Origin of the sequence: Enterocloster sp. OA13, from assembly GCF_022440595.1 — a bacterium.
Classification (GTDB): domain Bacteria; phylum Bacillota; class Clostridia; order Lachnospirales; family Lachnospiraceae; genus Enterocloster; species Enterocloster hominis.
Genome location: NZ_JAKNTF010000001.1, coordinates 6,286,197 through 6,340,398 on the forward strand (window position 1 = coordinate 6,286,197; position 54,202 = coordinate 6,340,398).

A 54,202-nucleotide genomic window follows, 5' to 3' on the forward strand; every position below is an offset into this window, starting at 1 on the left:
TATATCTTCATAAGCATTGTAGGGGTAGTGGGTACAAGGCAGGCCTTTATATTCTGGAAAACTGGTCTGAGGACAGTATCCACTTCCCTGAGGATTAACATGGGAATTTTCTATCTGGTCCCGGTGGGGATATTTGCCCTGACCTCCATCTACTGTATGGCTGGAATCATAAGCGAAGTCCTGGCAATGGGAAAGGGGGCGGAATAAGGTATGGTTGCAATGATGTTTATTATATTCCTGATACTTCTGCTGATAGGGGTCCCGATTGCATTTTCCCTGGGTCTGTCATCCCTGTTTTATCTGTTTACAAATAACATACCGCTGACCGTCATCGCCCAGAAGTTTTATTCTGGAATGGATTCCTTTACCCTGCTCTGTATACCCGGATTCATGCTGGCCGGAGCGCTGATGAACGGCGGAGGTATCACCAGGCGTATTCTGGATTTCTGCAACTCATTTCTGGGACATTTCCGCGGAAGCCTTGCACTGGTAAATATTGTGGCAAGTATGGTGTTTGCCGGAATATCCGGAACAGCCATTGCCGATGTGTGCAGCCTGGGCAGTATGCTGATTCCGGCCATGGTGGATGACGGCTATGACGATGATTTCTCGGTGGCAGTGACAGCGGCTTCATCCGTTGTAGGCCCAATCATCCCGCCCAGCGTGCCCATGGTCATTGCAGGTTCCTGTGTAAGCATTTCCGTTGGGAAAATGTTCCAGGCCGGCATTATCCCCGGTATCCTGCTGGGGCTGGCCCTCTGTATCCCAACCTATATCATCTCCGTAAAGCGCAATTATCCAAGGCACGAAAAGGCTTCCTGGCGGGTGCGCCTGGAAACGACAAAGGATGCAATCTGGGCCATGCTGATGCCTGTCATTCTTTTAGGCGGGATCCTCTCTGGCGTGTTCACGCCGACGGAGGCCTCAATCGTCACATGCGCATATGCGCTGGTTGTAGGTGTGTTTGTGTATAAGGAAATCAGAATCACGGATGTTCCAAGGATTGTCTGGGAGAATATAAGGGCCTGCGCCAGCATCATCGTACTCATTGGGCTGGCCAATGTATTTGCCTATATCCTGACAGCGGAGCGTATCCCGCAGATGGTGGCAAACAGCATACTCAGCATTACGGATAACCGGGTTGTGGTAATCCTTCTGATCAATGTGGTATTGCTTTTTGTAGGGATGTTCATGGAAAGCCTTGCGGCAATCCTGATTACGTTCCCGGTGCTGCTTCCCGTGGCAACCGCGGTGGGAATGGAGCCGGTCCACTTTGCGCTGATGGCAATCCTGAACCTGATGCTGGGACTGACCACGCCTCCGGTAGGCATGTGTGTCTGCACAGGCGCCCAGATTGGAAAGATTTCCGCATTCAAGGCATTTAAGGCCACGGTTCCCTTCCTGGCCACAAGCCTTATTGTATTAGCGCTTGTATCGTTTGTCCCGCAGCTCACACTGTGGATTCCAAGTATTTTAAATTAAAAATTATTCGTCGGAGGATAAGGGATATGGAACAGGTTGTTGTTATAACCGGTGCAGGCGGAGGACTTGGCAGCGTGTTTGCCAGGGAACTTGCCGGGGATGGTAAATCAATTGCAGTGTTGGATTATGATATCCATGCTGCAGGGCAGGTAGCTGCGCAGATCAGGGAAAATGGAGGAAGGGCCGCTGCAATCCGCTGCAACGTGGTGGACAAGGCTTCCATGGAACAGGCCCGTCAGGAGGTCAGGGAAAAGCTGGGCAAGTGCAATGTGCTGATTAACTGTGCAGGAATCCAAGATCCACTGGCCAAGACCACGTCCGGGTCATATCAGCCGGGCGATGAAATGGATACAGAGGTTGCAAAGGCTGATCCGGAGCGCAAGGAGACTGTCCGGGAACTGCTGGGAAAGAGCCGCACCCTGTTTAATATTGATGCGGAAAAGATGATGCGGGTCATGAACGTGAATTGGCTGGGAACCGTGATTGCCAGCCAGGTATTTGCAGCGGACCTTGTAGGCGGGGAGGGGAATTCCATTATCAACATAACTTCCATGGCAGCCTATGACGCCCTCAGCATGGTTCCAGCCTATGCGTCCAGCAAAGCGGCGGTGGATATGTTCACCAGATGGCTTTCCAATTACCTTTCCAATGAATATGGCAGGGTCAGGGTCAATGCGGTGGCCCCGGGATATTTCCTGACACCATTAAACCATGACATGTATGTAAATCCGGACGGCACCTATACCCAGCGCTACTACAATGTGATTCACCGCACGCCCATGGGCAGGCTGGGGGATTCCAGGGAACTGGTGGGCGCGCTGCGTTTTTTTGCAGACCCGGATATGTCGGGCTATGTAACGGGCCAGGTGATTGCGGTGGACGGAGGGTTCCTGTCCTGCCCTGGGATTTAGCCGGATCAGAATGAAAGGAGAGGAAGATGAAAGCAATCACGGTAATAGAACCGGACCATATGGAAATGCTGGATGTAAAGATGCCGTCCATCACTGAGCCGGACCAGGTGCTGGTGCGGATCCATGCCACGGGAATCTGCGGTTCCGATGTGCATGTGGCCCATGGGAGCAATCCCTATGCTGTATATCCAAGGGTAATCGGGCATGAGGCGGCAGGTGAAGTCAAAGCGGTGGGAGAGGCGGTGTCCGACCTGGCGGCCGGGGACGGTGTGGTCTTTGAACCCATTACCTACTGCGGGAAATGTTACGCCTGCCGCAGCGGCCATCATAATGTATGCCGGGAACTGAAAGTCCTGGGCTGTATTGTGGATGGAACCTTCAGGGAATACGCGGTGGTTAAACGCTCCCAGTTGTATCGATACGATAAAAGTAAAATGAGTTATGTCCAGGCAGCCCTGTGTGAGCCATACACCATCGGATTCCAGGCCAACTGGCGGGGCGATGTCCGGCCGGGGGATGTGGTCCTGGTCCATGGGGCCGGACCAATCGGCCTGATTGTGGCGGATGTGGCCAAGAGCCGCGGGGCAGTGGTGATTGTATCCGAGCCAAATGAAAACAGGCTTGCCATGTCGGCCCGGTTTGGCGCGGACTACATGGTCAACCCTGTAAAGGAGGATCTGGATGCACTTGTTATGGATGTGACTGGCGGGGAGGGGGTCAATGTGGTATTTGAAGCGGCAGGAATCCCGGCCCTTCTGGAACACGCTGTTAAACTTCTCTCACCAGCCGGACGCCTGGTGGCGATGACATTCGCAAAGACGCCCACTGCAATTGATTTTAAGGCGGTTAACGCCAAGGAGCTTACCATTCTTGGAACCAGGCACCAGATGCAGAAATTCCCGGAGACACTGGAACGTCTTGCGGACCGTCTGGACCGGGTGGACCAGCTGGTCACACATGTGTTTCCGGCTGAAAAGTATGAGGAGGCATTTGCCGTTCTGGCTGATAAGGACAGCGGGGCAGGAAAAGTAATCCTGACATTTGACTGAATTTACACAAAATAATCAGGATACAGCTTAATAAGCTCTGATTTTTCTACCCGGTGCCTGGTCAGGTGCCGGGTCATCAGCATCTCGGCCAGCTCGCTGTCCCGGCGGCCAATGGCATAGAGGATATTCTCGTGGTCCTCCACAATCTTGTCCGGCTTAAGGGACTTGAGGGATAAGGCCCTCAGCCTGTCAAAATGCACCATCTGGGAGTGGATGATACTGTAGGTCCGGGCCTTGCCCACGGACAGGAATAAAAGACGGTGGAAATCCGTGTCCAGCTCAAACAGCCGGGGGTAGTCCCCTGCTTCAAGATGCCTGGTTTCCTCCTCCATGTTTGCCCGGAGCATTTCCTCGTGTTCCGGGGAAATGCCTTCGCATACCAGGGCCAGGACTGCATTTTCCAGAACCAGTCGCATGAACCTGGACTCTTCCACCAGCTCGTAGTCAATCTTGGCAATATAACTGCCGCGCTGGGGCTGGATATCCACCAGCCCCATTTTGCTCAGCTCAATCAAGGCCTCCCGCACCGGGGTGCGGGAAAGCTTGAGTACCAGGGAGAGTTCATTTTCACTGACCGCGCTGCCAGGCGCAAGTTCAAGGGTTATGATGTTGTGCAGGAGAACGCGCAGCGCATAAGAGCGCGCGTTTTCGGAAGGCTGCCTGTCTAATAATTCCATATCCAAACCTCGCTGCGTTTATTTTGTATCGTATTAGGTCGTGTTTGAAAATTCATTCCCGCCATCTGCACGCCCCACTTCGCGGCATATTTGGTCCCAATTCGGTCAACGTAGCCCGCTACGCCTCCCTCATCGGGACCAAATCTCCCACAAAGTGGAACGCACAGCTGACGGAAAGCAATTTTCAAACACGCCCTAGAAATCAAAGGTCAGTACAATCTTACGGATGGATGGGTCATGGCTGTCCACAAAGTCAAATGCTTCCTGGGCCTTTGTAAGGGGGAAGGTGTGGGAAACAGCGCCGGACAGATCCAGTTTGCCCTCATTGACCAGTTCGATGGCCTTGCCGAACATCTTGTTCTGAAGCCTGGAGCCTCTGACATCCAGTTCCTTGGAGGTGATTACGAACTGGTTGATTTCAGTGGGGCTGGTGGAGAAGCCCATGGTCATGACGCGGCCCGCGTTGCCGGTTGCCTCAAGAAGGTTAATCAGGGAATCCTTGTTGCACACAGCGTCGATGGATACGGTTGCCCCGTGTCCGTATGTATATTCCTTTACCTTTTCAAGCAGGTTTTCTTTTAATACGTTGATGGTGTAGGTTGCCCCGTTGGCCTTTGCGGCCTCCAGCTTGTCATCCAGTACATCGGCTACAATGATGTGGTCGCAGAGCAGGCGTGCAATCTTTAATATGGAACTTCCAAGGGCGCCTGAGCCGTAGATTAAGAGCATGTCATCCTTCTGGAGCTCGGCCCTGGTGCAGGACTGGATACCGATGGTGGTGGGCTCAATCATGACAGCGTCTTCATCAGAAAGGGACTCGGGAAGGATGTAGCAGTCAGATTCAGGTACGGCAATATATTCCCTGTAACCGCCGTCAATGTGCACGCCGCGCACAGCCAGGCTGTCGCATACATTGCCGCGTCCAATCTTACAGGGATAGCAATGGCCGCAGCTTGTAACCTGGTTGATGATCACACGGTCGCCCGGCTTTAAGTCCTTCACATTAGGGCCGACCTCGTCCACACGTCCCACCATCTCATGTCCGATAACCCTTGGGTAAGTTGCGGCTGCGTTGGTTCCGTGGTAGATTCCCACATCAGAACCGCAGATGCCGGCAGCGGTCATCTTCACAAGTACATTGTCCTTTTCGGTGATGACAGGCTTCTCCATGTCAATCAGCTTTAATTCGTTTGGTTTTACAATCTGTACGGCTTTCATAATCGTTCTCCTTTGATATAATCATTTATTTGTTGTAAATACTCCGTCCAACTACCATACAAGTATACTAATACCCCTTGGATGAAATGTCAATCCATGAAAATGAATTGGCATAATATAAGCGATTTTTACAAAAATATACCTGAAAAATTGTGGAAAATTACATATTGAATAAAAGGCCGCTATATACTACCATACTAGATAAGAGACTTTCATTATTTTAATCATATTTTAAAAGGAAAGGGTAATCAATATGAAACTGACATTAGAAGGATTGAAAGACAGGAGCGCATGGGAGTCAGCCGGTATCGGACTTCCGGACTATGACATCGAAGCAGTGGCAGCAGAGACAAGGAAGGCTCCTGTGTGGGTGCATTTTGGAGCAGGCAATATCTTCCGTATCTTTATCGGAGGCCTGGCCGATACCCTGATTGAAAAAGGTGAGTGCAGCAAGGGTATTACCTGTGTGGAGACCTTTGACTTTGATGTGATTGACAAGATATACAAACCATATGATAACCTGGTGCTGGCAGTGACGCTGAAAGCAGACGGCTCCACGGATAAGAAGGTTATCGGTTCCCTGACAGAGGCCCTTAAGGCCCAGTCCGGCGTAAAGGAGGAGTGGGACCGCCTGAAGGAGATATTCGTGAATCCTGGCCTTCAGATGATTTCCTTTACCATCACGGAAAAGGGATATGCCTTAAAGGGTTCTGACGGGAATTACTTCCCATTCATCCAGGCAGACATTGACAATGGCCCGGAAAAGGCAGTATCTGCCATGGCAGTTGTGTGCGCGCTTCTGAATGAGAGATACAAAGCAGGCAAGGCGCCTCTGGCAGTTGTTTCCATGGATAACTGTTCCCACAACGGGGAAAAGCTTCAAAGCTCCATCCTCACCATGGCTAAGGAGTGGAACCGGAAGGGCTATGTAGAGGACGGCTTTATGGATTACCTTTCCGACGAAAACCAGGTATCCTTCCCCTGGTCCATGATTGACAAGATCACACCACGTCCAGCTGACTCCGTATGCGCCGAGCTGGAGAAGGCAGGAGTAGAGGATATGGCCCCTGTCATCACCTCCAAGAAGACATACATTGCCCCATTTGTCAATGCAGAGGGACCCCAGTACCTGGTCATCGAGGACAAGTTCCCGGCTGGAAGGCCGGCGCTGGAAAAGGCCGGCGTCTACATGACGGACAGGGACACGGTTAACAAGGTAGAGCGCATGAAGGTCACCACCTGCCTGAATCCTCTCCATACGGCCCTGGCTGTATACGGCTGTGTGCTGGGCTACACCCTGATTGCAGATGAGATGAAGGATGCCGAGCTTAACAAGCTGGTTCATGAGATTGGCCCGGTAGAGGGAATGCCGGTAGTGACCAATCCTGGAATCCTGTCCCCTGAGGACTTTGTAAATGAAGTAATCAACGTAAGGATTCCCAACCCATTCATGCCTGACACGCCCCAGAGAATCGCCACCGACACCTCACAGAAGGTGGGCATCCGTTACGGCGAGACCATCAAGGCATACGTTGCAAAGTACGGTGACGCCAAGAAGCTGAAGGCTGTTCCGTTGGCGCTTGCAGGCTGGTGCAGGTACCTTCTGGCAGTGGATGACCAGGGAAATGCATTCGAACTTTCAGCAGACCCAATGGTGCCGGAGCTGACCAAAGCCCTGGAGGGAATTGAAGTTGGCAAGCCTGAGACTTACAAAGGACAGTTAAAGCCAATCCTGTCCAATGCCAATATATTCGGTGTAGACCTCTATGAGGCCGGAATCGGTGAGACTGTGGAGTCAATGTTCCTGGAGGAGATTGCGGGAGTGGGGGCTGTCAGGGCGACGCTTAAGAAGTATTTGGATTGATGAATATGGATTGATGGTTTGAAGGCAGAGGGGGTGTGACGGGGGTTACGCAACCTCTGCTTTTGGTTTTCTTACGGAGCCAGGGGCGGGAGGCGGACGGGGGGACGGTTCCTGGTTCCGGGCATAAGAGAGACGGACTCAAAAAGACGGCAAAAACCGGGCACCGTCTCAACTACCGAAAAATCTTGATGATTTTTCGTCCGTGGAGACTCTGCGCTCGGGCTTTGAGGCCCTCGCTCGGCCCGGCTTTTGCCGCCTTTTTGAGTCCGTCTCTCTAATACCCTCCACAAGGAACCGTCCCCCCGTCCGCCTCCCGCCCCTGGCTCCTGCCAAGTTACTTGAAGAGGTTGCTGGGGCCTTCAGCCACTGCCTTAAAACATGAATCGGAGAGAAGAAAATCATACCGCAAGCTTATGTATTTCCTGACTTAACAATAATATGGTGCATTACTAAACTTAGCATCAGCATATAAATGCATTACTGATTTTAGTATAAGTATATAGAAAACAGGCCTGGACTATCCGTCTTGACGAAGTACATCTTTGGCAGAACGGAATGAACTAAGCCTGTTTTTTATTTCTTTCTCCGGTTCATGTGATGCAGGAACGATAATACGTAGTGGGTGAGCGGAATGGGGATGGGGGCTGTGGATGCATCTACAGGGGCGTGTGATTCTTATGCTGTGGGAACCGGTGTTAAGAGGCTGGCGCCTTTGTCTGAGCTCAGTGTTGTATGGTTTAGACAAACTAAGCGCGAATTAGGCGGCCAGCCTCTTGTCCAACGCCGGTTTCCAGAGCATTAGAAGCACTAGCCCCGCAGCCGTATCCACAGCCCCCATCCCCATTCCGCTCACGTACGGATGCACCTCCCCCACGCACCCCATCAACCATTCCACTTCTTAATCTCCAAAAGCCCCGGCACCAATGCCTCCGCACTCGTCTTAAGGATGATCCTTCCTTTTTCAGCCGTAGCCCCGGAGGGGTCGCCGCCAATGCCGATGGGTTTGCCGTCCTCTGTTTTCCAGTCCTCGGATACCCAGCCGATGGATACGGGGCCGTAGGGCTGAAGGGCCTGGTTGTCCTTGAAGGCAGCAGGGATGCCGGCTTCGGAGGTTTCCAGCTTGACTAAGGATGGGTCCACGGCCATGACCATGGAGGTTTCCATCTCGCCGCCGTGGAAATCCCAGATGTTGCCCTCTGAGACAGTGGCTTTTACATCGGGATGGCTGAATGCGCCGGAGGACAGGAGGAATGGGGAAATCCCCAGCTCGCTTCGCAGTTCCCGGCTCAGTACCTGGGCAATGGGGGCGTTGCCGCCGTGGCATATGAGCAGGGCCAGCTTCTTAAAGCCATGGTGCGCCAGGCTGGCACATATGTCGTATAGCAGATGGTAGTAGGTGTCCGGTTTTAAGGTGATGGAACCGCAGAAGTTTTTGTGCTCCGTGCTAAGCCCCACAGGGATGACCGGGAATATCAGCATGGGGAAGTCCGGGTCTTCTGCCTCCAGTGCCTGGGTCAGGTATTCGGTCATGGCCTGGGCAATGATGTCGTCCGTGCCAAGGGGCGCCTGGTTCCCATGCTGTTCCAGGGCGCCAAGGGGGATGAGGACAATGGTTTCTTCCTTGTCAATCTGTTCCATCTCAAGTCTGGTAAGTTCGCTGTATCTGAGTATCATTTTTTTAAAAATTCTCCTTTCAAACACGCTCTAGGACAGGTTAGCCGTTGGCTTCTCCGGCTGGTTTCCTTTCATGTTGCCCTTACTGGCTTTCATGCTGTTTTTACTGACTTTCATGCTGCCCTCACTGGCTTTCACGTTGCCCTTACTGGCTTTTAATGCTGCCTTACTGGCTTTTAATGCTGCCTTGCCGGCTTTAATGATGGATAAGCGGCTGTCAGGCGGTTGAACAGAAGGTAGCCTACAAAGTAGTTTAAGCCCAGCTTCAGGATGTTGAAGGGGATGGTGGCCATGACGATGAAGGTGGTCAGGCTGGTGATGGCAGGGTTCACGGAGGCTACCATGGTAACCACGCTGTCCAGGGAAACGCCCATGGCCTTTGCGTATAAGGGCAGGGTGATGAAGGCATTGCAGAAACATGCAAATGCAGTCCTTACGGCAATGCTTACAGACAGGCCGGTGATGGCTGCCCGGCGGTTCTTGCCCATTTTATTGTATACAATCCATAAGGGGATGACGAACAGGGCCACACCGATTAGGTTGGACAATTCGCCCACGTACATGGAGTTGGTCCCCACTGTTATCAGCTTGATGAGAATCTTGATGATTTCCACCCAGGCAGCGGATGCGGGTCCGAACAGGAACAGGGCCATGATGGATGGGACATCGCTGAAATCCACTTTGTAAAATGGCGGCATCATGGGAACTGAAAATTCCAGTGACATAAGGGCGCCTGCCATGGCGGCCAGCATGCCGGTGTAAATAAGCTTCTGAATACTCCACTTTGATTTCATAACATAAACCTCCTTAGATATCAGGGCCTTGATGTGCCCTAAAGTTTGTTTTTGCAATGAAACAAGTCCTTTGGAAAAACTTTTGTAAAACCTTTTGGGAAAAAACATCACAGGCACGTTTTCCATATTAAAAAAATCCCAGAGCCATAGGGGCTTGGGATTCATAAACAATTCAATATAAATAACGGCATGTGGTTCATTATCCATATGAATTAAATCGCCTTCTCTCATCCAGACTATACTGTCGGTTTTGGAATCTCACCAAATCAGCCGCCTAAGCGGGTCGCGGACTATACCGCCGGTAGGGAATCACACCCTGCCCCGAAGAACTTATTCATTTGCTGTTTTTAGCGTAGCACAAATAATATAAGAAGTCAATGGGATGCCTTGTACTTTAGTTGGAAAACTGCACAAAATTATTTTCCAATGATGTGCAAGTTTACGGTTTACTGCAGATGTACTGAACATATACCTTGGACAGGAACATATCAGTATTGTTTTCGGCAGCGTTCCATTGTCATAAAGAAGAAATTATGTATAATTATAAATATGATGCACATTTTAAGAAGCCAGCCCTGGATAAATGGGCAATACCGGACGGAAAATGCGGTGGGGTTAAGCTAAAAAAACAGGGAATCGGTAAGGGAATTGAAGAAAGATGATGGGGAGGATGGAAAAATGGATGCTGAAACAAAGAAAGCCGCAAATTGGGGGAAGGAAGCTGAAAAAGCCTGCCATGACTTTGATGTATTCTGTGATTATCTTTTGGAAAGGAAAGCAAGTCTTTCCAAGGCCACAGGTCATATTGGCAAAAAGGATTGTTTCGAACTGAACCGCCAGCTTTCTGTAAAAGAAGGGTTTGAGCGGCCCACACGCCTTCAAAAAGACTATCCCGTTATCAATTTTTTCTATTATGTTGCAATGAAACACAGGATACTGGAACCGGACTCTTCAGGATGTCATATACAGCCAGGGAAAAATTATGGATATTACAAAGAGGCTGAGGCTTTAGAAAAATTCCTGCTGATGCTGGCTAATGTCCTTTTTGACGGACGGTTTACTGGAAATGCATTATGGTATGGGATTAACATAGAGAGCTTTATGGAGTGGGCGGCGAAAGTCATGCCTTGTGCCAATCAGGCATATTGTCTGCCAAAAGAGATATTGATGGGATATGACCTGGGGCACAGGGACTGCCTTATGACATATCTGGAAGAACTGGGAGTACTGAAGATACATAAGGAAGCCGGAATGGAGGACGGCCGTGTAATACATCCATGGGAAGCAGAGGTAGGCCCGCTGTTTGAAGTGGCCTATGATTTATACCGGACGGTTTATGACAGCCATGACTGCGGACAGGAGGAACCGCCTGTATTCAGCCTGAACACATATTGGGAGACACATATATCAGGAGGAAAAGCGTCAGGACTTATAAAAATATTGGAGGAACCAGATATGGATTATAAGAACCAGGTGGTTGACCTTGAAATCAAGGTACGGCATGGAAAATGCATCCGCATTGTACGTATGAACCTGTCTGATCCCCTCTATGAGCTGCATCTTGCGATTCAGAATGCATTTGAATTTGATAATGACCATCTGTTTGCGTTTTACGCCGGGCATGGGATGCTGAAGGAAACGTTTACCATGCCCGAGACATCTATCTCAGGGGATGGGTATTCCGTATATGAAACCCTGCTTGGGGACCTGCAGCTGCGTGCCGGGGATAAATTTTCCTATCTCTTTGACTTTGGGGACGAGTGGTGGTTTGACATCAAGGCTGTGGCAATCAAAGAGGGCAGTGTACATGGGCCGGAGCTTATTAAAGCGGTCCATGACGCGCCGGAACAGTATCCTGTCTATGAGGATGGATATGAAGACGATATGTAAGAATGGCAGATGACACTATTTGATAAAGGAGGGCAGTCAATGATGGAGGATTGGAAAAGTTTATTCCGTCCACATATCCTGGCCCGTGGCCTGGATTATTACGAGTCAGGCGCCGTGGAAGCGTTGGAGCGGACAGGGCACGGATTCCATGCCCGGGTAGAGGGGACGGAAGATTATGAGGTGGACATATGGATAAAGGACAATAGGATTCATGATATGGAGTGCAGCTGTCCTTACGCCGCGGGCGGGGAGTACTGCAAGCATATGGCGGCTGTTTTATATGAGGCGGAAGAGGGGGAAGAGGGAGCGGGCCGGGAAGGTTCCGGTAAGACATGGGAAGAACAGTACCAGGAATCCAGGAAGGAGCTTAGGGATGTAATCGATGGGATTCCGGAAGAAGAACTGAGGCGTATCCTGGAAACAATGGCCCTGGAGGATCAAAGCCTGAGAAACCGGATCCTTACCAAGTATTCCACAACCATAAGCCTGGGACAGATGGTCAGGCTGAAAAGAGAGATAGAAGATATCGCGTACCGTTATTCGGACAGAAGCAGTTACGTGGACTGGGAAAGCGCTGGCGGTTATATATCGGAGATGGAAACATTTCTGTATGACAAGGTACAGGCCGTGATTGATAAAGGCTGTTATATGCAGGCATTTGAACTTACAAACCAGGTATTTGTCACCATTGGGAACCAGGATATGGACGATTCGGACGGCGGTACGGACATGGTGGCGGACACATGTTATAAAATCTGGCAGCAGCTTCTGGAAAAATGCGGTGAGCAGGATAAAAACAAGATGCAAAGCTGGTTTGAAATGCATCAGGCGGATGGCGCTGTAATGGATTATATGGAAGGATATATCGGTGATTTCCTGATGAACGAGTTTCATGACAGGGAACTTTTGCTAAAGAAAATGGAGGAATTGGACCAGCAGATTGAAAAGAGAAGGGAAAGTACGGATTGTGGAAAATGTTACAGTTCATATCGCGGATTTGAGAATAATATCCTGAAACGTCTGCAGATCATGAAGGCTCTGGGGGCTTCAGAAGAAGAGCTTCGGCAGTACAGGAGGAAGAACCGCAGATTTGCAGCAGTGAGGATGCTGGAGATTGAGGAATTCATCCAGGCAGGAAAAAACAGGGACGCGGTCCGTGTCCTGATGGAGAGCAAGGAGCTGGACCGGAAGTTTCCTGTCTGGGTCAAGGAGTACAGCCAGAAACTGATTGAGCTTTATAAACAGATGCATATGGATAAGGAGTATAAGGAAGAACTGCTGTTCCAGGTGTTTTTTTGCGGGCAGGACAACCTGGAACCCATCGCCAGATTAAAGGAGGTCTGTGAGCCGGGGGAGTGGGAACAGAACAGGGAGAGACTGTTGAAATGCCCGTCCTGCCAAAATATAAAGCTGTCCCTGTTAGAATCGGAGAAGATGTTTGACCGGCTTTTGGACGAGGTAATAAGCAGCGGTTCCATATACATGATGGACCGGTATGAAAAGGTTCTTAAGAAGGCATATCCGGACAGGATGAGGACTGCCTATGCTGCTTATGTAAAAACACAGGCTGAGAATGTGAGTGACAGAAGACGCTATAAAGAATTGATGGTATATTTAAAGAAAATCGCCTCCTATACCCGGGGAAGGGAGACTGCCTGTGAAATTGCGCGGGAGTGGAGAACGCTTTATAAAAGGCGCACAGCCATGATGGATGAGTTGAGGAAAGCTGGATTGTGATGGGGAAAACGATGGGGAAATAAAAAGCATGCTCGAAAAGCATGAAAAACAGATAAAAGTTAAGCATTAGACATATAGGAATTCCATCATTGACAGCGTTTGCGGCAGGGTGGACAACCGGTCAGGGAGAAAACAGCGGACAATGGTGGTATGATCTGGGAGATGGTAGCTTCTATGCAGGAAGTCAGGCAGGCCCTTCCTGGCAGTGGCTGGACGGCAATCTGTTTGAAATTCAGCCGGCAGACCCTTATCCAAGCAGCTATTCGGCGACAACGGAACGAACAGAGAAGGAAATCAGCGCAGGAACACTGCCGGACCTGCGGGCATATGTGGAGAATTTTAGTGATTATGACATTGTCTTCATAGGATATCCTAAAATGGAGTATGATTTTAACTGTGTATAGTGTATATCCAGTTAAAATACAATTGAATATGGCCACACACTACACAAAACATTGGAAAGATGTGTATGCAGTAAGCGGAAAATATATAATGTCTGGCAATGAGAAAAGACACTCATTATTTCAGCTTTTTTTGTTGGATGGAATATCGTATTGTTTGGGATTAGTAAACAATAATAGAGTTGTTTCTATAATAAAATGTTTTTATTATGCAGGAGATTTTTGTAGGTTACCAAGATATTTGACAAAACCGAGACAGAGGAGGAGTGAGTGGGATATGGCGGGAAGTGACGGTATATCAAGGGTTTCGGCGGTTTTTAGAGGAAAATCGCTATTGACAAATAAAATGAGAATAATATAGAAAAAGGACCTTTTCCAAGAAAATTGCCGGAAAGGTCCTTTTTTTGAGCCGTTAAAAATTAACGTTAATCAATGTTATAAAATTATGTGAAAAGTACGTAAAATCAGGATTTGACGCGTTAATAATAATCTGAAAATACTTAATAAAATGTAAGTTTTTGAAGATAGAGCAAGTCGCAAATTTGGATAATGCTAAAAAACGTGCGACTTGCCCATTTTAAAAGGGATTTAGCCATTTTGCTTTTATAATTGCAAGTCGCAAATTATGGTTTATTTATAGGCCAAAATATAATAAAAAAATTAAGCTATTTCGCTATTTCCGTCCATGACGTTTTTTCCATGATTCGAGGTTGATGACAACTCCGATTTTTCATACTTAGCAACCTTTGCACGAAGATAGTTTTTTACATCGAGTTGTTCTTCTAGGGGAAGGCTCCTCAACATAAAAATTATGAGTTCTTCTGATTCATTTAATTTCAGGCCATATTCAATATTAGATATTTCTGGGGAGTTATTATCTATAATTGATGCTTCCCCAGTTAAAATCCAATCTATAGAAGTTTGAAGCAATTTAGATAACGAAACTAGCGCTTTAGAAGATGGTAAAACATTACCACGCTCTATTTCGCTAAGGTTACCATTAGATATTCCAGTAGCAGCATAAACATCTTTTTGCGTTAGATTAAGTTCTTTTCTACGAGTTTTAATTCTTATCCCAACCATTTTATCAATATTATCCATTTGACCTCCCATTTTGATACAGATTATCTAATTTAAGATAAAATCTAAAAAAGAATATTGACAATATCTAAAATTAGATATATTATATCTGTATGGATGATTTATAAGCCACTACAAAAGTAACATACTTTGAAGATTACTTCAAGCAAAAGAACTTTAATTCATCACATATCTGCAATTAAGTCTGATTGAATAAGCAACATTCTTTGAAAGCCAGGTTCCTGGCCTATGATTATAAAAGGAAAGAACCACCAACCAAAGCTGATGGTTCCTTGTGCCAGATGTTAAATGGCACTGAAATCGAATTATCAGGACATAAAGAAACAAAATTATCATATCGGAGCAACCAAATCTGGTTGAATAATGTTCTTACGGATTCAGGTTCCTGAATTCACAGTTGACAAATTAAGTAAGATGTAACAGGAGGTGAATATGACAGTCCGTGAAATAATATCTATTTTATTATGGCCCATGGCTCTTTTCATTGTGGTCTGGATTGATTCCTGGTTGAGGGATTGGGGTCTGTTTGGAGGGTGTAATACAATGCTTGAACGTATCCTACTTGTATTATCAATTTTAGCTTACATTCTGCTTATTTACGTTGGGAGCTTTGTCGTGTGATTATTTAAAAATTAAGACCTTAAGAAAGAGGAGGAGTTGAAAATGAAAAAAGAGACTTTGGAACACATTGACCAGACTATTATAAAAATATGTGAAGAGATGAGGATGGTTAACTCAGACAAAATGGTGGCTCTGGCAGAAGCACTTGGAGTGATTCTTACAGCCAGAGCTCGTTTGAATGAAGATTAGGAAAGTTTTACATAATTTTGTTCAGCCGCGTTCTGAAGCTCTGAAAGAGCATCGTTATATGCGCGAATTGCACTTATCATATTCTGAGCCTCGTAGGACAGTTCATTTGCACATCTAGGACACTTAAAATCATGAACAGCGCTGTATAGTGCATGAGTATTGTCCATGTCAATGCTAAATGTTACAGAGGTTTTGCATTCTGGACAAGTGATAGTAAAATTCCTAACAAAATCAGAAAACATAAGACCCCTCCTTGGGTTTGTACTCGGCCATGATATAGCCTGTATATATAGTATAAAGTAACAGGAAAATAAAAGCAATAAGAAGCATGGGTGAACCGGATTGAAAAGGGGATGGGAAAAAAACATATGGGCTTTTACACAAAAAGATTATCACTTGTTGATATGATGATGATTCAGGTGATGGTGAGCCTGCTAAGAATGTTCTTTTAGAAAAGAGGAGGTGATAATTCTCATGAAAAATGGCAAGAAGCCAACCTTAAGCCAGAAAAAGGAGATGAAACTTCATGGTCTGCAGCCAGAGAACTGGCTGGTGGTAAAGGACACCAGGGAGTTTTTGGAAGTGGTAAGCAGAATGGAACTTAAGCGGATTGGAACAGACAGGAAACGGACCAGAAGATTATACAGGAGTGAGTAAGATGGCAGATGTAAAGACAAGGGAGCTTGGAAAGATTGTCAAGAAGCGTCTGATTGAATTGGAGATGACCCAGGTCCAGCTGGCAAATATATTGGGTACAAGCCCTCAAGAACTGTGCCGGATGCTGAAAGGAAAGAGACCTGGGTATAAGTATCGGAAGCAAATGCTGAAAATTCTCAAAATAAATGAGAATGATGTGGCATAGGGGGCTGGATATGGACTTGCATAAAAGAAGAACGCCCTACTTCTGGGGGAAGGTCGGGCGTTCCGATAAATACTCATCTGCATTGTACTATACCAACAGCCAAATTGCAACAGAAAGGGGGAAATCTGATGGAAGAAATTTATATATCCATGAAAGATGCATCTAAATTGGAAGAAGCAGTGTATAAAACATTCTTAAAACAGGTTTCTCAAAGAGTAAAAAAAGAGGGGTTGGTTATCAGAACAGAGAAATCTGAAAAGGGAGGCCAAGAGCGAAAATACATCAAACTTACTGACCTAAGCCCCAAAGCCCAGAAGGCCTACCGGGCCATGAAGAAGATAGATACAGAAGAAGGAAGTGATATCGTGATGGAGAACCTGCCCCCAGAGGAGCCCTGGTACCTGGATACCGATGTGAACTGGTACATAGAGAACCACAGCCAGGCATATTACAAGGCGGTGGAGCTGTCCAGGCTCCTGCAGGACATCATCAACTATTCGGATGCAGACAAGACGGAGTACATCATCCGTAAGGCGGCGGAGCTGGGAATGAGCCAAAGGACTTTGTACCGCCACATGGACAAATACCTGGAGGCAGCAGGGTGGGCCTTAAAGATGCTGCGGGAGACCGGGGCCAACTACGATTATTACAAGGTCCTGTGCCTGTGCCGCAAGCCCAAGGATTCCAACACCTTCCCTACCTTTACACCGGAAGTGAAGCAGAAGATACACAACATCTGGTTTGACAAGGACTTTGCCCGGAATGAAGGAAAGCGCCAGATGCTGTATGACAAGCTGCTGGAAATCGGTACAGCCAATGGCTGGCCCATCCCATCTTACCAGAGTGTATGCCGTTACATCTCCCACCTGATGGCAGACGGGCAGCTGGAAAGCGCCCATTTCCTTGCAGCCAAAGGTGACAGGGCGTGGAAGAACAAGCGGATGGTGAAGGCCCTGCGCGATACCCGGTCCCTCCAGGTCATGGAGGTCCTTCTGGGGGATGAACATACCTTTGACTGCTGGGTCTCCTATCAGCTGCCTAATGGGAAGGTGACGGCCATCAAGCCTAAGCTGGTGGCCTGGATTGACGCCAGGAGCCGCATGGTGCTGGGGGATATCATCTGCCGGGATGCCAATGCCCAGATACTGAAGCAATCCCTGATTAAGGTATTGTACGGAACCCCGGGAGGGATGCCGAAATACCTGAACATTGACAACGGAAAGGACTATACCTCCAGGGAGCTGACCGGCGTCAAACGCTATCCCACCCGGGAAGAAACAGAACGGTATGCCGGATTTGAGGAGGTAAAAGCGGGATTCTATCACACCATTGGGATAGAGGATTTCCACCGGAGCCGTCCTTATGAGCCATGGAGCAAATCCGAAATAGAGCGTCTGTTTAAGACGGTATGCGATGGATTCTCCCGGTGGTTTAAGAGTTACACGGGTACACTGACAGGAAGCAGGACCAGTGCCAAGATTGACAAGGACATCAAGCGTATGCTTGAACAGGGGAAGCTGCTGACCATGGAGGAGTTTTATGAGAAGTGGAGCCACTACCTGCACAACGTGTATGCGGTGAAGGTCCACAGGGGCTTAAAAAACCAGGGAGAAACATACTGTACCCCGCAGGAACTGTTTGACAAAGGGGAACGGTATGAGAAGGCCCTGCCGCCAAAATCCTTTGCCCTGCTGCAGCTGATGAAGTCAGAACGGGCACGGGTATATAACGTGGGAATCCGGAAATTCGGCCAGGTCTATAACCATCCGGAGCTGATTTATTACATGGACAAGCCTGTGGACATCAAGTATGACCCGGAGGACGTGACCCGGCTGCTTGTGTTTGACGCCCAGGACGGCCATATGATTTGTGAGGCCGAGAGCCAGGAACTGTTAAAGATTGCCCACAAGGTCCCACAGGAGGCGCTGGAACGCCACATCCGGCTCCAGAAGCAGCAGATGAAGGATGTGCGTGAGAAGCTGAAGGAAATGAGATGCCCGCTGGATGAACGGATTGCCGGCGCGGCCCAAGCCAATACCATCGTGGGAAGCATGATGATAGAAGGGGCAGGGAACAGCCAGAAGGTCATCACGCTGCCGAAGGAGGAGAGCTACCGGGAACACAGGAAGGCGGCGCGGCAGTCGGAATATATCGCCAGACAGGGCCGTGAGGCGCTGGAGAAGCTGCGCAACATGGGTTAAGTCCCAACACATAAACCAATCAAACGGAAAGGAAGGGTATCGTAAATGAAAAGTCTGGCAGAACGTGTGTGCCTCAGATTAAGAATCATAAACATGAACAAGACGGAGCTGGCCTGGCAGTTTGATAAGGAGGGGATGAGGTGTTCCCGCTCCATGCTGAGCCAGTACTTAAACGGGAAGTATCCCAGCAACCCGGCAAAGTTGGAGGAACGTCTGGAGAGGTGGCTGGAAGAGACAGAAGAGCAGGAAGCGGCTTTCCGGAAGGAGAAACCACAGGTGGCAGATAAGTATGCCCAGCAGATTGCGCGTGAGTTTGCCTCCCAGAAAGAACCGGAGGAAGCGGGAGAGCAGGAGCCGCTGCTGGAAGAGGAAGTGCCGCCCCGGATGGGAAGCAAGCCGGATGTGTTTGAATCCGATGATTACATCAACATAGTAGGCATCTGCAACCTGTGCCAGCAACAGCAGGGAAGCGCCATCGTGGTGGGGCGGTCCGGCTACGGTAAGACCTACAGCCTGAAGCAGTACGCCAGGCTGCCCCGTGTCATCTACATCGAGTGCAACGAGTCCATGAGCTGCCGGGACCTGGTAAGGCGGATAGAGAAGCAGCTGTGCCTGCCAAAGCGCTACGGTACGAATGACGAACGTCTGGAGGAAATCTGTGAGTTCTTCAACGTGAACCGGGGGTATCTGATGATAGTGGACGAGGCGGACAAGCTCATCAACAAGTACACCATCAAGAAGATTGAGCTCCTGCGCACCATCATGGATTCGGCCGCGGTAGGGATGGTACTGGCGGGGGAGCTGTCCCTGGAGGCCCACCTGGCTGCGTATGATGAACGGTTTGCCAACCGTATGGATTTTGCGTACCGGCTCCATGGCCTGGGAAAAACCGAGGTAGAGCGCTACCTGGAGGACTGGAGCGTGGAGGAGAGGGCCATGGAGGTGCTGACCAGCCGGGCCAGGAACAGCAAGAACGGCTGTTTCCGGCTGTTTGACCGGACCATGAACAACGTCATCCGTCTGATGCGGGAACGGGAACAGACGACCATCACGGAAACAATCATCAACGAGGCATCCGCCATGATGCTGCTGTAGGGAGGGAATGGACGATGAAACGTAAGATACTGACCATCACATACACATGCCCGGAGGACAAGGTGAACCTGGGGGAGGCGGACATCATGGGATATATCCTCCAGCAACTTGGGGAGCTGGGGGCCTATGATATCAACCTGAAGGCCAGTTCCGCGGAGGTGCGGGAACCGGCTGCGCCAAAGGTCAGGGAGACGGGACCCCAAATCCCTGTGTTCCTACAGGAACGCAGGAGCCGGCTCAGGAGGGAAGTGCCCTGCCTGCCAGGAGGAGGGAAAGCCTATGGGAACGGGATATAGGTATACCATCAAGACCCTTTGGGGGTTAGCCAAGTCAAAGGAGCTGGGGCTGACCGAGGAGGAGCTGCACCTACTGGTGGCCCGGGAGACCGGGAAGGACAGCATCCGTGAACTGAACCGGTCGGAGCTGTCCCATGTCTGCCATATCCTGCAGAAACAGAAGGACGATATCAAGCGGCAGGAAGGGAGGCTGCCGGAACGCAGGGGGAACCCGCAGACCGGCCGGCAGCGCCGTAAGATAGGCCAGCTGAAGGAGAAGCTGGGCTGGGAGGAGCGGCAGGTCCGTGCCCTGTGCCACCGGATGTACCGAGTGGATGCAGTGGAATGGCTGACCTATTACCAGTGCCAGGGACTGATTGAGGCCATGAAGGCCATCCTGGAGCGGAAGCCTGAAAAGGAGGATGGCCGGGGATGAAGGATAAGGAAGGTAAGGGGACGTTTGGGTCTGCTATGGCTGGGCTCCTATGTGCGCAGTTGGAAGCCACGGCCATCTACCTGGGGCATCCAGCTACACAGCAACAGAAATCTGATTGGATGGAGCTGGATACAGGAGCCCTTCTGCGCGAGAGCCAGCTTGCCAGGGAGGCGGTCCAGCTGAAGCAGACCCTGGAGCTGGGGGAGCATGTGCGCCGGGAAATAGAGAAGGAGCAGATGAAGAAGGATATGCCGGAAGGGATGCTGAGCTGATGGAAGGACTGATGCAGCTGTTTGACCGGAAATACCGGGAATACCAGGATTATCTGGATGAAAAGTCCTGGGCGGATGCGGCCCTTGCCCAGTCCTACCTCCTGGGGGTCCTGCATTGCATGTGGGCCTTATGGGACCGGAAGGCGGAGGACGCAAAGAAATACCATGATGAGATAGTGCGCCGGAGCCATAGGATAGAACCGTAAAAGAGAGGAGAGCGGAGATGAAACGGACAATTAAGTTACACACAGGAGCGGACATGACCGTTGAGGATGCCACGCATAAGATAATGACAATCCAGGAATGGAGGGAGGAAGGGACAAGACGTTTCGGCGGGGATTACATGGATTGGAAGTTTGAGTGCCCCATGTGCGGACATATTGCATCAATCAGGGATTTTAAAGAGGCCGGAGCCAAAGGACCAGACTGTGCCTGCCAGGAGTGCCTTGGAAGATATACGGGAAAGGGGGCCCCGAAGGCGGGAGATGCGTCTGGCTGCAACTGGGCGGCTTATGGACTCTTTGGTATCCCGGATGGGAAGGGGATTATTGTCCTGGATGAGGAAGGAATCGGGACGGAGTGTTTTGCATTTGCAGGACAGGAGGTGTAGTCATGCCAGGGAAACATACGAAGCTCTTTAAACGCATATTCCATGGTGACTTCCGTCCGGCTGACGGAATGGACTATTCCCGCGCATATAAACGCTGGATGAAGGAGAACTATGAAGCCCACCAGAGATTCCGGAAAACATTAAAAAAAGGCCAGCTGGAGGCGTTTGACGAATTAGAGGAAATGGATATTGAGCTATCAGGAAGGGCCCAGGAAGAGAACTACATAGCCGGGATGAAGGCAGGCATCCAGCTCATGGTGGAAGCGCTCCGGTAGATGAGGCCTGGTTTTGAGGGGAAGGGGGGACCGGTATGGCAGGGCGACCAACCTATTTCAGGCTGTATGACCATGGCAGGTACATAGGGCAGTACAGAAACTTTGAGCTTATGGAGCTGCTGGATATCCGTCACCATCAGCTGATTACCTATTATAGTGATACCGGCAGGGAGTATAAGGCGCGTTATCTGATTGAACGGATAGAGGAACCCATGCGTGGAAGTTGGGCAGCGGAGTGGGACCATGCCAGACTGAAGGTCCTGTGGGATGGTATCAGGCTGAAGGTCCTGAGGCCGGTACGGAAGAGGAAAGGCCAGGAGCCGGGGTGGTTATGGAGGTGAAATCATGGCAATGTTTGAGTATACGACCAAGGTCGAAATCCTGAAGGTGTTAATTGAAATCCTGAAGGAGTTAAGGGCCATTAGGAAGGCTATGGAAACTGAGAAAAAGTAACATTTCCGGGATACCGGAAGGAAGGAGAAACAGATGGGAACACTACTGGATGCAATCTCAAAAGAGGACCGGGTGGAGGTCACCTTTTCCGATTTCTACCGGCTCATACGGGAAAGCACATCCGCGGAACTGATGAAAAATGCCGTGGACTGCAACGTGCCGCACCGCTACATAAGGGAGATGGTAACGGGAGTGCCGGAGGAGACCGGCATGGAACCGGATGGTGAAGGGGGGAAGGAACATGTGGATACTGACACAGAATAAGGAGCGGCTGCTGACCACGGAATCCATGGATGAGATACGCATTGCAGCCCCGGGTACCGGCCGGCCGGATTACGTGCTCCTGCTTAACCGGAAGACGGACCGGAAGGAGCTTGCGTTAGGGTTTTACCGCCGGAAGGAGCAGGCAAAGGAGGTGCTCCAGGCCATCCTGAAGGAACAGTCAAATTACATCTCCTGCACGGGAGGGACGGACCTGGTTACCGGACGTCATCAGCCGGCCTTTGTGGCCATCCCACCCAAGACCTATGTCATGCCGGAGGATGAATAAGGAGGGACGAAGGGATGGAGACAGGAAAGGAAACATCCATGTATACCGTGAGCAACCACGCAAAGGAACGTTATGCCGAGCGGTGCAAGGACCGGGACAGCCGGCTGGAGATAACCGCCTATGTGGCAGAGCACAGCCAACGGATAGAGGAAGAAATCAACCGGATGCTGCGTTACGGGAAACGGGTCTATACGGGCCGGACGGAGGGCGGGAAGGACCGGGTACCCAAGGAGGTATATGTGAACGGCCTGTGGATACTGCTGGCCAATGCCGAGAACCACAACGTCATCACCCTGTACCGGGTGGACCTTGGCTGCGGGCCGGACCTGGACAAGCTGTATGTGGAACGGATGGTCCAGCGCCTGGAGGAAGCCCAGGGACGCCTGGAGGAGACAAGGCGTAAAACGGAGGAGCAGAACCGTGCCTACCAGGCCATCCTGCAGGAGGGGGAAGGACAGATACAGGAATACCAGGAGCGCATCCGTCTGCTGAAGGAGATGTGTGAAGGGTACCAGGCAGTCATGCGCAGCAGCCGGGCCGGCTTGGCCCGGGCCGCGGACGAGGTGGAGGCCATCGTCAACACGCTGATAGGAAAAAAGAAGTTTTAAGGGAGGGCCTATGGAACCAACACAAGCCCGGATAGAGCTGGTCCGGGAGGACGGGACCATCCGGATGGGCGGGACGGATGTGAGCATGGAGGACATGGCCCGGATGCTGGGGGTGTTCGCCGCCATCGTGGCAGCGGAGGCAGTAAAACGCGGAATGGGCGTGGAGGAAGTCAAGGACGCCATGCTGGACATCTTCCTGGCGGCCACGGCCCGCCTGGATGAGGAGCATGCCCAGGACATCCGGGAGGGACATACCTGGGATATGGGATAAGAAGGAGGAAGCAATGGAATACAAGCGCATTACAAGCAAGGGCGGGGTCAACATCCCCGTGAAACTCAGGCGGTCCATGGGGATGGAACCCAGGGACGCCATTGAGCTGGAGGTCAATGACAGGAACGAGCTGGTCATCCGGGCCTACCAGGCCCGCTGCATCTACTGCGGCAGCGGGGAAATCCATCTTAAGAAAAATGGCAAAGGGGTCTGCCGTGCCTGCGCAGACCAGCTGGTGGATGAATACGTGAAGCAGAAACGGAAGGAGCTTACATGATGGATTTGGGACTGGTAAATGATAAGGAGCTGGTGGACCTGGCCGTGGCGGCCATGAAGGTGGCCGAGGATGCCAGGTCCGCCCTGGAGAAATACAAGGCGGAAATCCAGAACCGGGGACTGTCGGTCTTAAAGGACCGGAATAACCAGTACTGCCGCATGTACGGGACGGACGGCAGCTATGTGGCCGTGTCGGAGCCGAAGGAGATAGACATCCTCAACATGCCCCGGTTAAAACAGGCCATCGGTGAGGATGTGTGCACAGGGCTGGTGACGGAGACCACGAAGACCACCTATACCCTGGACAGGAAGCTGCAGAAGGCCCTGAAGGCCATTGCCGCCAACGATTATACCTTTGAGTACACATTAGAGGATTACCTGAAGGAGATGAGCGTACCGGTGAGCGAGGGCCAGAGGGAGGTGCTGGCCCGGAGGCTGAAGGGGGACTACAAGGAGGATAAGAAGACACTGCTGTCCGTCCTGGGATATCTGGGCAAGGGGACCACGGAGGAGGCCGCGGAGGCCGCCGCCCCCAACCTGGACATGGACCTGTACTACATATCAAAGATTAAAAACGCAGAACTGATACAGGCCATCCTTCCGGATGAGGGGATTGACTGGAGCATGGATGAAATCAAGCGGTCCCTGATTGTGACATCCAAGCTGAAGCTGGAAATTGCCTATGAAAGGGAGGACAAGTGATGAAAGCAGACGAAAAGAGACAGGCCGTGGCCAGGAAGTATGACGAGCTCATCGGAAGGAACCACTACAGCCAGCCGCTGCGGGACTACTGCTACCGGAAACACAGTGATGGGAACTATTACAGCGACTGCTCCAGCTCCATCTGTTATGCATACAAGGAAGCCGGATATGGTTTCGGCATCCTGAACACAGCCGGCATCTACCAGTCCGCGCGGCTGGTGACGGTGGACGTCCCCATCCGGGACGGCCAGGTGCGGGACATCGGCCTGCTGCGGGTAGGTGACATGCTGGAGTTTGCCGGGACGGACGAGAGCCGGCCGCAGACCATCGGCCATGTGGAGATGGTGCATACGCTGGACGGGGAGGATACCATCATCTGCGGGCACGGAAGCGGCCGCCCATCCTATAAGAACATGGTATCCTACTGTACCCAGCGCCAGAACACGAAGACATCCACCAAACGCGGGAACAAGGGACTGGTGTGCGTCCGGCGCTATCTGCTGGATGACGTGGTGCCGGAGGAGCCGGCCAGGAAATCCGGCTGGCAGGAAGAGGACGGCGTCTGGCGGTTTTACCTGGGGGATACAGGCCAATGTGTCCGTAACGCCTGGTATCTGGACGTGGATGGCCGCTGGTACTGGTTTGACGGGACCGGCCGCATGGTCAGGGACACCTGGTACCAGTACCAGGGAGACTGGTACTATCTGGGAAGTGATGGTGCCATGGTAAAGGGACAGCAGACCATAGATGGGAAATGGTACCTGATGGACGGGGCCGGCCGCATGGTCACGGAGCCGGTCATACTGACCCCGGATGCGGACGGCGCACTTAAGTGGGAAGGCCTGGCGGAATAAGAGGAGGGGATACGGATGCGCAGGGAGCTGATGGAGGAGCTGGAAGCGGATACCACCCTGGAGGATATCGCGGAGCCGTACCGCCTGGTGGTGGAAATGATAGGTTTAAAGAACGTGCTGAAGCTGTCCCGGTATTTCATGGGGGACAAGATATACCTGCCCAAGGCGGAGCGCATCCTGGCCCCGGCGCGGAACCGCCGGATACGGCGGGAATACAATGGTCGGAACGCCAAGGAACTGGCCAAGGAGTACGACCTGACCACCAACCAGATATTACAGATTGTACGGGACCTGGACCCGACACAAATCAGCCTGTTTGAGTTCCTGGACGGGGAATCCGGAGAGGCTGGAAAAAGATGAGTTGTCCAAAATGCTTGGGCTAACAATATGTTTCCAGATGGATTATCCTATGGACATGACGAAAGTCATGTCCTGTTTTTTTGTCCCAGGACAGACAGAACGAGCGAGGAGGAATGGGAAATGGAGAACGTATTACAGACCTTGGCGGGGCAGTATACCCAGCAGCTGGCCCTCATGATGGCGGCCATTGCGGTGGCGGCCTTTACGGTCAGCGTCATCACGGAGGTAACCAAGGAAATCGGCTTTTTGGGAAGGATACCCACGGCCGTGCAGGTGATTGTGCTGTCGGTCATCCTATGCCAGCTGGTTTACTGGTGGTATGTGACCGGCACGGAGGCCGCGGCCGCCTGGTGGGGACCGGTCCTGGCCCTGGTAGTGGCCTTTTATGTGGCCTTCCTGGCCATGTACGGCTGGGAGAAGCTGGCACAGCTGTGGGCAAGATACAGACATCCGGGAGGAAGCGCATGAACGATGCAGTCACAATCGGCATGGCAGCCACTGCGGTGGGGACGGTCCTCTGGTTCCTGGTAAAGATGATGATTGATGACTTCAAGCGGTCCGTAAGCGGTGTCGGGAGCAAGCTGGACAGCACCATTGCCAGGTTTGACGAGCGGGTCACCAAGCTGGAGGACAAGCAGGAGGCGGACATCAAGGCGGTACAGAAGGAGCTGAGCTCCATCAAGGGTGATTTTGCCACGACCTTCGTGCTGCGGGAGGATTTCTTCCGGAGCATGAACGGGGTGGAGGACAAGATGCGGTCCATGGACAGCAAGCTGGACCGGTTACTGGTAAGACAGGGAGGCAAAGCGGATGGATGATAGGGAGCTGGCTGAAATCCAGCACAACAAGGCAGTCAGGGGCTATATCATACGGTCCCTGGTAAAAGGATATAACAACACGGCGCTGACCAGGCAGCTGTCCAATTCCATGATAGCGGCGGGATTAATCGTATCCCCGGACATCACCAAATACCTGGATTACCTGAAGGACGCCGGATACATTGAGTTCACGAACCTGAAGGTGACCGCCTACAACGCATACGCCAAGGATGCCGTGATACGGCTGACCAAGGCCGGTGTGGACCTGGCGGAGGGCACCATAGAGGACGCGGGAGTGGATGTCTGATGGGAAGGACGAGGAAGAAGAACCGCATATCCTCCAAGATTGACGAACTGCCGTCTGAAATCAAAGGACAGGTAGACGTGATGCTGGCCGATACATCCAACAGCTACCAGGACGTCAGCGGCTGGCTGAAGGAAAAGGGCTATGAAATCAGCAGAAGCAGCGTGGGGCGGTATGCGGTCCGGAGCAACACGGCCGCCCAGCGCTTACTGGAGGCCCAGTCCCGGACCGAGGCCCTGGTAAACGTGGTCCGGAAGAACCCGGATGCGGATTATACCGAGGCGGGTCTGATGCTGATGATGGATGGCCTGATTAACCGCCTGGCAACGGCTGAGGATGAGTTTGACTACCTGCCGTTAGACAAGGCAGGCCGTCTGATTGCCTCCTTAAGCCGGACCAAGGCCTATAAGGATAAGGTCCGCCAGGATATGAAGGATAAGGCGGACCTGGCCTTTCAGGAAATGGAGGAGGAAATCATGAAGACCATCAAGTCAGACCCGGAGCTGAAGATGAGGCTGAAGGAAATCCTGACCCGTGCAAAGGAGCTGATGCTGCATGATTGATATCAACGAATACCTGGAGCGCCTGGAAGAGGAGGAAGGCCGGGAGGAGCAGGAACGGGAGGCCCATCAGCGGGAGCTGTTTGAGGCATATGTCCTGCGCCGGACGGACCATGAGCCGGAGCGCCGGGAGCTGATGCGGATGTACCGGGACGGGCATCCCCTGACGGGTCCAAGGGGGCTCAGGAAGCGCCTGGCCGCCATCGACCTGGGATACTTTGGCCGGGCCTACTTAAAACACTACTTTGTCCGCAAATCCCCGGCCTTCCATGAGGAGCTGGATGCAGTCTGGACCGGGGGCGTGCTGAAGGGGCGCAACCCATACCAGGAAGCGGCCGCCATCTCACGGCTGGACGGGAGCCGGAACGTGGTGGCAGCGCCGAGAGGCCATGCAAAGTCCACCAACTTTACATTTAAGGATTCCCTGCACGCGGCTTTATACCGGTACAAGCATTACATCATCATCCTGTCTGATTCGTCCGACCAGGCCGAAGGGTTCTTAACGGACATCAAGACAGAGCTGGAAGAAAACCGGGACATCCAGGAGGACTTCGGCCGGCAGCAGGGAAAGGTGTGGAAGGGGAATGTCATCCTGACGGCCCAGGACATCAAGATTGAGGCCATCGGCTCCGGAAAGAAGATACGGGGCCGCCGGCACCGGGCCTGGAGGCCGGACCTGATTGTCCTGGACGATGTGGAGAATGACGAGAACGTCAACACGGCGGAGCAGCGCCGGAAGCTGGAATCCTGGTTCAAGAAGGCGGTATCCAAAGCCGGGGATACCTATACGGATATCATGTACATCGGTACGGTGCTCCATTACGATTCCCTGCTCAGCGGAGTATTGAAGAATCCGGAGTATGATTCCCGAACCTATCAGGCCGTGCTGTCCTTTGCAAAGCGGGAGGAACTGTGGGAGCGCTGGATAGAGATTTATACCAACCTGTTTGACGATAAGCACAAGGAACACGCCCGGGAATTTTACGAGGCAAACGAGGCGGAAATGCTGATAGGAACCCAGGTCCTGTGGCCGGAGAAGATGGATTATTACAAACTGATGGTCATCCGCATTTCAGACGGAGAGGCGGCCTTTAACAGCGAATTGCAGAACAATCCCATCGACCCGGATAATGCGGCCTTCAACCCGGAGTGGTTTGATTACTACGAGGAGGAGCTGGTGGACTTTACGGACAGCCGATACCTCTTTGTCGGGTCCAATGACCCGTCCCTGGGGAAGAACAAAAAGGCGGACACGTCCTCCATCATCAACCTGGCCCTGGACCAGTACACCGGATACATGTATGTGGAGGCGGCCAGCGTGGAACGCAGGAAGCCGGATGTCATCATCCAGGACGTGTTTGAGATGTCAAGGCGCCTGAAGCGCGATTACCATAAGGGGTTCTTCCGGTTCGGGGTGGAGACGGTGCAGTTCCAGTACTTCTTCAAGGAAGTCATGGCGCAGCTGTCGGCAGAACTGGGGGAGTACATCCCCATCGAGGAAATCCAGTCCACTGCCAACAAGATGCTGCGCATCCAGTCCCTGCAGCCCTACATTAAAAACGGGTATATCAAGTTTAACCGGAAGCATAAGACGCTGCTTAAGCAGCTGGAGGAGTTCCCGATGGGCAGGAATGATGATGCCCCGGACGGCCTTCAGATGGCCGTGGCCCTGGCGGTGGCGGTGAAGTCCATGGCGAAGAAGACAGACTATAAGTCCGTGTTAAGGCGGGCCATGCGGTTTGGGGAGGGGGCATACTGATGGCAAAGAAGAATAAGAAGGGATTACCACCGGAAATGGCAAAAGGCGGGGGGCCCATCATGGCAGCGGTTGCCATCCGGGATGTGAACGATAAATTCAGCAGCTACCCGTCTGACGGCCTGACACCGGTAAAGCTGGCCCGGATATTCAAGGAGGCGGACGCCGGGGACCCCTTCCGGCAGATGGAGCTGTTCGAGGAGATGGAAAGCAAGGACACCCATCTGTTCTCCCAGCTGCAGACCCGCAAGCTTGCGGTGACGGGCCTGGACTGGGAGGTGCAGCCCTTTTCGCAGGACGGAACAGACCAGGAGATAGCGGCTTTCGTGGAGGAACAGCTGAAGGAGCTGGACGGGTTCAGCGACAACCTCATGGACATCCTGGATGCCATCGGAAAGGGCATCAGTTTCCAGGAAATCGAGTGGGAATACCGGGACGGCCATGTGGTGGTGGGGAACATTGAGTACGTCCACCAGAAAAAGTTTTATTATGATACCCTGACCGATGCGCTCATGCTCCGGACGGAGGCGTTCCCGGGAGGGATACCCCTTCCGGAAAACAAGTTCATCGTCCACCGTTACAAGGCGCGTTCGGGCCACCCTTCCCGGTATGGCGTCCTGCGGGTGGTGGCCTGGATGTACCTGTTTAAAAACTATGACCTGAAGGACTGGGTCAGTTTCTGCGAGGTCTACGGGATGCCCCTGCGGCTGGGGACCTATGACGCAACGGCCAGTGAAAAGGATAAGGCAGCCCTGATGGATGCCATCGTAAGGATGGGGACGGATGCCGCGGGTATCGTGCCGTCCGGGACTGACATCAAGTTTATTGAATCCAACAAGCAGTCCAGCGTGGATATCTATGAAAGGCTGGCCCGGTTCTGTGATGAACAGATGAGCAAGGCCATCGTGGGGCAGACCCTGACATCGGATTCCGGCGGTTCCTACGCCCAGTCCAAGACCCATAACGATGTGAGGAAGGACCTGACGGAGGCGGACTGCAAGGCGGTGATGGAGACGGTGCGCCGGGACCTCATCCGGCCGCTGGTGGAGTTCAACTTCGGCATCCGGGCCCATGTACCGTACTTCGTCCTGAACGCCACCGATACGGATGACCTGAAGGAAACCGCGGAAATCGTGAACACCCTGGCGGCCACCGGTCTGGAAATCCCTAAGAGCTGGCTGTACAAGAAGTTCAATATCCCGGCCCCGGAAAAGGGGGAGGAAACCATTGGGAAGGCCCCGGCAGCTCCCGGGATGCAGGGGATGGGGCAGCCTGGCACCGGCATGTTCCAGGGCCTCAGACTGAAGGCCGATGGAAAGGAAGCAGACGGCCAGCGGGTGCTGGACCGCCTGGAGGAGGCGGCCGTGAAGCAGTCCAGTGCCTTTTTCCGGCAGATGATGTCACCGGTCCTGGAGCTAGTGGAGCACTGCGACAGCCTGGAAGGCCTGCAGGAGCAGCTGAAGGACGAGGAGGCCCTGCGGCAGTTATACAATGCCATGAAGGTGAAGGATTTTGACCAGCTGGTGGAGCAGGTCATGTATGTATCAAACATGTTGGGGCGGATGCAGGATGGATGAGCAGATATTAAAGGAACTGAAGGAAGGGACGGAGCCGGAGGTGTTCGGTGAAGCTTTAGCGTTCCTGGAACAGAAGGGGGTCATCCGGTATGAGGACTTCAGGAAACTGAAGGAATGGTACCGCCCCCTGGCATTTTCGGTTGCCGGTTATACGGAGCTTGAGGTCCTGAACCAGTTCCTGGAGGAACTGAAAAGGGCCATAGAGGAAGGGACCACGAAGGCACGATTCCAGGAAAACATGGACCGTTTCCTGGAGGAGAGGGGCTATGACGGCCTGACGCCTTATCATGCGGACCGTATCTTCCGTCAGAACATGCTTACAGCCTACAGCGTAGGCCATTACCAGCAGATGACGGACCCGGATGTGATGGGACAGCGGAGGTACTGGCAGTACCAGACGGCCGGGGACAGGCATGTGAGGGAAAGCCACGCGGCCATGGACGGCCGGGTATTCCCAGCGGATTCCCCGGTGTGGGATATCTGGTATCCGCCCAACGGATTCGGCTGCCGGTGTATGGTTGTCTCCAGGACGGAGGAGCAGGTAAGGCGTATGGGGCTTACCGTAGAGCAGGCCCTGCCGGATACGTCCAATATGGCCACAGGAGAGACGGAGGCGCTGCTGCCGGACCCGAAGTTCCGGACGAACCCGGCGAAGGCGGAGTGGAGGCCGGACCTGGCTGCGTTCCCACCGGTCTTAAGGAAGCTGTACCAGGAACAGCAGAAGGCGCGTAAGGCCAATCCGGACCGTCCGGCGGGGAATTCCAGCCCCGGATAAATTTAACGCGTCAAAACGCGTCAATGGCGCGTTAAAACGCAAAACAGAAAGGCGCATGGGATGAAGAAGACAGAATTAACGGTCCGGCCCCTGTCGGGAATCGACCTGAGCGGGGTGCCGGAGGTCATCCGGGTGCTGCCCAAAGGGCATGTGAGCAGCACAAAGGGAGACTTTGAGGTGGATGACCGGGATATTGCCGGAATCATCCAGCAGTTCAAGGCACGCCGGCTGGACCTGGTGATTGATTATGAGCACCAGACCCTGAGTGACGTGCAGGCCCCGGCGGCCGGCTGGATAAAGGACCTGTATCCGGGTGAGGATGCCCTGATGGCCCGGGTGGAGTGGACCAAAAAGGGGCGGGAGTATATCGCCAACAAGGAATACCGCTACCTGTCCCCGGTGGTACTGGTTAAAAAGGCAGACCAGCACGCGGCGGTGTTCCACAGCGCGGCGCTGACCAATACCCCGGCCATCACCGGTATGTTTGCAATCATAAATTCCGATGCATTGAGCATTGAGGAAGAGGAGGAACCAAGAATGGAATTAAGTGCACTGATTGAACTTCTGGGGCTGGAGGAAGGGGCGGCAGAAGAGGACGTCCTGAAGCGGATTAAGGAGCTTACACAGCAGGCAGCGGAGGAAGGACAGGGGGGCCAGGAAGGAAAGGAGGGCCCGGCAAAGGAAGGGACACAGCTGGTAGCCAACAAGACCGTGCTGGACCTGTTAGGCCTTCCGGAAGATGCAAGGACAGAGGATGTGACGGCAAGAATCATGGCATTCAAGGCCGGTGACTCTGTCCTGCAGCGGCGGGTGGCGGAGCTTGAAAAGCAGGCGGCCAGCCAGAAAGCGGAGGAACTGGTGGGCCTGGCCATGAAGGATGGGAAGCTGTCCCCGGCCCAGAAGGAATGGGCGGTTGCGTACGCCCTGTCCGACCCCAAGGGCTTTGCCAAATTTGTGGAGAAGGCCCCGGTGGTGGTCCCCATGGGAAAGACCGCCTTTGCGGCGGATGAATGGAAACAGGACGGGGTTGACTGGAAGATTTTAAAGAACCAGGGCGTGACCGAGGAGGATTTAAAGAAGTATGGAGGTATGGAAGATGATACGGACGGGGAATGAGAAGTTAGACCCTAATACGCTGGTGCTGCCGGTGGCAGCCGGCGCGGCCATCACGGAGGCCACCATGGTGGCCCTTGGGACGGACGGATATGCGGTGCCGGCCTCGAAGGCGGCCAACCTCACGGTGGCCGGGGTGGCCCTGGAGCCGGCGGATAACCGGAACGGGGAGGACGGGGACATCCGGGTGAAGGTGCGCCGCGGGGCATTCGTGATGGAGAATTCCGCCACCCCGGGGAGCCAGGCAAAGGCAACGGATATCTTAAGGACCTGCTATCTGGAGGATGCGGTCACCATCAGCATGGCCTCCACGGGAAGCAGCCCGGCCGGAACGGTGCTGGCGGTAGAAGCGGACGGGGTGACGGTGTGGTTCAACCAGCCGGTCATGCCGGCCGCGGAGTAAGCAAGCATAAGAATGAGGAGGAAACAGCCATGATTATTAACCAGGCGAACATCCGGAGCATGTCCATCGGATACAGCGTGATTTTCAACAAGGCCCTGGCGGAAACGCCAACGACCTACCAGCAGATAGCAACCACAGTACCCAGCACCACCCGGGACCAGTCCTATAACTGGCTGGGGCAGATGCCGCAGATGCGGGAATGGATTGGGGACCGTGAAATCCAGAACCTGAGTGCCTATGATTATGTCATCAAGAACAAGAAGTTTGAGATGACCATTGCGGTCCCGCGGGATGACATTGAGGATGATACCTACGGCGTATACAACCCAATGTTCCAGAATCTTGGCGAGTGTGCAGCACGTCATCCCAATGAACAGTGCTACGGTGCACTCATGGCCGGGTTTAAAAACGCGTGTTATGATGGTAAGCCCTTTTTCAGTGCGGACCACCCGGTAGAAAAGAAAAAGGTATCCAACCTGGGCACCAAGAAGTTATCCATGGAGGCCTACAAGGCGGGACGTACCGCCATCATGAGCCTGGTGGGAGACAAGGGCAAGAGCCTGGGCCTGGTGCCGGACCTGTTAGTGGTATCCCCGGCCAATGAGGAGATGGGACGGCAGATACTGGAGGCGGAGTTCATAAACGGCAGCTCCAACGTGTACAAGGGGACAGCAAAACTCCTGGTGGAACCGGAACTGGCGGCCCAGGAGGACGCATGGTATCTCCTGTGTACCAGGAGGTCCCTGAAACCTATCATCTACCAGGAACGCAAGAAGATAAAGCTGGTCAGCAAGACGGCGGATAATGATGACAATGTATTCATGCGGGACGAATTCCTGTACGGCGCGGACGGCCGCAATAACGTAGGCTACGGTTTCTGGCAGATGGCTTATGGCAGCACCGGGGAATCAAGCTAAGGGAAGGGAAGGAGACAGACATGGCATACTGTGAAGCGGGGGACGTCATGGACATGCTGAAGGAGGATGCCATGAACCCTATTATCGGTGACCGGTACATTGAGGACCCCCAAAAACGCCGGGAGATGCTGGAGCCCCTGGCCCGTGAGGCCATCGGGGATGCGGATGCGGAGATAGACGGGTACCTGATGAAGCGGTACCCGGTCCCCATGTCCCCCGTGCCGGCGGTCATCCGGAAGTACTCAAAGGACATCGCGGTCTATAACCTGATTTCACGGGCGGGAATCGATGAAGGGGAACGGGAGAACAACTACCTGACGCGGTATAAGAACGCCATCGCGTTCTTAACAAAGGTGGCAAAAGGTGAGACCGACATCGTGAAGGAAGGCACGGACCCGTCAAAAGCAGCAGCGGAGGGATTCCGGATATCATCCAGCCCAAGGCTGTTTTCCAGGGCAACCATGAGGGGGCTTTAAGATGCGGATGACCACAACCCTGTCCGGGGATTTCCCGGAGCTCCAGAAAAAGCTGGCGGGCCTGTCGGGCATAAACCGGTCCGCACTGATGAAGGACGTGGCGGAGGGGCTGTGGTCCACCACCATGGACCGGTTCCGGAGCAGGAAAAGCCCGGAGGGGAAGCCCTGGCCTGTCTCCCTGCGGGAACAGGAGGGACAGGGCATCACGCTGACCCAGACCACCCGCCTGAAGCAGTCCATCCGGGCCATCGCGGATTCCACCGGAGCGGCGGTGGGGACCAATACCATTTACGCGGCCACGCACCAGTACGGGGATGAGAGGACCATCCGGGCCAAGAAGGCAAAGTACCTGAGGTTCCGGTACAAGGGTGTGTGGGTCACGGCAAAGAGGGTGACCATCCATATCCCTGCAAGGCCATTTTTAGGGATTTCAGATGAGGACCTGCAGGAAATCCGAAGCGAAGTGGAATACGCAGTCAGGAGGGCCTGATGAGACGGGAAAAGGAATACCTGAAGGAATGCCTTGAAAAGGCAGGAATCAAAAATGAAGTGATTACCACCTGGAAACGGCTGCAGCTGAAGACGGACAGCCATGTGGGAGCGGTGCTGCGGGAAGGCCAGACCATCACGCGAGACGGCTCAAAACGCAACTATGAAGACCAAAACGGGGTTCGGTGCGTGCGGACCAGGGTCTATGCCGTGGACACCCGCTTCAAGGTGGTCATCGGGGAATATTCGGAGGAGGCCTGTGAGGCCATCTTCCTGGCGTTCTTAGAAGCGCTGGGACAAGGAATCCGTCTGGATGGAAACTATGTGGACATTGAACTGGGAGAGGTGGAGTGGGTCGATAAGGAGGACAGCATCCTGAAGGCCAACATCGCATGCCAGATACCGGTCACCTTCCACGGGGGCATTTACCGGGATGACAAAAAGAAAGCGGCATCGGTCGGAGGAATCCGGCCGGCCTGAGAAAGGGAAAGGAAAAAGGCAATGGCAAAGGAAGAAAAGGGGACGGGCGCGGAGACCGCAGCAGAACCGGCTGTGCCTGTCCATGAGACCATAGAACACTGGTACAACGTGCACGGCACGGGTCCGGCCGTCTACGCCGGCACCCTGTGCCTGAAGGGCTGGAGGCCCGGGAAACAGGTGACGGAGCAGGAATACCTGGAAGCCATCACTGCATTTAAGGAGGGACCCATGGCCGGAACGGGAGGAACAAGATGAGCTTGAGGGACGTGACATTTGTTGTGGAGGACGGGAGCCTGGGCAATTCCGGAAGCACCGGGACCGGGGTCCACGTAAAGATTGGGGCTTCCCCGGTGGAGACAACGGTCCCCATCCTGATTACAGGGAGCATGAAACCGGAGCAGATGAAGGAAAAGCTGGGGCTCAGCCCCCTGGCGGACGCCTGCATTGACAGCGTTGAGAACGGGGCATCCCGGATTTACTGCGTGCCGGTCCGTCCGGAGACCGCAGGTACCAACGGGGAGGTTGCCCACAGCGGGACGGGGGGAGGGACCGTAAGCGTAAGCGGGACACCGAACAACGCATATGATATCATCCTGAAGATAACGGAGGACGGACCGCCCAATACGGCAGCCTTCTGCTGCTCCGTCAATGGCGGATACAGCTACGAAGCGGAGGAGACCATCCCGCTCAGCGGGAAGAAGGAGCTTGCCGGTACCGGAATCACCCTTACATTTGCGGAAGAATTCAAGGCAGGGGATACCTACCGGTTTTCAACCACGGCCCCGGCCGTGAGCAACAGCGCGGTCCTAAAGGCGGTGGAAAGCCTGTATAACAGTGACCTGGACTTTGAGTTCATCCATGTGGCCGGGACATCCGCGAAAGCACTCTGGGCCTCCCTGGCTGCCAGTGCGGAACTGTTCCTGTCCCTGTACAGACGCCCTGTGTTCTTCCTGTGTGAGGCACGTAATAAAGGGGCGGAGGAAAGCCTGGATGAATATACCGCCGCGCTGAAGGCGGAGGCCAAGGGGATAGACAGCTATTACGTCCAGGTGTGCAGCGCCTGGTCCCAGTACACACGCTGGGACGGCCGGGAGCAGTGCATCAACAACGCCGGGATTGTGGCGGGGCTGTACGGGATAGCCGGCGTGGCCCAGTCCATAGGCCGCGTGGATACCTTTTCCATCTCGGAGGCCAAGATGACCCGGCTCATGCCGGAGGGCATTGAGGACCATATCAGCGAGCTGGATGACGCCGGCTACCTGACCTGGCGTAAGTACTACGGCATTGACGGATGCTATGTAAACAACGCGCGTGTGCTGTGCCGCGAGGGCAGCGATTACCGGTATGCGGAGCATGTGCGCGTACTGAACAAGATGATACGGGAAATCTACAAGCGGGCTGTCAACATGGTGCAGATGGATATCAGCGCCTCCGATGACATGGAGACGGATATCAACAACATCCTGGAGACCCTGAACATCCCCCTGGAAGACATGGCGGAGGCCGGGGAACTGTCAAGCGGTTCCGTGTCCATTGAGGACCTGGAGCATGTGAACATCCTGCAGGATGAGCGCCTGGACCTGGTGATATCCTTTGTGCCGAGGGGGTATGTCCGGGAATTCCGGTTCAGCCTGGCCATGGAGAACCCATACAGGAATTAGGAGGGACTGGGAAATGGTCAACGGAAAGGTATACAGCTGGGAGGACATCACCATCAATGTCCCGGGGCTGGAGGAAATCGCCATCACGGAGATATCCTATGACTTTGAGCAGGAAGCGGAGCTCATTTACCGCAGGGGAGGCGCACCATGCGGCTATGGGACCGGAAACAAGAAGAATACGGTGAAGGTGGTCATGGGGCGTGAGGATTACAACGTGCTGTTAGCCTGGTGCAAACGGAAGGGAAAGACCCTGTCCCGCCTGCTGCTTGACAAGATAACCGTATCCTATGCCAATGAGGACCAGGATACGGTGACGGATGTCTTAAACAAGGTCATCCTTAACAAGCACAGCTTTTCCGCAAAGCAGGGGGATAAGGAGAACACGGTATCACTGGACGGTTTTGCCTGCCGTGGCGGGAAGTTAAACGGCGTGAATTTCTAATTATAAGAAAGAGGAGAAAGAAATGGAAGCAAAGGAACTGAGAGAGCAGCTAAAGGGGACGGATGAGAAGTATTACGAGGTGACCGTCACCCTCCAGGTGGATGACGAGACGGAGGAGGACAAGACCTATTTCTTCCGTAAACCCAAAACCCCATCCTACGACCGGTACTTAAAGACGGTCCAGACCTCAAACAGCAAGGCCCTGACGGCATTCTGCCTGGATAACATCCATCCGGACCAGCGGGAGACGCTGGAGGCGGACTTTAAGGAGTACCCGGCCATGGCATTGTCGGTTGGGGAGAAGCTGCTGGCCATGCTTGGCCTGTCAAAGGCGACCGCAGTAAAAAAGTTATAGAGGATGCGCAGGGGGAACTGGAGGCGGACTTCGTGGGGACCAGCCGGCTGCTCATCCATATGTACCTGCCTTCCGGCATGATACCGGGAGAACTGGACGGGATGGACGCGGATGACTTCATCCGTCTGGCGGGCCTGGCCAGGTGCGCACGCCGCTGGCGGCAGGATGACCTGGAACAGGGATTCACCCGGGCACTGGGAAACCTGTTCCAGGAATAAAAAAGCCCCAGTCATAGAAAGACCGGGGGCTTGCCTGTCAGCCTGGAGCGGTAAAAACGCCATGCGTTGTGGAAATCCCGTCCCATGGAGAAGGGCCGCCTGTCCTTGGGGAGATGGGCACAGGCCCACCACAGATAGGGACCACAGAACAGGAGATATGCGGTGACAAGGACGGCCATGACCACAAGGTACAGTGACAGGCTGACGGCCAGTATGAGTGCCATTATGAGCCAGAGCCCATGGAACATACAAGCGCCTCCTTTCCAAACACATCTTTATACCATCATCATAACATAAGCGAGCCCGTGACACAAGGAGGAACGAACCATGGGGATGGAATCTGTTTATAAGCTGAGCGTGGTACTGAACATGGTGGACCAGCTGACCGCCCCCATGGGGAGGGCGTCCCAGAACCTGGGTTCCCGCCTGTCGGGCCTGCAGTCCGGTTTTGGGATGGCGGCCCTGGCCGGAGGTGGGATGACGGCGGCGGGCGTGGGAATCACAAACGGGATGATGAAGATTGCCGGTTCCACCTTCGAGACCCAGGATGCCCTGGCAGAGCTTAAGTCGCTGGGAATCACAGACCTGAAAGCGGTGGAGGATGCGGCCAGACAGTTTTCAGACACCTGGGCCGGGACCACAAAGGCTGATTTCATCACAGCCGCCTATGACATCAAATCGGGCATCGCGTCCCTGACGGACGAAGGGGTGGCGCAGTTCACGGAGCTGGCCGGCCTGACGGCCAAGGCCACCAAGTCCACGACCGGGGAGATGACCTCCCTGTTTGCGACCGGGTATGGCATTTATAAAGGGTATTACTCAGAACTGTCAGACCTGGAATTCGGGGAGATGTTTGCGGGCGGTATTGCGACCGCCGTCAAGGCGTATAAGACCAGCGGCTCGGAGATGGCCTCGGCCATCAGCGCCCTGGGAGGGACCGCCACATCGGCCAATGTGCCGTTGGAGGAGCAGCTGTCCGTGCTGGGCATGCTGCAGGCCACCATGTCGGGCAGCGAGGCAGCCACCAAATATAAGGCGTTATTAAATGCCGCCACCGGGGCGGGTGAGAAGCTGGGGCTCAACTTCCTGGACGCTGACAAGCAGCTCAGGAGCCTGCCGGAAATCCTGGGAATCCTGAAAAGCAAGTATGGGGATACCATTGATGCGGTGGAGAAGAAAAAGATAAAAGAGGCCTTCGGCTCGGACGAGGCGGTGGCCGTCATCGACCTCCTGTACGGGAAGACAGGCGAACTGCAGACGGGCATCCTGGATATGTATGATGCACTGGGAGGAGGAAGCAGCGCCGCCCAGGAGATGGCAACGGCCATCAACGCAACGGAATCCCAGAAGTATACGGTGTTAAAACAGCGGTTACACAACGTGACGGAGGAGCTGGGGGTGAACCTGCTGCCGACCGTGAATGACTGGATTGGGAAGGCAGGGCAGGCCGTGGGGAAGGCGTCCGAATGGATTGCGGAGAACCAGGGGCTTGCATCCGGCATCCTGAACGCGGTCCTGTTCCTCGGGATGTTCCTGACCGTGACGGGGAGCGTGACCTCCATCATCGGCATCTTCGGGACGGCGATAACACGGACCATCGGCATAGTGGGCGGCTTAAAAAGCGGCTTTGAGACCCTGCGGATTTACGGGATGTACGCCGCGGATGGAATCAAGGCCATGGGGGCCGGCCTGCTCAACATGGTCCGGCAGGGGATTGCTTCGGCAGCTGCGGCCCTTCCGGGCCTGATATCCAGTGTGTGGGGCTTCACAACAGCCCTGTTAGCCAATCCGGTGACCTGGATTGTCATCGGGATTGCGGCCCTGACGGCCGGGCTTATCCTGCTCTGGAAGAACTGGGATAAGGTATCCGCCTTCATCCAGAACGTCTGGAATGCCTGTGTGGAGAAAGTACGGGCGGGCCTGCAGGCCATGAAGGACTTCTTCTTCAACATTGGCGGCGCGATTGTCTCCACGGTATCAAATGTGTTCAACCGGGTCCGCGGGGCTGTCAGCAGCCGGATGGAGGCGGTCCGGAACGTGATGGGCAACGTGATGGGGGCTGCGGTCGGGACTGTCAGACAGAAGCTGGACAACATGAAAAATGCCTATGAACAGAATGGCGGGGGCATACGTGGGATTGCGGCTGCTGCGGTAGAGGGCGTCAAGGGCTACTATACGGCAGGTTTTGATTTCCTGAATACATTGACGGGAGGAAAGCTGAACGGCATCAAGGAGCTATGGAGCCAGGGCCTGGCAAAGGTCCGTGGTGTGGTGGACGGGGCAGTAGGTCTGTTCAAACAGTCCGGCACCAAGATAATGGAGACCTTTACCGAAGGAATCCGTTCCGCCGTGAACAAGCCGGTGGAGGCGGTGAAGGGGGCCCTGTCCAGAATCCGGCAGATGCTGCCCTTTTCCGATGCGAAGGAGGGACCCCTGTCCCAGCTTACCCTGTCCGGCCGGCGTGTGTTTGAGACCATCCATACCGGCATGAGCCAGACGGCCTCCCTGCCGGCGGATACGGCGAGGGACGCATTCCAGGCACTGAGTGATGAAAACCAGGAAGGAGGCGCGGCTTTTGCCAGGCTGTTGACCGGAGGGAAGGAAGAAAGGAAACCGTCCGGCCAGGGAAACATATGGAGCCAGAGGCAGCAGGGAGGCGGGACCGTCATCCAACGCCTGGAGCTGCATGTGTCCCTGGAACGGCTGAAGGACCTGCCGCTCTTATTCAAGCTGATTGACGACATCAAGGAAAAGACCAACGGGAACGTATCGGTCACGCCTGCATAGAAAGCGGCTGGGAGGAAGGAAGAATGCTGTACATAAAGGATACATCCATGCTGGTGGCGGGGGTGGCCGTCCCGGGCCTCGTAAAGAAGCTGGAGATAACCGGGGCCGCCGTGATTGACGCGGTGACGGATGACAATAACGTGACCCTGGGCTACCAGCCCAATGGGTACGAACCGCTGAAGATGAATGTGGACCTGCTGCTGGAACCCAGTGCCGGGGAAAGCGTTGAGGGCATGGTGCAGACCATCCAGCTGCTGTTCAAGCCGCCGGGGCAGACGGCTGCCATACCGCTGCCGGTGGTGAACAGCCAGGCCGCAGCCTGCGGTCTGAACCTGGTGTATTTTAAAGGAATCGACCTGTCCAAGAAGACGGAAAACAGTTATGGGGAGGCAGCGCTGGAATTCTGGGAGTGCCTGCCGGTCACCGTGCAGACCAAGGCGGCGGGAAGCGGGAAAAACGCATCCTCCGGCAGCAAGGCAGGGACGTCACAGGCCCAGGGAATCAGTACCGGCTACCAGGAATACCTGAACACACAGAGAGGCCAGGCCCCCAGGATTAAGGATAAGACATCGGAGAGCCCGGCCCGGGATACATAGGAGGTAGCATGGCAGAACGGAAACTGATTACGCCACGGTTCCGGATAACCGTTGGGGACCAGGTATTCACGCAGGGAATCCGTGTGGAATGCCATTCCAGCCGGAGGGAGCAGTGCAGCTGGGCCACCTTGGAATATGACCCCGGTTATGCCGGGCTCCTGGACCTTGCATCCATGGCCCCGGCCCAGGTGGAACTGGGCTATGACGGGGATTATGACACGCTCTTAACCGGATACATGGCGGACGGCCAGGCATTGGGGCCTTACCGGATACTGGACGATACACTGTTCCTGAAACGGACCTACGTAAAGGAGACCTTCCTGGACTGCTGTCCGCAGGATATCATCCGGTTCGGCCTTGGAAGGGCCGGGATTGCGGATTACCGCCTGTCCGATACCATGTACCCCAAAAAGGATGTGGTCCCGGTCCCGCGCATGAATGTGGCGGAGCTTATCCAGGAGGTGGGCCGGGTCTGGGGTCTGGAGGCATCCTTTTATTTCCGGTCCGGCCGGTTTTTCTGGGGGACCGGGGAAGAGCAGACGCTTATCTATGTACTGGAGGAAGGGAAGAACATCCTTTCCTTCAACCAATGGAACGGCGGTAACGAAATCAAGACCATCGGGGTCCCGTGGATTCACCAGGGAGAGCGTATCCGGATAAGACACCGGAAGTTTGACGGGGAGGCCCTTGTGACCTCGGTCCGGGTGAAGGCGGATGAAACGGGAAGCGTGAGGATGTATGTATCATTTTAGCTGGAAGGAAGGGGATTCAAAATGGCCGGTTTTCTTGACGAATTTGTCAAACTGACGGTGAATGAGACCATAGGGACAGACTATCCGCATATACGCCATCCGGCCCTGTGCCAGGCAAAGGTGATGGAAGGGACCGTGAAGGATGGGGCATCGTATGTGACGCTGCGGCTGCTGAAGGAAAACGGGGAGACGGATGAAGCCTTTCCCGCGATTCCTTATATAAGGACGGAGCAGGTCCTGAAGAAAGGGGATGTAGTGGCAGTCGGGCTTTTATATGGGCAGTGCCGGCCGTACATCCTGGGGAGATGCTTATGATACTGACGGAAACGGACCTGATGTTAGACGATACCGGGCAGCCGGTCCCCCTGGCATCGGGAGAGGAAGCACTGGCGGGCGGCCTGGACTGTTTCCTGCAGGACATCCGCCTGGAGGCCCTGACCATGGAGGGGGAATGTTTTTTTGATTCCGATTACGGATGGTCGCTGTTGGATTTCTGCCACCGGGAGATAGGCGAACTGGAGGAGCTGCAGATAAAGAACCGGGTCACGGAAAAGTTAAGGAAGCGGGATGAAATCAACCCGCACAGTATTGGGGTTGGCGTGTCCCGGATGGGGGATGATATAGTGAACATCCATGTGGGATTTAAGATTGCAAATGAGGATGTGTCCTATCAGATGGACCTGGAACTGGACGGGGCGGAGGTGAAACTCGTTGATTGATGAAAGCATTCTGGATGAAATCATACCGGTCCCTGATGCCGATACAAAGATGCAGGAGCTGAAGGAGGAGCTGGCGGCGGAAGGGTTTACCATCACCAAGTGGGGCAGCGGAGGCGTCTTTTACTGGCTGACACGTATCTGCGTGCAGATACACATCGAGCTGCTCCGTCTGGCGCGGACCATCCTGAACAACCAGTTCCTGCGGCATGCGGAAGGCAGGTGGCTGGAACTGAAGGCGGCGGACTTTTCCAAGTTCCGGAAGGCGGCGACCCGGACCCAGGGATATGTGACCCTTGTCAGGTCCGATTACGGGCAGGCCCTGACCGTGACGAAGGGACATATGTTCAAGACGGCCCCGGACATCAACGGGGATGAGCTGGTCTACTACACGTTAGAGGATACGGTGATACAGGCCGGCCAGGCGGAGGGCAGCGTGCTGGTGGAGGCGGAAGCGGCCGGAGCGCGCTACAATGTGAGTGAGGACCAGATAAGGGTAAGCATGATATACCTGGAGGGCGTGTCGCAGGTCACGAACCGGCAGGGATGGATATATTCCGAGGGGGCAGATGAAGAGAGCGAAGCCGGCTTACGCAGCCGGACCCTGTCCAGCTGGGAGGAACTGTCCACCAATACCACATCGGCCAAGCTGAAGGCAGCCGTGGAGGCCATCCCGGGTGTGATGTGCGCCTACATTGATGACCAGCATCCAAGGGGGCAGGGAACGGTGGATGTGATTGTGGTGGGGACGGCGGGGGAAGCCAGCGAGGAGCTGGTGCGCAAGGCCCAGGCGGCGGCGGACCAGCTGAAGGATAATTACGAGGACTACCTGGCAAAGTCCGGAACCATCACCTATCAGGATGTGGACATCACCCTGTACCTCAAACAGGGGGCAGGGGTGACGGATGTGGAGGAAACGGCCCGGTCCCTGATAGCGGGGGCCATGTCCCTGTCCAACCGGACGGACTTCAACTTATTCTTACAGGATGATATCCGGTATGTGCTCCGCCAGAGCATACCGGACTACCGTAAGACCGTATTCACGGCCCCCGCAGTGGACGTGGAGCTGCCGGCCGGGAATGTGGTCATGCTGGGGAGTATCACGGTCAAGGTAAGGAACACATAGGAGGGACGCCATGCTGGAGACATTCGGGGAATATATGTATTATCTGCTGTCCACGCCCTTCAAACAGGCAAGGAAGGCCAGGAACCAGTGGTATATCTATTTCAAAGTGACCGGGCGGCTGTTCGATGAAAACAAGACCATGCTCCGGCGGGCACGGGAGGAAGGCATGGTAAGGACAGCCAGCCCACGGATGCTTCCGGAGCATGGCCTGGACCGGAAACTGACGCGCTATGAGGGCGAAACCTGGGAAAACTTCCGGGTACGGCTGATGATGTATGCAGACACCTGCCGGCTTGGCGGGACGGAGGTGGGCACGCTCCAGGCGGTGCGGTCCCTGGGCTTTACCGATGTGGAGATGGTGCCGGCGTATGAACTGGAGGGCAGCCGGGAGCACTGGGCGGAATTTTATGTCATCCTGTCCCGGGATATAGATGATTCCTTTGACCTCGGCCATGATATCATCCGCCGGGAGGTACGGCGGGTAAAGAAGGTAAGCGGGCTGGACCGTTACCGTTTCCTGTACCGGATTCAGGACGCAGGACTGGAAGAATGCATCCGCCCCCATGACATCCTGATACGGGCGGAGATGCGCTGGTATAACAATAACATCCTGAACGGGGAGCACGACAACGATGGAAGCATCCATCATGACAATGTGATTGGAAACCACCTGCCCTACCTGCACATACGCAGCCGGATGGAGGAGGATGAGGAGGGAAGGCTGACATGTACAACCTGGCATCACTGGAGAATCCATGATGGGAGCACGTACAATGATGGAGCCAAACATATGGATGCACAAGTCATAGAGGAGGAAATCTGATGGCAAGTACAACGATAACCAAGTTGAGTAAGAATAAGATACTGAAGGCCAGGGCGGGCATCAAGGCATTGCCGGCAGTCACACAGATGGCATTTGGGAACGGCGCGGACGGGACGCCATCAGAGGATGATAACACCTTGAAAAACGAGCTGTTACGGAAGGACCTGAGCAGCATCGAGCAGGTGACGGACACCAACTTCCGGTATATCTGTACCTTATCCAGGGAGGAACTGGCCAACACGTCCATCAATGAGATGGCATTGTGTGATGCGGAGGGTGACCTGGTGATGATACGCACCTGTTCGGACAAGAACAAGGATGATGACGAGGAGATGACCTTTGCGTTTGACGATATCTTTTAGGAGGCAGGGAAGATGGCGAATTTTGAGATAAATGAAGAACAGGCGGCGCTCATCCGGGAGTTGAGAAAGCTGGAAACCTCAGACCCGGTCCACGCGGATGTATACAATGCCCTGTTCGGGAAGCTGATTAACAATGATGCATTCCTGGAGCGGCTGGCAAACAAGATGATAGAAAAAAGCATGTTGTGCCATGTGCTGGACAGCGTCAACACACAGCAGGTCCTGGCAGCGGATGTGGGACCCAAAATCACGAAGATAACAGACGGGCTGCAAAAAAGTATTAGTGGGCTCAATACGGATTTATCAGACCATGGAATTGTTAAGGCATATTCTGGGGATGCCGTCATTAATTCGGATTGGGTAAGTGCTGGAACCGTGGTATACAAAGTCCTTAACGGTACGTGTTTTGTGGATTTTGATATCACTGTAAAGGAGATTACAGCAATAAACACGCTGATTGTAAGCGGACTGCCTGAATCAACAATCGTCAGGCACGGGCGCATTACAGGCTGGGAAAACGGCGACATTTCTATGCCGTTTTACTTAAATAAAAAGGATATCATTGCAAATCCCTGTGGTGCAGGGAGGTATGCAGGATGTCTTTCCTTTTCAATTATATAGTTCGCCAACCGGTCCAACCGATTCCAGCAAGAGTATAACTTCGGACAAACAAGTTAGTATCTGACACTGCAAAAGCAACCTGAATAGCCCAGGCAAGCTCAAGAGACATACCGATAACAAAGCCATTACCAAATCCACTGACTCCCTGCTTATATGGTGTATTGAGTGTATTATTATCCCAAATTGCCATTACTACCGTCTCGCTTTTACCCTCAGTAAGGAAATTGCAGTCAGCAACTCTGCTCGCAAACCTGTTACTTAAATCCGTATTGCGCACAGTAAAGCAGTCTGGTGCTGCCAAGCTTCCTATCATACAATAAAGATACCAAATTTATTGTATGGAGGTAGAACAAATGGATGAAGTAAGGTTAAAAGATGAGCTTATGGCCAGGTTGTCCAATGAACTGGACCGGCCTGCGCTGCAGGTGATTGACGGGGCACTATCGTCAGTGTTGCGAAACTACGAAATATCCAAAAGGGAAACCGGGTTGAGTACCAACATAATCAGCTTTCCAGAATTGGATATTTTCATCGGGAAAATCAGGTTTGAAAATTATTCGGTTAGTACAGTCAATCAATACCAGCGTTTTTTGACGGACTTACTGATTTATGTAGGTAAGCCAGTACAGGAAATCGCGGGAGAGGATGTGGTGGAATGCCTTAATTATTATGAGCAGGCTAGAAAGATTAGCTCCAGCACCAAAGACCACAAACGGCGCATTGCAAGCTCCTTCTTTACTTTTCTACATGAACGAGGCTACATCTCAAAAAATCCTATGTCCACCGTGGACCCAATCAAGTATGTAGCAGAAATACGGGAGGCATTGACCAGCCGTGAAGTAGAGAAATTGCGTATTGCCTGTGGAACCAATATCCGTGACAATGCAGTTCTGGAGCTGTTCCTGGCAAGTGGTTGTCGTGTCAGCGAAGTGGTCAGTATGCGGGTAGAAGATATGGACCTTCAGGCGGGATGTGGGAAAGTATTAGGAAAGGGAAAGAAGGAGCGCATGGTGTTCTTTAATGACCGTGCGATGGAATATTTGGAACGATATTTGGGGGACCGTAGGAGCGGGGCTGTGATACTATCAAAAAGGGCACCTTATCAAGGATTAAAGAAGAATGCCCTGGAGAACATTATCCGGAAGATTGCAAAAAAGGCAGGGCTGGGTAAGCGGGTATTTCCGCATTTGCTGAGGCACACATTTGCCACGCGTGCATTGAACAAAGGTATGCCGCTTCCAACATTATGTGATTTGATGGGGCATTCGAGTGTAGAAACCACCAGGATATATGCAAAAAATGGTGCCGGAAAGATTAGATATGAGTACGACATGTATGCTGCATCCTAACTCTTAAAATCTGACAGGATTTTTTTGGCCTGCCAGATGGGAGGCTTACTTAAAGTACGCTTATGGGGGATGTTGAGCACAGTTATAATTATATAGAATTGTTATGCGTGCTATATTTTTGCATTTCCGGGCATAATACGGATTTATCAATGAGTGCAGTCACACTGATTGAAGATATCATAGATTCTGAGATAACGGGTGAAATATACTATCGTGTAAAAGCAGGCATATGCTACATAAGGTGCCGGATTATTACGCCATCTGCTACTGCAAGGGAAAACGTGCTTATTTGTAGTGGGATGCCTAAATCTGCCATAGGACAAAGCCGCTACTGCTCGAACGGTATAGGAACTGCTGCTATAGGTGTGGTTTACATTGATAATAATTCGACCGAACTGAAGATTAATTTGTCAGGCCAGGCGGGGAATGGATATGTTTCCTTTTCATATCCCATTAATCAATAAATGATTATTTTCGGATAATCGTATACCAGAGCGTGACATTAACAGCTGTACTATTGAGGTTACGTAAATCAATAATAGCCTGGTTATTATTGCAATATATGGCCCCTAAATTAACCCATGTAGACCCGCGAACGGTAGCATATAGGCGATAATCAGTGCCTACATTATATTGACTTAGGTTAAGAGTGACACGGTATTCTCCGTTAGCAGGGACGGAAAATGCATCGGTGTTCCCATGTATTATATCTGCGTTTGTAATAACCTTAGTGTCATCCATATATGCTGTGCCGTTATCATGGATACCAAGGGTATGTGTTTTATCGGGTGACCGTAAAGCAGTTTTATATGTAGACTTGATTATTACATCTGCTAAATCCGTATTGTACACAGCAACTAAAATGAATAAAAATGAGTTTTTGATGAATTAACATACTGATGTGCGCAATACGGATTTAATTAACCCATTGCTTATAAAAACATTTACATATTCACAATCCATAACTCTTGCGCCTAATGGTGGACAGGAGATACGTATACCGATTACTGTACCAGATGGATATATGTTTCTATGTGTTACCAATGTAAAAAGCAATGGGAACGTTGCATACGCATGTTACATAGCGTCATCTTCAAACATCCTGACTTGTTTCGTGGGCAATGACCGAAATGAGCAGAAAATAATCCCGCAGGGTATTTCGGCAGATGCGCTGTTCATGAAAAAATGGTGGTGAATAATCATTTAAGCTATTGCAACTTTCCAGTCCATGAATCTTTCCAGGTACCATCAGTATCTAAAAATCGCAATGTAATACGTTTCTCGCCACTGTAGTAGAAATGTATTGCGTAGCCTGCTGCCATCGACATATTGTAATAGGAGCGAAAACCGAATGATTGGTCTGCATCATCGAAAAAAGGCTGTATTATAGCTACTTTTTCAAAGTTAAAACATGAAGCAAGTAATTTTAAATCCGTATTGCGTGATACTATGCACTGATTTTTATCATTTATATAACCACAAAGTCTAAATATTTATTCAAAAACAAGGAGGACAAGATTATGTCAAAACAGAAGAAAGAAATAGGACCGGATTTTGCAGAAAAGCAGCCAACTCCATATCTGTATGATGCGCCGGCAAATGTACCATTTCCGGGAAAACATCAAAGTGGTAAAGGGGGACCATCTGATTGCAATAACAACGGTATAGATGATTCAGAAGAAGAGGAGGAAATGTGATGTCAAGATTGGTCACTATGACAGGAATATCCGTTCCAGTTTTTAATGTAATAAGGAACCAAAATGTTCCATCCCTAGAAGTTCAAATATTACAGTCTCAGGCCCAGGAAATTGACCTGTTGAAACTTTTCAAGACAGAGAGTGAGCTTTCTACACTTACTTTGATGTCAGACCAGGGAATCCTCGAAAATCAGTACATGAATTATTCTAAGTTAGATACATATAACATTCAGAATGATTATATTGTTAAAGAAGCTATAGGGGGCTGGCCAGCTATTGTGGATGAAGAAGGCCATACCGTTTCAGAAGAGGTGACGGCAGAGCCAGCTCTAATTGATAATCTGATTACAATAAGGCTGTTGAAAAAAAGTGATTTAGAACGTAAGGTAGATAATAACGTGCAGTTGATTGATGCCATGTCAGTAGCACTTGCTCAAATAATGGGAGGTTGACTTTATGGAAGCATGGAAGAAAGTAATATTCGTTAATTCGATAAAAGTAAGACTTCAAAATGGAGAGGGAAGTGCGGAAGAGATAATTAACTCCTATGCGAAATTGACGGATAGCGAGAAGGAAATTCTTAAAGCAGAATTCTCAAAATAAGTGACAAAAACGGGAGCTTGAAGAGAACTATTTCAGGCTCCCGTTTTCCCAAAATATTTTGCCAAAAATGTTGAGAATATTTGCCAAAAATGTTGGGCGCGCACAATTTTTATGGTATAATGTTCGTAAATGAAACATTATATTTGTGTCAATATCAGTAAAAAGAATAAACTTAAACCTGATATTTCTGAGATATGGGTTTACTATATGAGGAATGGAGGGATTGAAATGCATATAAACTGGGAAAGCTTTGCTGCATATAATCATGATGCACGCGGAATTCGGTTTAAGTTTGAAGACCTGTGCCGTCAGTTATTTGCAAATGAGAATCTCACTGGAAATAAGCAGTTTAGATATCTTCATGCAAACCCAAACAATCATGGACTGGAGACAGAACCTATCTATGATGAAACGAATAAGCGTTGGATTGGTTTTCAAGCGAAATTTTTGATAAGGATGTAGATTATGGGCAGATAAAACATTCCTCAGAGAAAACGGTAGAATATTCTACAGGTAAGGAAGGAATTGTTAATGTCGCGGATTATTCCATTACAAAGTGGAGTGAGTGGGAAGCAGTTTTCATATATGAAGGAAGCGATATAACAGGTGAAATCCTTAAACTTCAAAAATAGGCACAAAGTGTTAAAGTATTATGACTTCTACATTGAGGTGGGAGGAAAGTGAATGGCAGAAAACCAAAACACAGAATGGAAAGAATCCTGGCGTGATGAGTATTTAAAGTGGATTTGTGGTTTTTCTAATGCTCAAGGTGGCAAGATATATATTGGAACTGCTGATGATGGTACTGTGATTGGGGTGCCAGACAGCAAAAAGTTGCTTGAAGATATTCCGAATAAAGTAAGGGATATCCTTGGCATTATTGTGGATGTGAATTTGTTGACACAAGACGGAAAGGACTATATTGAAATTTGTGTGAATCCCAGCAGCTATCCAGTAAACTATAAAGGAGAGTATCATTATCGCAGCGGCAGTACAAAGCAGCTTCTCAGAGGAGCATCTTTGACAGAGTTTTTACTGTCTAAAACAGGGTATAAATGGGATGCTGTTCCAGTCGATGGTGTTACTGTCGAGGATTTAGACAAAGAGAGTTTTGATATTTTCCGGCGAGAGGCCCTACGGAGCGGGCGTATGACAGAAGAAGACCTGAATATGGGCAATGAACAGCTTTTGGACAGCCTTGGTCTTTTTGAACAGGGCAGGTTAAAAAGAGCGGCAATTCTTCTGTTTCACCGCAATCCGGAGAAATGGGTTACAGGTGCGTATATCAAAATCGGATATTTTGGAGAAGGCTCCGACCTGCGCTATCAGGACGAGATTCATGGTTCATTATTTATACAGGCGGACAGGGTTATAGAATTGATTTACCTGAAGTACATGAAGGCAATCATATCTTATGACAATGTCACCAGAATCGAGACGTATCCGCTCCCAAAGGCGGCTGTCAGGGAGGCAGTATATAATGCGATTATTCATTCCAATTATGCAGCATTAGTGCCGATACAGATTCGGATTCATGAGGATGCGGTGTATATCAGTAATGACTGTGTATTTCCGGTAGGATGGACGATTGAAACATTGATGGAGCGCCATCGCTCACAGCCTTATAATCCGAATGTAGCCAATGGATTTTTCCGGGCAGGATATGTAGAAACATGGGGACGTGGGATAGAAAAAATATGTGAGGCATGTAAAAAATACGGTGTTCCGATGCCGGAATATACACTTCATTTAGAAGATATCATGGTGAAATTTACACCTTTAGGACAAAAGAACTTTTTAAAAGATCAAAATGTCCTAATAAATGACCCATTAAATGACCTATTAGATGATTCTTTAGAGAAAATAATATTATCAGCAATAAGAGAGAATCCTCATATAACGCAGGCACAACTAGCTATAAAGCTGAACCGTTCTGATAGACAGACAAGAAGAGTTATAAAAGAACTGAGAGAAAAGGGGATAATTGAGCGTATGGGCAGCCGAAAATCAGGACAATGGATTGTAAAATAGTTTTTAACCAAAGAAGATAGGCGAAACAGGTACTTGCTCCCACTAAACCGCCTGTTTTGCCGGAAAGTACTATTCCTGACAATATATAGCCCCTATCCTGTACAACCCTGTATAGGATGATGTACAGGATAAAGTCTCAAAAAGGGTAAGAATGCATTTTAAATGGTGCGTTAAGCCAATTGAAGGAATTCCGAAAGAACATGATAAAAAAGAAGGATACACGAAACAACCAAATATATTTACCAGATAATTTTACAGGCCGTATGGCAAGATTGTATGATTTGGAGAGAGATAAGGACATCTTGCTTTGGGGTTTCTCCACAGATGTAAGTGAGACCGTAAAAAAGCAAGTGGAATGGATATTAGGGCATATAATAACAATTTAAACAAAAGGCTTAATTACCAGAAAAGGTAGTTGAGCTTTTTTGTGTCTTTGGAAGAATATATACAGAGAAAACAGGAAAATAAATTATGCCTCGAATGTATAACAGTTCATGAAATTCAAGTATTTATTTTCTCAATAAATTTTATAATGAGATTATAAGGCATATTCAATATATAACTAAAAAGCGTGTATTGTGTTGGAAGCCTTTTTATATAAGCATTTTACAAAAAATACCAATTTTATTTTCCAATTTGGTAGTATGTAGCGCCAACCATTGGAACTCTTTCCTGGAGCAGTATGATCTTTCGGGGAAGACGGTCATACCGATGGCAACGTCAGGAGGCAGCGGTATGGGGAATACAAACAGGGAACTTGAATTATCCTGCCCCGGAACAATATTGAAGGAAGGCAGGCGGTTCTCGGTAAATGTCAGTGAAGAGGAACTGAAGGCATGGATAGGAGAAGTTGGTATCTAAACCAGTCCTTTAAATTTGGGTGTATTAAAATTGGCGCTCTGTATAGCAGCAAATATAATATCAGTGGAGCCGGAATATAAGGAAATAGATACGACGGCAGGATTTGGAGAATTTGTTTGAAGGGGCGACGATAAAGAACCGTTTCTTGAATTAAATGAATATAGCATCCAGAGATTTATGCAGTACCCGGATATTGATTCCGAATTCCATAACATCCGCCACACTTATCTTAGGGATTTTATCACCTCTTTGTATGTATGGCACAATCCCGATTGTAGCTTCCTTTGCAGGAAAAGGGATGAGAGGACTGGCTGCCTTTATGATGAGTTCGGTTCATTTGAATCCGCAGCTTATGGTGTACACGGCTGCATTGGGGTTAATCGCTGTGACCTGACCGTAAGACTGGTTTCCTGTATGCTCTGTGGAATTGCAGCAGGTATTCTGGTGGCTGTTTGTTTTCGGAAAAAGAAGTTCTTTGATTTTACAGATTTTGAGGTGTGGCAGAGCCGTGATACTGATTCCATTCTGGTGTTCAGTCTTAAAAAAATATCGGACAGAATATGAAGTGACAGGAGGATATTTTCTCTTTGGAGTATTCTTGCCTGCTGTGTTCCAAAGATATGTACCACCCAATGCATTTGCACATTTGTTTGGCTCGGAGCATGAAGGATTTGGAGTCCTGATGGCTACAACAATCGGCGTGCCTCTGTATACTTGTGGCGGTCATTATCAGGGCTGTACCTGTCCACTACAAAGCCATAGATGAAGTTCCGGTCAATCGCTTTATCAATGATCCTCTTTTCTTGTCCTTATTATGAGTTATCCTAGAAATATCCCGCCTTCCTTTGATACGTCCATTGTACCAAGAGCTATAAAATCCCAAAAACAAGAGATTCTTCTGCACTTATATTCGCCACCATTGAATGATGTAAAAAGATGGAAAAACCCATGTAAAGCTTACGGCAAACCCCTTGAACCGCTTAAAGGAATGGTCTATAGTCATAAAAAGGCTGCCCCATAACGGGCAGACATAGGGAAGGAACGGCCCGGAAAATAAAAAGGAGACTATGTGATTATGGCACTGCTGGCAGATTTTCACACCCATACAAGCTACTGTGACGGAGCAGGTACGCCCCGGGAGATGGTGGAGACGGCATATAAAATGGGATTTACGGATTTCGGAATATCAGGGCACGGGGATTATTCATTCTGTACACCTGGATTTGGGATGCCGGATATGAGGTTGGAACAATATAAGCAGGAACTTCGCGGGCTGCGGGATGAATATAGGGGAAGGATGAATGTGTACATCGGAATCGAGCTGGACTGCCTGGGTCCGGTCCAAAGCGCGGACTACGCAATCGGTTCCACCCACTGTATATGGAAGGATGGGGAGTATGTGCCCGTGGATGATACCGGGGAGGCGCTGGCAGGGGCTGTGGGACGCCTGTGGAAGGGGGACTGGTACGCCTTTGCCAGGGATTATTATGAGGTGGAGGCCACGGTGTATGACAGGACCCGCTGCCACTGGGTGGGACATTTTGACCTTCTGACAAAGTTCAACCAGGGGAACCGGTACTTTGATGAGACAAAGGACGATTATCTGGAGCCGGCGCTGGCAGCCATGAAGAAGCTGAACAGCCAGGGGGTTTTGTTTGAAATCAATACGGGGGCGGTTTCCAGGGGATACCGCAGCCAGCCCTACCCGTCCGGGCTGCTGTTAAGGGAGCTTAAGGGTATGGGCGGAGGGATTATCATTAATTCAGACAGCCACAGATGTGATACCATCGGTTATCAGTTTGAACAGGCGGTGGGGCTGGCAGAAG

At 51.7% G+C, this 54,202-nt stretch carries 74 protein-coding genes and 1 riboswitch (2 of these 75 only partly in view); of the genes, 67 read left to right on the top strand and 7 right to left on the bottom strand.

The annotated features are described in order from the left end of the window. The 4 genes in view from MCJ35_RS28015 to MCJ35_RS28030 are tightly spaced (at most 26 nt apart) and all read left to right on the top strand, a layout consistent with a single transcriptional unit that may run on beyond the window. Window positions 1-207: the 3' end of a TRAP transporter small permease gene (locus MCJ35_RS28015; RefSeq protein ID WP_025484160.1), read on the top strand. The gene continues 273 nt to the left of window position 1, outside the view; only the last 207 of its 480 coding nucleotides appear in the window; its start codon lies off the left edge, out of view; the stop codon is at window positions 205-207. A gap of 3 nt (window positions 208-210) precedes the next feature. After that, entirely contained in the window at window positions 211-1,482 is a 1,272-nt protein-coding gene (locus MCJ35_RS28020) for a TRAP transporter large permease (protein ID WP_025484159.1), read from the top strand. A 26-nt stretch (window positions 1,483-1,508) separates the two neighbouring features. Next, window positions 1,509-2,393 carry an SDR family NAD(P)-dependent oxidoreductase gene (locus tag MCJ35_RS28025; protein WP_025484158.1) on the top strand — a complete coding sequence of 295 codons (885 nt, stop codon included), beginning with the start codon at window positions 1,509-1,511 and terminating at the stop codon, window positions 2,391-2,393. Between the two features lie 26 nt (window positions 2,394-2,419). Then, window positions 2,420-3,442, top strand: a complete 1,023-nt coding sequence (locus MCJ35_RS28030; protein ID WP_025484157.1) for a zinc-binding alcohol dehydrogenase family protein — start codon at window positions 2,420-2,422, stop codon at window positions 3,440-3,442. 2 nt (window positions 3,443-3,444) lie between these two features. Here MCJ35_RS28030 and MCJ35_RS28035 read toward each other — a convergent pair whose 3' ends face one another. Together MCJ35_RS28035 and MCJ35_RS32395 are read right to left on the bottom strand one after the other, a co-directional pair. Then, on the bottom strand, window positions 3,445-4,119 hold the full coding sequence (locus MCJ35_RS28035) for a GntR family transcriptional regulator (RefSeq protein ID WP_025484155.1): 675 nt from the start codon (window positions 4,117-4,119) through the stop codon (window positions 3,445-3,447). Then, entirely contained in the window at window positions 4,107-4,286 is a 180-nt protein-coding gene (locus MCJ35_RS32395; protein WP_353656136.1) for a DUF6783 domain-containing protein, read from the bottom strand. The genes MCJ35_RS28035 and MCJ35_RS32395 overlap by 13 nt, the downstream gene beginning before the upstream one ends. Here MCJ35_RS32395 and MCJ35_RS32400 point away from each other — a divergent pair. After that, window positions 4,206-4,397: a DUF6783 domain-containing protein gene (locus MCJ35_RS32400; RefSeq protein ID WP_353656137.1), complete on the top strand. Its 192-nt coding sequence runs from the start codon at window positions 4,206-4,208 to the stop codon at window positions 4,395-4,397. The genes MCJ35_RS32395 and MCJ35_RS32400 overlap by 81 nt on opposite strands. On the opposite strand, the gene MCJ35_RS28040 is transcribed toward MCJ35_RS32400, so the two are convergent. After that, window positions 4,315-5,337, bottom strand: a complete 1,023-nt coding sequence (locus tag MCJ35_RS28040; protein ID WP_008724338.1) for a zinc-binding alcohol dehydrogenase family protein — start codon at window positions 5,335-5,337, stop codon at window positions 4,315-4,317. The genes MCJ35_RS32400 and MCJ35_RS28040 overlap by 83 nt on opposite strands. Window positions 5,338-5,590: 253 nt before the next feature. Between MCJ35_RS28040 and MCJ35_RS28045 the strand changes: the two genes are divergently transcribed. Next, complete coding sequence (locus tag MCJ35_RS28045; RefSeq protein WP_025484153.1) at window positions 5,591-7,201, top strand: mannitol dehydrogenase family protein; 1,611 nt, start codon at window positions 5,591-5,593, stop codon at window positions 7,199-7,201. Between the two features lie 882 nt (window positions 7,202-8,083). Here the strand turns inward: MCJ35_RS28045 and MCJ35_RS28050 are convergent. Both MCJ35_RS28050 and MCJ35_RS28055 read right to left on the bottom strand, forming a co-directional pair. After that, window positions 8,084-8,875 carry a creatininase family protein gene (locus tag MCJ35_RS28050; protein WP_008724343.1) on the bottom strand — a complete coding sequence of 264 codons (792 nt, stop codon included), beginning with the start codon at window positions 8,873-8,875 and terminating at the stop codon, window positions 8,084-8,086. Window positions 8,876-9,051: 176 nt separating this feature from the next. After that, window positions 9,052-9,669, bottom strand: coding sequence for an ECF transporter S component (locus tag MCJ35_RS28055; protein WP_008724347.1), 618 nt, complete (start codon window positions 9,667-9,669; stop codon window positions 9,052-9,054). Window positions 9,670-9,884: 215 nt separating this feature from the next. Then, window positions 9,885-10,002, bottom strand: a riboswitch (FMN riboswitch). Window positions 10,003-10,202: 200 nt separating this feature from the next. Here MCJ35_RS28055 and MCJ35_RS31735 point away from each other — a divergent pair. From MCJ35_RS31735 to MCJ35_RS28070, 4 genes are all read left to right on the top strand, one after another. Then, on the top strand, window positions 10,203-10,331 hold the full coding sequence (locus MCJ35_RS31735) for a hypothetical protein (protein WP_275891646.1): 129 nt from the start codon (window positions 10,203-10,205) through the stop codon (window positions 10,329-10,331). A 16-nt stretch (window positions 10,332-10,347) separates the two neighbouring features. Next, complete coding sequence (locus tag MCJ35_RS28060; protein ID WP_025484151.1) at window positions 10,348-11,559, top strand: IS1096 element passenger TnpR family protein; 1,212 nt, start codon at window positions 10,348-10,350, stop codon at window positions 11,557-11,559. A 39-nt stretch (window positions 11,560-11,598) separates the two neighbouring features. Continuing rightward, window positions 11,599-13,296: an SWIM zinc finger family protein gene (locus MCJ35_RS28065; RefSeq protein WP_025484150.1), complete on the top strand. Its 1,698-nt coding sequence runs from the start codon at window positions 11,599-11,601 to the stop codon at window positions 13,294-13,296. Window positions 13,297-13,385: 89 nt separating this feature from the next. Next, complete coding sequence (locus tag MCJ35_RS28070) at window positions 13,386-13,700, top strand: NADPH-dependent FMN reductase family protein (protein WP_025484149.1); 315 nt, start codon at window positions 13,386-13,388, stop codon at window positions 13,698-13,700. Window positions 13,701-14,357: 657 nt separating this feature from the next. Here the strand turns inward: MCJ35_RS28070 and MCJ35_RS28075 are convergent. Next, complete coding sequence (locus MCJ35_RS28075; protein ID WP_002592997.1) at window positions 14,358-14,798, bottom strand: helix-turn-helix domain-containing protein; 441 nt, start codon at window positions 14,796-14,798, stop codon at window positions 14,358-14,360. A 432-nt stretch (window positions 14,799-15,230) separates the two neighbouring features. On the opposite strand from MCJ35_RS28075, the gene MCJ35_RS28080 reads away from it, so the two are divergent. The 39 genes from MCJ35_RS28080 to MCJ35_RS28270 all read left to right on the top strand — a co-directional run bounded on the left by MCJ35_RS28080 (window position 15,231) and on the right by MCJ35_RS28270 (window position 38,052). Further along, complete coding sequence (locus MCJ35_RS28080; protein ID WP_002592998.1) at window positions 15,231-15,419, top strand: hypothetical protein; 189 nt, start codon at window positions 15,231-15,233, stop codon at window positions 15,417-15,419. A 42-nt stretch (window positions 15,420-15,461) separates the two neighbouring features. Further along, window positions 15,462-15,608, top strand: coding sequence for a hypothetical protein (locus tag MCJ35_RS28085; protein WP_002572753.1), 147 nt, complete (start codon window positions 15,462-15,464; stop codon window positions 15,606-15,608). A 474-nt stretch (window positions 15,609-16,082) separates the two neighbouring features. Continuing rightward, entirely contained in the window at window positions 16,083-16,265 is a 183-nt protein-coding gene (locus tag MCJ35_RS28090; RefSeq protein ID WP_002593000.1) for a DUF6906 family protein, read from the top strand. Between the two features lies 1 nt (window position 16,266). Then, window positions 16,267-16,470, top strand: a complete 204-nt coding sequence (locus MCJ35_RS28095) for a transcriptional regulator (protein WP_002593001.1) — start codon at window positions 16,267-16,269, stop codon at window positions 16,468-16,470. Between the two features lie 128 nt (window positions 16,471-16,598). Beyond that, window positions 16,599-18,671, top strand: coding sequence for a Mu transposase C-terminal domain-containing protein (locus MCJ35_RS28100; RefSeq protein ID WP_002593002.1), 2,073 nt, complete (start codon window positions 16,599-16,601; stop codon window positions 18,669-18,671). 45 nt (window positions 18,672-18,716) lie between these two features. Beyond that, entirely contained in the window at window positions 18,717-19,766 is a 1,050-nt protein-coding gene (locus MCJ35_RS28105) for an AAA family ATPase (protein WP_002593003.1), read from the top strand. A gap of 14 nt (window positions 19,767-19,780) precedes the next feature. Continuing rightward, entirely contained in the window at window positions 19,781-20,062 is a 282-nt protein-coding gene (locus MCJ35_RS28110; protein WP_002593004.1) for a hypothetical protein, read from the top strand. Continuing rightward, window positions 20,046-20,477, top strand: coding sequence for a regulatory protein GemA (locus MCJ35_RS28115; protein WP_002572745.1), 432 nt, complete (start codon window positions 20,046-20,048; stop codon window positions 20,475-20,477). The genes MCJ35_RS28110 and MCJ35_RS28115 overlap by 17 nt, the downstream gene beginning before the upstream one ends. Next, window positions 20,474-20,749, top strand: a complete 276-nt coding sequence (locus tag MCJ35_RS28120) for a hypothetical protein (RefSeq protein ID WP_002593005.1) — start codon at window positions 20,474-20,476, stop codon at window positions 20,747-20,749. The genes MCJ35_RS28115 and MCJ35_RS28120 overlap by 4 nt, the downstream gene beginning before the upstream one ends. After that, window positions 20,749-20,955, top strand: a complete 207-nt coding sequence (locus MCJ35_RS28125; protein ID WP_002593006.1) for a hypothetical protein — start codon at window positions 20,749-20,751, stop codon at window positions 20,953-20,955. The genes MCJ35_RS28120 and MCJ35_RS28125 overlap by 1 nt, the downstream gene beginning before the upstream one ends. A 17-nt stretch (window positions 20,956-20,972) precedes the next feature. Then, on the top strand, window positions 20,973-21,359 hold the full coding sequence (locus tag MCJ35_RS28130; RefSeq protein ID WP_002593007.1) for a VVA0879 family protein: 387 nt from the start codon (window positions 20,973-20,975) through the stop codon (window positions 21,357-21,359). A gap of 2 nt (window positions 21,360-21,361) precedes the next feature. After that, window positions 21,362-21,634, top strand: coding sequence for a DUF6809 family protein (locus MCJ35_RS28135; protein ID WP_002572741.1), 273 nt, complete (start codon window positions 21,362-21,364; stop codon window positions 21,632-21,634). Between the two features lie 35 nt (window positions 21,635-21,669). Continuing rightward, entirely contained in the window at window positions 21,670-21,975 is a 306-nt protein-coding gene (locus MCJ35_RS28140; RefSeq protein WP_002593008.1) for a hypothetical protein, read from the top strand. A 145-nt stretch (window positions 21,976-22,120) separates the two neighbouring features. Beyond that, the gene (locus MCJ35_RS28145; RefSeq protein WP_002593009.1) at window positions 22,121-22,351 is read left to right on the top strand and encodes a hypothetical protein; all 231 of its coding nucleotides are present in this window, start codon (window positions 22,121-22,123) and stop codon (window positions 22,349-22,351) included. Continuing rightward, window positions 22,329-22,637, top strand: a complete 309-nt coding sequence (locus MCJ35_RS28150; RefSeq protein ID WP_002593010.1) for a hypothetical protein — start codon at window positions 22,329-22,331, stop codon at window positions 22,635-22,637. The genes MCJ35_RS28145 and MCJ35_RS28150 overlap by 23 nt, the downstream gene beginning before the upstream one ends. Window positions 22,638-22,651: 14 nt before the next feature. Then, window positions 22,652-23,245, top strand: coding sequence for a hypothetical protein (locus tag MCJ35_RS28155; protein WP_002593011.1), 594 nt, complete (start codon window positions 22,652-22,654; stop codon window positions 23,243-23,245). Window positions 23,246-23,255: 10 nt separating this feature from the next. After that, the gene (locus MCJ35_RS28160; RefSeq protein ID WP_002593012.1) at window positions 23,256-23,516 is read left to right on the top strand and encodes a hypothetical protein; all 261 of its coding nucleotides are present in this window, start codon (window positions 23,256-23,258) and stop codon (window positions 23,514-23,516) included. A 13-nt stretch (window positions 23,517-23,529) separates the two neighbouring features. Continuing rightward, on the top strand, window positions 23,530-23,793 hold the full coding sequence (locus MCJ35_RS28165) for an AbrB/MazE/SpoVT family DNA-binding domain-containing protein (RefSeq protein ID WP_002593013.1): 264 nt from the start codon (window positions 23,530-23,532) through the stop codon (window positions 23,791-23,793). Continuing rightward, entirely contained in the window at window positions 23,790-24,494 is a 705-nt protein-coding gene (locus tag MCJ35_RS28170) for a hypothetical protein (protein ID WP_002593014.1), read from the top strand. Before MCJ35_RS28165 ends, MCJ35_RS28170 begins: the two co-directional genes overlap by 4 nt. After that, window positions 24,494-25,348, top strand: coding sequence for an N-acetylmuramoyl-L-alanine amidase family protein (locus MCJ35_RS28175; RefSeq protein WP_002593015.1), 855 nt, complete (start codon window positions 24,494-24,496; stop codon window positions 25,346-25,348). The genes MCJ35_RS28170 and MCJ35_RS28175 overlap by 1 nt, the downstream gene beginning before the upstream one ends. A 15-nt stretch (window positions 25,349-25,363) precedes the next feature. Beyond that, complete coding sequence (locus tag MCJ35_RS28180) at window positions 25,364-25,708, top strand: Mor transcription activator family protein (RefSeq protein WP_002593016.1); 345 nt, start codon at window positions 25,364-25,366, stop codon at window positions 25,706-25,708. Between the two features lie 120 nt (window positions 25,709-25,828). Continuing rightward, window positions 25,829-26,176 carry a hypothetical protein gene (locus MCJ35_RS28185; protein WP_002593017.1) on the top strand — a complete coding sequence of 116 codons (348 nt, stop codon included), beginning with the start codon at window positions 25,829-25,831 and terminating at the stop codon, window positions 26,174-26,176. Beyond that, entirely contained in the window at window positions 26,173-26,526 is a 354-nt protein-coding gene (locus MCJ35_RS28190; protein ID WP_002593018.1) for a hypothetical protein, read from the top strand. Before MCJ35_RS28185 ends, MCJ35_RS28190 begins: the two co-directional genes overlap by 4 nt. After that, entirely contained in the window at window positions 26,519-26,833 is a 315-nt protein-coding gene (locus tag MCJ35_RS28195) for a hypothetical protein (protein ID WP_002593019.1), read from the top strand. The genes MCJ35_RS28190 and MCJ35_RS28195 overlap by 8 nt, the downstream gene beginning before the upstream one ends. Continuing rightward, on the top strand, window positions 26,833-27,393 hold the full coding sequence (locus MCJ35_RS28200) for a phage protein Gp27 family protein (RefSeq protein ID WP_002593020.1): 561 nt from the start codon (window positions 26,833-26,835) through the stop codon (window positions 27,391-27,393). Before MCJ35_RS28195 ends, MCJ35_RS28200 begins: the two co-directional genes overlap by 1 nt. After that, entirely contained in the window at window positions 27,386-29,149 is a 1,764-nt protein-coding gene (terL, locus tag MCJ35_RS28205; protein WP_002593021.1) for a phage terminase large subunit, read from the top strand. The genes MCJ35_RS28200 and terL overlap by 8 nt, the downstream gene beginning before the upstream one ends. Further along, window positions 29,149-30,723, top strand: coding sequence for a DUF935 domain-containing protein (locus tag MCJ35_RS28210; protein ID WP_002593022.1), 1,575 nt, complete (start codon window positions 29,149-29,151; stop codon window positions 30,721-30,723). The genes terL and MCJ35_RS28210 overlap by 1 nt, the downstream gene beginning before the upstream one ends. Further along, on the top strand, window positions 30,686-31,498 hold the full coding sequence (locus MCJ35_RS28215) for a phage head morphogenesis protein (RefSeq protein WP_002593023.1): 813 nt from the start codon (window positions 30,686-30,688) through the stop codon (window positions 31,496-31,498). Before MCJ35_RS28210 ends, MCJ35_RS28215 begins: the two co-directional genes overlap by 38 nt. A 60-nt stretch (window positions 31,499-31,558) precedes the next feature. Further along, window positions 31,559-32,614 carry a phage protease gene (locus MCJ35_RS28220; protein ID WP_002593024.1) on the top strand — a complete coding sequence of 352 codons (1,056 nt, stop codon included), beginning with the start codon at window positions 31,559-31,561 and terminating at the stop codon, window positions 32,612-32,614. Continuing rightward, a complete protein-coding gene (locus MCJ35_RS28225; RefSeq protein ID WP_002593025.1) occupies window positions 32,595-33,014 on the top strand; it encodes a hypothetical protein in 420 nt (139 codons plus the stop codon). The genes MCJ35_RS28220 and MCJ35_RS28225 overlap by 20 nt, the downstream gene beginning before the upstream one ends. 29 nt (window positions 33,015-33,043) lie before the next feature. Continuing rightward, window positions 33,044-33,931, top strand: a complete 888-nt coding sequence (locus tag MCJ35_RS28230) for a Mu-like prophage major head subunit gpT family protein (RefSeq protein WP_002572721.1) — start codon at window positions 33,044-33,046, stop codon at window positions 33,929-33,931. 20 nt (window positions 33,932-33,951) lie between these two features. Next, the gene (locus MCJ35_RS28235; RefSeq protein ID WP_002593026.1) at window positions 33,952-34,407 is read left to right on the top strand and encodes a gp436 family protein; all 456 of its coding nucleotides are present in this window, start codon (window positions 33,952-33,954) and stop codon (window positions 34,405-34,407) included. 1 nt (window position 34,408) lies between these two features. Further along, entirely contained in the window at window positions 34,409-34,897 is a 489-nt protein-coding gene (locus MCJ35_RS28240) for a phage virion morphogenesis protein (protein ID WP_002593027.1), read from the top strand. Then, the gene (locus MCJ35_RS28245; protein WP_002593028.1) at window positions 34,897-35,376 is read left to right on the top strand and encodes a hypothetical protein; all 480 of its coding nucleotides are present in this window, start codon (window positions 34,897-34,899) and stop codon (window positions 35,374-35,376) included. Before MCJ35_RS28240 ends, MCJ35_RS28245 begins: the two co-directional genes overlap by 1 nt. Before the next feature lie 21 nt (window positions 35,377-35,397). Next, on the top strand, window positions 35,398-35,631 hold the full coding sequence (locus MCJ35_RS28250) for a hypothetical protein (RefSeq protein WP_002593029.1): 234 nt from the start codon (window positions 35,398-35,400) through the stop codon (window positions 35,629-35,631). Then, window positions 35,628-37,037 (top strand): DUF2586 domain-containing protein, encoded by a 1,410-nt coding sequence (locus MCJ35_RS28255; protein ID WP_002593030.1) that lies wholly within the window; start codon window positions 35,628-35,630, stop codon window positions 37,035-37,037. The genes MCJ35_RS28250 and MCJ35_RS28255 overlap by 4 nt, the downstream gene beginning before the upstream one ends. A gap of 13 nt (window positions 37,038-37,050) precedes the next feature. Beyond that, entirely contained in the window at window positions 37,051-37,479 is a 429-nt protein-coding gene (locus MCJ35_RS28260) for a hypothetical protein (protein ID WP_002584815.1), read from the top strand. Window positions 37,480-37,501: 22 nt separating this feature from the next. Continuing rightward, entirely contained in the window at window positions 37,502-37,834 is a 333-nt protein-coding gene (locus MCJ35_RS28265; protein ID WP_002593031.1) for a DUF6848 family protein, read from the top strand. A gap of 32 nt (window positions 37,835-37,866) precedes the next feature. Beyond that, complete coding sequence (locus MCJ35_RS28270) at window positions 37,867-38,052, top strand: hypothetical protein (RefSeq protein WP_002593032.1); 186 nt, start codon at window positions 37,867-37,869, stop codon at window positions 38,050-38,052. A gap of 11 nt (window positions 38,053-38,063) precedes the next feature. On the opposite strand, the gene MCJ35_RS28275 is transcribed toward MCJ35_RS28270, so the two are convergent. Beyond that, window positions 38,064-38,300 (bottom strand): hypothetical protein, encoded by a 237-nt coding sequence (locus tag MCJ35_RS28275; protein ID WP_002572712.1) that lies wholly within the window; start codon window positions 38,298-38,300, stop codon window positions 38,064-38,066. Window positions 38,301-38,379: 79 nt separating this feature from the next. Here MCJ35_RS28275 and MCJ35_RS28280 point away from each other — a divergent pair, with 79 nt between their 5' ends. From MCJ35_RS28280 to MCJ35_RS28365, 18 genes are all read left to right on the top strand, one after another. Next, complete coding sequence (locus MCJ35_RS28280; RefSeq protein WP_002593033.1) at window positions 38,380-40,839, top strand: phage tail tape measure protein; 2,460 nt, start codon at window positions 38,380-38,382, stop codon at window positions 40,837-40,839. Window positions 40,840-40,862: 23 nt separating this feature from the next. Next, on the top strand, window positions 40,863-41,435 hold the full coding sequence (locus MCJ35_RS28285; RefSeq protein WP_002593034.1) for a hypothetical protein: 573 nt from the start codon (window positions 40,863-40,865) through the stop codon (window positions 41,433-41,435). An 8-nt stretch (window positions 41,436-41,443) separates the two neighbouring features. After that, window positions 41,444-42,187, top strand: coding sequence for a hypothetical protein (locus MCJ35_RS28290; protein WP_002593035.1), 744 nt, complete (start codon window positions 41,444-41,446; stop codon window positions 42,185-42,187). A gap of 21 nt (window positions 42,188-42,208) precedes the next feature. Beyond that, window positions 42,209-42,502 carry a hypothetical protein gene (locus MCJ35_RS28295; protein WP_002572708.1) on the top strand — a complete coding sequence of 98 codons (294 nt, stop codon included), beginning with the start codon at window positions 42,209-42,211 and terminating at the stop codon, window positions 42,500-42,502. Beyond that, complete coding sequence (locus MCJ35_RS28300) at window positions 42,499-42,906, top strand: hypothetical protein (protein WP_002593036.1); 408 nt, start codon at window positions 42,499-42,501, stop codon at window positions 42,904-42,906. The genes MCJ35_RS28295 and MCJ35_RS28300 overlap by 4 nt, the downstream gene beginning before the upstream one ends. Next, window positions 42,899-44,029: a baseplate J/gp47 family protein gene (locus MCJ35_RS28305; RefSeq protein ID WP_002593037.1), complete on the top strand. Its 1,131-nt coding sequence runs from the start codon at window positions 42,899-42,901 to the stop codon at window positions 44,027-44,029. The genes MCJ35_RS28300 and MCJ35_RS28305 overlap by 8 nt, the downstream gene beginning before the upstream one ends. A gap of 10 nt (window positions 44,030-44,039) precedes the next feature. After that, window positions 44,040-44,852, top strand: a complete 813-nt coding sequence (locus MCJ35_RS28310) for a hypothetical protein (protein ID WP_002593038.1) — start codon at window positions 44,040-44,042, stop codon at window positions 44,850-44,852. Then, a complete protein-coding gene (locus tag MCJ35_RS28315; RefSeq protein ID WP_002593039.1) occupies window positions 44,852-45,214 on the top strand; it encodes a phage tail-collar fiber domain-containing protein in 363 nt (120 codons plus the stop codon). Before MCJ35_RS28310 ends, MCJ35_RS28315 begins: the two co-directional genes overlap by 1 nt. A gap of 12 nt (window positions 45,215-45,226) precedes the next feature. Beyond that, on the top strand, window positions 45,227-45,835 hold the full coding sequence (locus MCJ35_RS28320) for a hypothetical protein (protein ID WP_240299727.1): 609 nt from the start codon (window positions 45,227-45,229) through the stop codon (window positions 45,833-45,835). A 353-nt stretch (window positions 45,836-46,188) separates the two neighbouring features. After that, a complete protein-coding gene (locus MCJ35_RS28325; protein WP_002593041.1) occupies window positions 46,189-47,184 on the top strand; it encodes a tyrosine-type recombinase/integrase in 996 nt (331 codons plus the stop codon). Between the two features lie 1,520 nt (window positions 47,185-48,704). Beyond that, window positions 48,705-48,881 (top strand): hypothetical protein, encoded by a 177-nt coding sequence (locus tag MCJ35_RS28330; protein ID WP_002593043.1) that lies wholly within the window; start codon window positions 48,705-48,707, stop codon window positions 48,879-48,881. Further along, window positions 48,881-49,333: a hypothetical protein gene (locus tag MCJ35_RS28335; protein ID WP_002593044.1), complete on the top strand. Its 453-nt coding sequence runs from the start codon at window positions 48,881-48,883 to the stop codon at window positions 49,331-49,333. The genes MCJ35_RS28330 and MCJ35_RS28335 overlap by 1 nt, the downstream gene beginning before the upstream one ends. A gap of 4 nt (window positions 49,334-49,337) precedes the next feature. After that, a complete protein-coding gene (locus MCJ35_RS28340; protein WP_002593045.1) occupies window positions 49,338-49,484 on the top strand; it encodes a hypothetical protein in 147 nt (48 codons plus the stop codon). 422 nt (window positions 49,485-49,906) lie between these two features. Continuing rightward, window positions 49,907-50,116, top strand: coding sequence for a hypothetical protein (locus MCJ35_RS28345; RefSeq protein ID WP_155858430.1), 210 nt, complete (start codon window positions 49,907-49,909; stop codon window positions 50,114-50,116). A gap of 52 nt (window positions 50,117-50,168) precedes the next feature. After that, window positions 50,169-51,515, top strand: a complete 1,347-nt coding sequence (locus MCJ35_RS28350) for an ATP-binding protein (RefSeq protein ID WP_025484127.1) — start codon at window positions 50,169-50,171, stop codon at window positions 51,513-51,515. Window positions 51,516-51,715: 200 nt separating this feature from the next. Then, on the top strand, window positions 51,716-51,901 hold the full coding sequence (locus tag MCJ35_RS28355) for a hypothetical protein (RefSeq protein WP_025484126.1): 186 nt from the start codon (window positions 51,716-51,718) through the stop codon (window positions 51,899-51,901). Between the two features lie 325 nt (window positions 51,902-52,226). Next, window positions 52,227-52,376 (top strand): flavodoxin, encoded by a 150-nt coding sequence (locus tag MCJ35_RS32405; RefSeq protein ID WP_353656092.1) that lies wholly within the window; start codon window positions 52,227-52,229, stop codon window positions 52,374-52,376. A gap of 1,075 nt (window positions 52,377-53,451) precedes the next feature. Next, window positions 53,452-54,202: the 5' portion of a histidinol-phosphatase gene (locus MCJ35_RS28365; RefSeq protein WP_034576935.1), read on the top strand. It continues 80 nt past the right edge of the window; only the first 751 of its 831 coding nucleotides appear in the window; it begins with the start codon at window positions 53,452-53,454; its stop codon lies off the right edge, out of view.

Coding starts and splice junctions, on each gene's coding strand:
- MCJ35_RS28185 (WP_002593017.1), top strand. CDS start 25,829: ATGGAGAACGTATTACAGACCTTGGCGGGGCAGTATACCCAGCAGCTG.
- MCJ35_RS28215 (WP_002593023.1), top strand. CDS start 30,686: ATGTATCAAACATGTTGGGGCGGATGCAGGATGGATGAGCAGATATTA.
- MCJ35_RS28030 (WP_025484157.1), top strand. CDS start 2,420: ATGAAAGCAATCACGGTAATAGAACCGGACCATATGGAAATGCTGGAT.
- MCJ35_RS28285 (WP_002593034.1), top strand. CDS start 40,863: ATGCTGTACATAAAGGATACATCCATGCTGGTGGCGGGGGTGGCCGTC.
- MCJ35_RS28330 (WP_002593043.1), top strand. CDS start 48,705: ATGTCAAAACAGAAGAAAGAAATAGGACCGGATTTTGCAGAAAAGCAG.
- MCJ35_RS28125 (WP_002593006.1), top strand. CDS start 20,749: ATGGAAGGACTGATGCAGCTGTTTGACCGGAAATACCGGGAATACCAG.
- MCJ35_RS28320 (WP_240299727.1), top strand. CDS start 45,227: ATGGCGAATTTTGAGATAAATGAAGAACAGGCGGCGCTCATCCGGGAG.
- MCJ35_RS28085 (WP_002572753.1), top strand. CDS start 15,462: ATGAAAAAAGAGACTTTGGAACACATTGACCAGACTATTATAAAAATA.
- MCJ35_RS28280 (WP_002593033.1), top strand. CDS start 38,380: ATGGGGATGGAATCTGTTTATAAGCTGAGCGTGGTACTGAACATGGTG.
- MCJ35_RS28240 (WP_002593027.1), top strand. CDS start 34,409: ATGCGGATGACCACAACCCTGTCCGGGGATTTCCCGGAGCTCCAGAAA.
- MCJ35_RS28120 (WP_002593005.1), top strand. CDS start 20,474: ATGAAGGATAAGGAAGGTAAGGGGACGTTTGGGTCTGCTATGGCTGGG.
- MCJ35_RS28340 (WP_002593045.1), top strand. CDS start 49,338: ATGGAAGCATGGAAGAAAGTAATATTCGTTAATTCGATAAAAGTAAGA.
- MCJ35_RS28110 (WP_002593004.1), top strand. CDS start 19,781: ATGAAACGTAAGATACTGACCATCACATACACATGCCCGGAGGACAAG.
- MCJ35_RS28130 (WP_002593007.1), top strand. CDS start 20,973: ATGAAACGGACAATTAAGTTACACACAGGAGCGGACATGACCGTTGAG.
- MCJ35_RS28245 (WP_002593028.1), top strand. CDS start 34,897: ATGAGACGGGAAAAGGAATACCTGAAGGAATGCCTTGAAAAGGCAGGA.
- MCJ35_RS28095 (WP_002593001.1), top strand. CDS start 16,267: ATGGCAGATGTAAAGACAAGGGAGCTTGGAAAGATTGTCAAGAAGCGT.
- MCJ35_RS28170 (WP_002593014.1), top strand. CDS start 23,790: ATGATGGATTTGGGACTGGTAAATGATAAGGAGCTGGTGGACCTGGCC.
- MCJ35_RS28035 (WP_025484155.1), bottom strand. CDS start 4,119: ATGGAATTATTAGACAGGCAGCCTTCCGAAAACGCGCGCTCTTATGCG.
- MCJ35_RS28260 (WP_002584815.1), top strand. CDS start 37,051: ATGGTCAACGGAAAGGTATACAGCTGGGAGGACATCACCATCAATGTC.
- MCJ35_RS28225 (WP_002593025.1), top strand. CDS start 32,595: ATGATACGGACGGGGAATGAGAAGTTAGACCCTAATACGCTGGTGCTG.
- MCJ35_RS28045 (WP_025484153.1), top strand. CDS start 5,591: ATGAAACTGACATTAGAAGGATTGAAAGACAGGAGCGCATGGGAGTCA.
- MCJ35_RS28190 (WP_002593018.1), top strand. CDS start 26,173: ATGAACGATGCAGTCACAATCGGCATGGCAGCCACTGCGGTGGGGACG.
- MCJ35_RS28165 (WP_002593013.1), top strand. CDS start 23,530: ATGGAATACAAGCGCATTACAAGCAAGGGCGGGGTCAACATCCCCGTG.
- MCJ35_RS28210 (WP_002593022.1), top strand. CDS start 29,149: ATGGCAAAGAAGAATAAGAAGGGATTACCACCGGAAATGGCAAAAGGC.
- MCJ35_RS28290 (WP_002593035.1), top strand. CDS start 41,444: ATGGCAGAACGGAAACTGATTACGCCACGGTTCCGGATAACCGTTGGG.
- MCJ35_RS28160 (WP_002593012.1), top strand. CDS start 23,256: ATGGAACCAACACAAGCCCGGATAGAGCTGGTCCGGGAGGACGGGACC.
- MCJ35_RS28025 (WP_025484158.1), top strand. CDS start 1,509: ATGGAACAGGTTGTTGTTATAACCGGTGCAGGCGGAGGACTTGGCAGC.
- MCJ35_RS28145 (WP_002593009.1), top strand. CDS start 22,121: ATGGGAACACTACTGGATGCAATCTCAAAAGAGGACCGGGTGGAGGTC.
- MCJ35_RS28175 (WP_002593015.1), top strand. CDS start 24,494: ATGAAAGCAGACGAAAAGAGACAGGCCGTGGCCAGGAAGTATGACGAG.
- MCJ35_RS28020 (WP_025484159.1), top strand. CDS start 211: ATGGTTGCAATGATGTTTATTATATTCCTGATACTTCTGCTGATAGGG.
- MCJ35_RS28135 (WP_002572741.1), top strand. CDS start 21,362: ATGCCAGGGAAACATACGAAGCTCTTTAAACGCATATTCCATGGTGAC.
- MCJ35_RS28115 (WP_002572745.1), top strand. CDS start 20,046: ATGGGAACGGGATATAGGTATACCATCAAGACCCTTTGGGGGTTAGCC.
- MCJ35_RS28200 (WP_002593020.1), top strand. CDS start 26,833: ATGGGAAGGACGAGGAAGAAGAACCGCATATCCTCCAAGATTGACGAA.
- MCJ35_RS28105 (WP_002593003.1), top strand. CDS start 18,717: ATGAAAAGTCTGGCAGAACGTGTGTGCCTCAGATTAAGAATCATAAAC.
- MCJ35_RS28180 (WP_002593016.1), top strand. CDS start 25,364: ATGCGCAGGGAGCTGATGGAGGAGCTGGAAGCGGATACCACCCTGGAG.
- MCJ35_RS28325 (WP_002593041.1), top strand. CDS start 46,189: ATGGATGAAGTAAGGTTAAAAGATGAGCTTATGGCCAGGTTGTCCAAT.
- MCJ35_RS28065 (WP_025484150.1), top strand. CDS start 11,599: ATGATGGAGGATTGGAAAAGTTTATTCCGTCCACATATCCTGGCCCGT.
- MCJ35_RS28050 (WP_008724343.1), bottom strand. CDS start 8,875: ATGATACTCAGATACAGCGAACTTACCAGACTTGAGATGGAACAGATT.
- MCJ35_RS28300 (WP_002593036.1), top strand. CDS start 42,499: ATGATACTGACGGAAACGGACCTGATGTTAGACGATACCGGGCAGCCG.
- MCJ35_RS28080 (WP_002592998.1), top strand. CDS start 15,231: ATGACAGTCCGTGAAATAATATCTATTTTATTATGGCCCATGGCTCTT.
- MCJ35_RS28220 (WP_002593024.1), top strand. CDS start 31,559: ATGAAGAAGACAGAATTAACGGTCCGGCCCCTGTCGGGAATCGACCTG.
- MCJ35_RS28140 (WP_002593008.1), top strand. CDS start 21,670: ATGGCAGGGCGACCAACCTATTTCAGGCTGTATGACCATGGCAGGTAC.
- MCJ35_RS28275 (WP_002572712.1), bottom strand. CDS start 38,300: ATGTTCCATGGGCTCTGGCTCATAATGGCACTCATACTGGCCGTCAGC.
- MCJ35_RS28100 (WP_002593002.1), top strand. CDS start 16,599: ATGGAAGAAATTTATATATCCATGAAAGATGCATCTAAATTGGAAGAA.
- MCJ35_RS28250 (WP_002593029.1), top strand. CDS start 35,398: ATGGCAAAGGAAGAAAAGGGGACGGGCGCGGAGACCGCAGCAGAACCG.
- MCJ35_RS31735 (WP_275891646.1), top strand. CDS start 10,203: ATGTATAATTATAAATATGATGCACATTTTAAGAAGCCAGCCCTGGAT.
- MCJ35_RS28335 (WP_002593044.1), top strand. CDS start 48,881: ATGTCAAGATTGGTCACTATGACAGGAATATCCGTTCCAGTTTTTAAT.
- MCJ35_RS28060 (WP_025484151.1), top strand. CDS start 10,348: ATGGATGCTGAAACAAAGAAAGCCGCAAATTGGGGGAAGGAAGCTGAA.
- MCJ35_RS28055 (WP_008724347.1), bottom strand. CDS start 9,669: ATGAAATCAAAGTGGAGTATTCAGAAGCTTATTTACACCGGCATGCTG.
- terL (WP_002593021.1), top strand. CDS start 27,386: ATGATTGATATCAACGAATACCTGGAGCGCCTGGAAGAGGAGGAAGGC.
- MCJ35_RS28350 (WP_025484127.1), top strand. CDS start 50,169: ATGGCAGAAAACCAAAACACAGAATGGAAAGAATCCTGGCGTGATGAG.
- MCJ35_RS28090 (WP_002593000.1), top strand. CDS start 16,083: ATGAAAAATGGCAAGAAGCCAACCTTAAGCCAGAAAAAGGAGATGAAA.
- MCJ35_RS28075 (WP_002592997.1), bottom strand. CDS start 14,798: ATGGATAATATTGATAAAATGGTTGGGATAAGAATTAAAACTCGTAGA.
- MCJ35_RS28155 (WP_002593011.1), top strand. CDS start 22,652: ATGGAGACAGGAAAGGAAACATCCATGTATACCGTGAGCAACCACGCA.
- MCJ35_RS28150 (WP_002593010.1), top strand. CDS start 22,329: ATGTGGATACTGACACAGAATAAGGAGCGGCTGCTGACCACGGAATCC.
- MCJ35_RS32405 (WP_353656092.1), top strand. CDS start 52,227: ATGGCAACGTCAGGAGGCAGCGGTATGGGGAATACAAACAGGGAACTT.
- MCJ35_RS28265 (WP_002593031.1), top strand. CDS start 37,502: ATGGAAGCAAAGGAACTGAGAGAGCAGCTAAAGGGGACGGATGAGAAG.
- MCJ35_RS28255 (WP_002593030.1), top strand. CDS start 35,628: ATGAGCTTGAGGGACGTGACATTTGTTGTGGAGGACGGGAGCCTGGGC.
- MCJ35_RS28310 (WP_002593038.1), top strand. CDS start 44,040: ATGCTGGAGACATTCGGGGAATATATGTATTATCTGCTGTCCACGCCC.
- MCJ35_RS28315 (WP_002593039.1), top strand. CDS start 44,852: ATGGCAAGTACAACGATAACCAAGTTGAGTAAGAATAAGATACTGAAG.
- MCJ35_RS28295 (WP_002572708.1), top strand. CDS start 42,209: ATGGCCGGTTTTCTTGACGAATTTGTCAAACTGACGGTGAATGAGACC.
- MCJ35_RS28355 (WP_025484126.1), top strand. CDS start 51,716: ATGATAAAAAAGAAGGATACACGAAACAACCAAATATATTTACCAGAT.
- MCJ35_RS28230 (WP_002572721.1), top strand. CDS start 33,044: ATGATTATTAACCAGGCGAACATCCGGAGCATGTCCATCGGATACAGC.
- MCJ35_RS28040 (WP_008724338.1), bottom strand. CDS start 5,337: ATGAAAGCCGTACAGATTGTAAAACCAAACGAATTAAAGCTGATTGAC.
- MCJ35_RS28235 (WP_002593026.1), top strand. CDS start 33,952: ATGGCATACTGTGAAGCGGGGGACGTCATGGACATGCTGAAGGAGGAT.
- MCJ35_RS28195 (WP_002593019.1), top strand. CDS start 26,519: ATGGATGATAGGGAGCTGGCTGAAATCCAGCACAACAAGGCAGTCAGG.